Genomic DNA, 56,148 nt, shown 5'->3' on the forward strand with positions numbered 1-56,148 from the left:
GTCGCGACCAAAGCCCAGGGTGGTGATGAAATCGACGTCACGCACGAAGGCCCGCGGCGAGTGCTTCAGGGTGATGAACACTTCACCTGCGTTGGTGGCGATCTCCGGCGCCCCGCCGCCGCCAGGCAAGCGCACCTTGGGTGCGGTGTAGTCGCCGATCAGGGTGGTGTTGAGGTTGGCGTAGCGATCGATCTGGGCGGTTCCCAGAAAGCCTACACTGACCTTTCCGCCCTGCAGCCAGTAGCGAAACATCTCCGGCACCGACACCGTGGTCAGCGCCGACTCGCACAGCTCGCCATCGCCGATCGACAGCGGCAGCACGTCCGGCCTGGTCTGCAGGGTGCCGGATTCGTAGATCAGCACCACCTCGGGGGCATGGGTCAGCCGCGCCAGGTTGGCGGCCTCGGACGGCAGGCCGATACCGACGAAACAGGTCATGCCGTTTTCCAGCGCCCGGGCGGCGGTGACCGTCATCATCTCGCTGGCGCTGTAGTCGATTGCGGTGCTCATCGGGCGTCCTCCGCGGTGTTCATGATGTTGTCGTCGATCCATCGGGTGAAGACGTCACGGTCGCGGGCAATGGCGTCCCACTCCTTGTAGAAGCGGTTGTCACGCGGGTAGTAGCCGTGGGCGTAGGACGGCAGCGAGCCCTTTTCGGCCACGGCGATGGCGTCGATGGCCCAGCCTGGAATCACGCAGGCGTTGGGGTGGGTGTCCAGGTCATCGACGATCTCCTCGACGGTGACGATGGCGCGGCTGGCTGCCAGCACCGCTTCCTTCTGCACCCCGATGATCCCCTCGACCAGCACATTGCCGGCACGGTCGGCCTTCTGGGCGTGAACGATGGAGACGTCCGGGCGCACCGAGGGCACCGCCGCCAGGCGCTCGCCGGTGAAGGGGCACTCGATGAACTTGATCTGGTCATTGACGTTGGGCAGCTCGCTGCCGACGTAGCCGCGCAGCACCGCCAGCGGCAATCCGGCGGCGCCAGCCTCGAAGGCGCAGGCCATGGCGGCGTGGCTGTGCTCGAGAATCTCGACCTTGTGGGGCCAGCCCTTTTCCACCGCATCACGCAGGCGATGGAGCGAGCCGACGCCAGGGTTGCCCCCCCAGGAAAAGATCACCTTCTTCACGCAGCCGGCACCGATCAACTGGTCGTAGACCAGGTCCGGGGTCATCCGGATCAGGGTGAGGTCGCGCCTACGCTGGCGAATGACCTCATGCCCGGCGGCGAAAGGAATCAGGTGGGTAAAGCCTTCCATGGCGACGGTGGCGCCGTCATGGACGTAGCGCCTTACCGCTTCGTCAAGACTCAGGATCTCGGCCATGTGGGTTGCCTCTGTTAACGATGAACCAATGCGGTGGACAGAACAGCCTTGTTCGCTATGTGAACGTAGGTTTGTTATACGAACAAGTTACTGCTGATCGACAGGGCCGTCAAACGCAAAAAGGGCGGGAACGGCATACGCCGCTCCCGCCCCTTCACGTCCTTCTACTAATCAATCAACGTGTTAGCGTTGCTCCAGCCACTCCCTGGCCTTGCTGGCCTGTTGTCGGCTGCTACCAATGTATAACGCCGGATCGGTGGCGGCCTTGAGCTGCTCGACACTGATATCGGGGGGCAGCCGGGGAGCCTCATGCAAGACCTCGTGATAAGGACGCCCCTGGCGGCGCGCGGTCTCGGCAGCCTCGGCCGCCAGCGCCTTGGCCCTGTCGCTGCCGAGGTGGGGTGTCAGCAGGCGCGCCACCGGCTCGGCCATGATCGCGCCGCCGGTCAACGCCAGGTTGGCGGCCATGCGCTCAGGATGTACTTCGAGTCCTTCCAGCAGGGTTGCCGCCTGCTCCAGCGCCCCTTCCACCAGCAGCACCGATTCGCTGAGCGGTGCCCACTCGGCGTGCCACTCGCCGAGGCCCCGTTCCAGCGGCTGAGCCACGGCACCGATGATCACCGTGGTGTGGCCGTGCACCCGACGCGACGCGCCGCGAATCAGGGCGCAGCGTACCGGATTGCGCTTGTGCGGCATCGACGACGATTCGCCCATGCCAGGGGCGCTCGGCTCGCTGACTTCGCCAACCTCGGTCTGGGTCAGCAGGGCGACGTCCAGCGCCAGGCTCTCCAGCGCCCCGGCGACGGCGTCCAGGGCGGTCTGCAAGGCATGGATCGGCTGGCGGTCGGTATGCCAGGGCAGTACCGGGCAGGACAGGCCAAGCTCCTCGGCCAAGGCCTGCATCAGCTCGAGCCCCTGTTCCCCCCAGCCCGAGTGCACCCCCACTGCACCACCGAACTGCACCGGCAGTCCTTCGGCGGCGATATCCCCAAGCCGGCGTCGCGCGCGCTCGAGCCCGATGCCCCACTGGGCCGCCTTGACCCCAAAGGTCATCGGCAGCGCTTGCTGCATCAGGGTACGGCCGACCATGGGCGTCTGCTCGTGGTCACGCATCAGCGCGAGAACCGCGTTGCGACAGCGCTCGAGCAGGCCATCCAGGCTCGCCAGGCGCGGCGTCAGCAGGTGCATCAGCGCCGAATCCACCACATCCTGGCTGGTCGCCCCCTGGTGCCAGCACGCCTTGAGCTCGTCCGGCAACGCCGCTCGCCCGGCCTTGACGAAGGGGATCGCCGCGTTGCCGCCGCTGGCGATACCCCGGGCGATGGCCGCGATGTCAAAGTTATGATGCTCAAGCGCCGCCGCCATGCGCCCGGCGCTGCCCGCTGGCAGTGCGCCGACACCTTCCTGGACGCGCGCCAGGGCGAGTTCGAAGGCCAGCATCGAGGCCACCAGGTCATCGTCGCGACAGGCTTCCAGGGCACTCTGGCTCATGAATGGATGGCTCAGCAGGGCGTCGGACATGGCAAGGTTCCTCTTCTTCTGGGGGAGCGAATGGGGCGTATCGACCGGGGCGAGTTCAAGGGGATAGCAGCGAGGAGGCAACGACAGGGACACGCGATGGCGACAGCATGGCCGCTCCACCAATAGTCGCACAGGTGTTCGCACCTCGAACAAGCATGCTAGATTATCGACAACACGGGAGCAAACCGTCGCCCACAGAAGACGAATGTCTTCTCGCCGCCATGACATCGGGGGCCGTATCCGGACGCTGCCCTGCTATCATCGTCGCTCGGGCTGTACAACGCTCTCACGTCGTGGCGCTCGATCACTGCAACACTAGATCTTAGTGACACTCGAATCTGAAAAAAGGACACCTCGATGGATACGGCACCGGCCGACGCCGCCCTGAGCCCGGATGACCGCGACTTCGTCACTGCCCTCGCCAGCGGCCTCGACGTCATTCTGGCCTTCGATGAGGCCCACCCTCGGATGACCTTGAGTGAGGTGGCGACGCGCACCGGCATGAACCGTGCTCGCGCCAGACGCTTTCTGCTGACGCTGCATGCCCTGGGCTATGTGCGCAAGGACCACCGCCACTTCGAGCTGGCGCCGCGAGTGCTCAAGCTCGGCTACGCCTTCCTGTCCGCCAACAATTATCAGCACCTGATCCAGCAGGTGCTCGAGGACATCACCACAGAAAGCGGCGAATCCTCTTCTCTTGGCGTACTCGACGGCGATGAGGTCACCTATGTGGCGCGCTCGGCGTCGCGCCAGCGGCTGATGGCCATCACCCTGTCGGTGGGCACGCGGCTGCCCGCCGCCTACACCTCGATGGGGCGCATGCTGCTGGCACAGAAGACCAACGACGAACTGAATGCCTTTATCGAGCGCACCACCCTCGAGCGCTTCACCGACAAGACGATCACCGACAAGGCTGAGCTCAAGCGCGCCATCCTCCAGGCTCGCCAGCAGGGCTATGCCATCGTCGATCAGGAGCTGGATTCTGGGCTGCGTTCGTTGGCAGTACCCGCCTTCGACGCCAACGGCGAGCTGATCGGTGCGATCAATATCAGCACCAATGCCGCCAGAATCGACCACGACACCTTGCTTGAGCGCTACCTGCCGCTGCTCCAGGGCAAGGCTCGCCAGATTCGTGCCAACGTGAGCTGATCGTCCTTGTCTGAGCGCACCGGGGACAGGCGCATATGGGGAAGTATGACAATGGCAGGGAGGCCTGAATGCTAGCGATACTCTCCATCACCACACCGATCTTTCTGCTGATCGGCGTCGGCTTTCTGGCCCGGCGCTGGAACCTGGTATCGCCGGTGCAGCTCTCCGGTGTCGCCAACTTCGTGCTGTACGCCGCGCTGCCGGCACTGATCCTCGGCGCCCTGACCCGCAACTCGCTTGGCGAGGTGATCAGCCTACCGCTGCTGGCAGCCTACGCCCTGGGTTCCGTGGCCACCTTCGTCGCCTGCCTTTGGCTGCCGCGCAATCGCCAAAAGAAGTCCCCCACCGAGCGGGCCATCCAGGCCCTTGGCATGTCCGCCTCCAACAGCGGCTTTGTCGCCTACCCGATCGCTGCCCTGGCGCTGGGTCAGGCGGCGGCGGGTATCATCATGGTCCACACCATGATGGTCGAAATCCTGCTGGTGATTCCCGGCGCCCTGGTACTGGCCGAGGTCGGTCAGCAGCGCGACACCCGCGCCGGTGATGCCCTGCGCCAGACCCTGACCAGGCTTGTCCGCAACCCGATCCTGATCTCGCTGAGCCTGGGGCAGGCACTGGCGGCACTGGGAATACGCCTGCCGGCGACGCTGGATCGCACCATCGAGCTGCTGGCCGGCGCCGCCGGGCCCGCTGCGCTGTTCGTCATCGGCGGCACCCTGTACGGCCTCAAGATCCGCGGCATGGTCAAGGACATGGGCCAGATCATGCTCGGCAAGCTGGTACTCCACCCGCTGCTGGTGCTGGGCATGCTGCTGGCCTTCCAGACCGTCCTGGCGCCCTTGCCCCCCCTGATCTTCGCCGGCGCCATGATCTTCGCCGCCTGCCCGATGATCAGCATCTACCCGCTGATCGCCCAGCGCTTCGGCATGGAGGGCGTGGGTGCCGCCGCCCTGATGGCAAGCACGCTATCGAGCTTCGTGACCCTTAGCGTCGTCCTGTGGGCGCTGTCACACACCGGTCTGATGCCGCTGCTTGGCTGAACCTCCCGCGGTGCCGACGAGTGACTGAGGCCTGATGCCCAACCCTGGCTGACTCACTGGCGACCGACTGCTGGCTCACGTACCATGAAAGGCATCATTTAGCTTGCTACTTTTTTTGTCGGCGCCGAATGTCGCCGTCCCGCTTCGACCGCCAACGGCCCGCCATGTCCACACCTTCATCGACACCAGACACTACGCCCCTGACGCCGCCCCAGGCCCTCAATCGTGACCGGCCGATGAAGGGCATCGCCTTCATGCTGGCGGCGGGGCTCCTGTTCTGCATGCTCGACACCGGGGTCAAGACTCTGGCCCAGGACTATTCGCCGGTGCAGGTGGTTTGGGCGCGCTACGTTGGCCATATGCTGGTGCTGACCGGCTACCTGGTCTATCTGGGACGTGGGCCGGGCATGGCCATGCTGAAGACGTCATCCCTGGGCGGCCAGTTCGTTCGTGGCCTGCTGCTGCTGGGGGCCAGCACCTTCGCCTACCTGGCCTTTCGCACCCTGCCGATCCTGCAGGTCTACGTCATCAACTTCAGCTCGCCGCTGCTGGTGACCCTGCTGGCGATTCCGCTACTCAAGGAGCGGGTCGGCTGGCGCCAGTGGCTGGCGATCCTGGTGGGCTTCGGTGGGGTGGTGATCTGCGTGGGCCCGGTGGACTGGCGCGCCAACCCGGCCATTCTGCTGCCCTTCGGCCTGACCGCCTGTTTCGCGCTCTACCAGCTGTCTACCCGACGCTTCGGGCGCGAGGATCATCCTCTCACTTCGCTGTTCTACGCGGGCCTTGCCGGCGCCCTGGTCAGCTCGGCGGTGGTCCCGGCCTTCTGGACCCCGGTGGCATTGGGGGATCTGCCGCTGTTTGTCTTTGTCGGCCTGATGGGCGCCGCCAGTCAGCTCACGCTGATCCTGGCCATGCGCTACGCGCCGGCCTCGCTGGTCTCGCCCTTTCTGTACCTGCAGATCGTCTGGGCGGCGCTGTTCGGCTTCATCTTTTTCGGCGACGTGCCACGCCCGGAGACCTGGATCGGCGCGGCGCTGATCAGCGCCGCCGGCATCACCCTGGCGCTGACTCGGGGGCGCGATCGCTGATCCGGCGTCAGCCCTTTCTGATCACTGCATCCAGGGCGGCGTGATAGCCCTGACTGCCGAGCCCGGCGATGACGCCATCGGCACGCAGCGAGACGTAGGAGTGGTGGCGGAAGCTCTCGCGCTTGTGCACGTTGGACAGGTGCACCTCGATCACCGTGCCGTCGAAGGCGTTCAGGGCATCGAGGATCGCCACCGAGGTGTGGGTATAGGCTGCAGGGTTGATGATGATGGCGACGGTGCCATCGAGACGCGCGGCATGGATGGCGTCGATCAGCTCACCTTCGTGATTGCTCTGGCGACTGGCGAGCTCCCACCCCTCGAGCACGGCGTGCTCGCGCAGCGCGTTGTCGATATCGGCCAGGGTCTCGTGGCCGTAGATCTCGGGCTCGCGTGTGCCCAGCAGATTGAGGTTGGGGCCATGCAGGACCAGTACCTTGCCACTCATCAAGGATTCTCCTTCAACAGTTCATGCCGGTGGTGGGCAAAAGAGAGACGGCCTGCTCGTCGGCGGCACGCTTTCGCTCATCCTCACAGAAGTGCCTGAAGGCGTCCACGCCCAGGACCACGAACCGGCTGGCGCGAACCGGCAGCGAGTTGCGACGCTTGAACCCTCAGACATGTCGCTTCATAAGGTGTTTGCCCTGTTGCCCAGACGTGCCTCGCCCTCTTGCGATGTACCACTCGAGCGGGGCTGGGCCCCGCCGTCAATCACCCCTGTTCAGGCTCGAGCCAGGCTTTCCAGGCGTCGATGATGGCTCGGCGGTGGTCCTTGAACGCCTCGACGTCGCCGCGGGCGCTTTCCCGCGTCAGGGCGGCGCGGTGGTTGGCGCTGCGCGCGGCCAGGTAGGCGTCGCGCAGCGCCTGGGCCTCGCCGGCCTCGAGGTGGTCGGTCTCCTCCAGGGTCTCGAGGATGCGCATGTTGTCGCTGAAGCGCATCAGCTCCGGTGTCTGGTGAGACAGCGCCAGCACCGCGTACTGACACAGGAACTCGATGTCGACCATGCCGCCGGGATCGTGCTTGAGGTCGAAGGTATCGGCGGAGCCCTTCGAGCCCAGGTGGTCGCGCATCTTGTGGCGCATCTTGACCACCTCCTCGCGCAGCGCCTCGCGATCGCGCTCGCGGCCGAGGATCTCCCGGCGCACCTCTTCGAAGCCTTCGGCCAGGGTCGCGTCACCGGCCACCACCCGGGAGCGCACCAGCGCCTGGTGCTCCCAGGTCCAGGCCTGCTCGCGCTGGTACTCGGCGAAGGCCTTGAGCGGGCTGACCAGCAGACCGGAGTTGCCCGAGGGGCGCAGCCGCATGTCGACCTCGTAGAGCGAACCCGCCGGCGTCACCGCCGACAACAGGTGGATAATGCGCTGGCCCAGCCGGGTGAAGAACACGGTGTTGTCGATGACCCGCTTGCCGTCGGTCTCGCCCTGGGAGGCGCAGTCGTGCAGGAACACCAGGTCGAGATCCGAGCCGTAGCCAAGCTCGATGCCGCCAAGCTTGCCGTAACCGACGATCAGAAACTCCGGCGCTTTACCGGCGCGCTCGCCGTCCTTACCCAGTGGATAGCCGTGCTTGCGGGTCAGGGTCTTCCAGGCCATGGCCAGCACGGCATCGAGGATCACCTCGGCGATGTAGGTGAGGTAGTCGCTGACCTTCATCAGATGGCGGGTGCCGGCGATGTCCGAGGCCGCCACGTGCAGCACCTGGGCGTGCTTGAACACCCGCAGCGCCTCGAGCTGTGCTTCCTCGTCGTCCTCGGGAATCCGCGCCAGGGTCTGGCGCAGCTCGTCGGCCAGGCGTTCCTTGTCCGCCGGGGTGTAGAGGGTGTCCGGAGTCAGCAGCTCGTCGAGCAGGATCGGGTAGCGGGCGATCTGTTCGGCGATCCAGGGACTTGCACCACACAGCTTCATCAGGTGGCCCAGGGCGTCGGGGTTCTCGCGCAACAGCGCCAGGTAGGCAGTACGCCTGAGCACCGCCTCGATCAGCGGCAACACCCGTTCAAGCGCCGCATCCGGCGCCTCGCTCTCGGCCACCGCGTCCAGCAGCAGCGGCATCAGTGCATCGAGGCGCTCGTAGCCTACTCGCTGCATGGCCTGCACCTGGCGTGACCCGGCCAGTCCCTTGATTCGCTTGAGTGCGGTGGCGGCATCGTCGAAGCCGGCGTCCTGCAGTGTCGCCTGGGCCTCGTCATCGTCCGGCTCACCGCGCCATAGCTGGCGCCAGGTATCGAGACTGGCGCCCTCGTCGACGCCATCTTCCTCGACCTCGTCCTCGGGGTCGCTGATGACCGCGTCGAAGTGCTTGCGCACCCGCCCACGCACTTCGTCCAGACGCGCCATCAGCGCCGGCCAGCCCTGGGCGCCCATGGCCAGTGCCACCCGCTCGCGGTCGAGGTCGTCGTCGGGCAGCGCCTGGGTCTGGCGGTCCTCGAGGGCCTGGATGGCGTGCTCCAGGTCGCGCAGAAAGGCGTAGTCCGGCAGCAGTTCGTCGATCACCTCCTGGGGCAGCAGGCCCAACTCCGGCAGCCGCTGCATGGCGGTCTTCAGCGAGGTCACCTGCAATTCCGTATCGCGCCCACCGCGAATCAACTGAAACGCCTGGACGATGAACTCCACCTCGCGGATGCCGCCGGGCCCCAGCTTGATATTGCCCTGCATACCCTTGCGCCGGACCTCGCGATTGATCATCGCCTTGAGCTCGCGCAGCGACTCGATGGCGCCGAAGTCCAGGTACTTGCGGTAGACGAAGGGGCGGATGCTCGACAACAGCTCATAGCCGGCGTCGATGTCGCCGGCCACCGGGCGCGCCTTGAGCATGGCGTAGCGCTCCCACTCGCGGCCTTGATCCTGGTAGTAGCCGGCCAGCGAAGAGAAGCTGCCGACCAGGGGGCCACCGTCACCCAGCGGGCGCAGGCGCATGTCGACGCGAAAGACGAAGCCGTCGGCGGTCACCGGGTCCAGCGCCGAGATCAGCTTCTGCCCGAGTTTGGTGAAGTACTCGACGTGGTCCAGCGACTTGCGCCCACCCTGGGTCTCGCCCTTCTCGGGGTAGGCGAAGATCAGATCGATGTCGGATGACAGGTTCAGCTCGCCGGCGCCCAGCTTGCCCATGCCGAGCACCACCAGGCGCTGTTCGCTGCCGTCCTCGCGCGGGGCAGGACGCCCCCAGCGGGCCTCGACAAAGCGTTCGAGCCAGCCAAGCGCCCCTTCTAGGCAGACCTCGGCCAGGCGCGACACCGCGGCTCCGGTGGCCCAGGCGTCGACGCCCTCGGGACGGTTGATGTCGCGCCACACGATGGCCAGCATGCGCGCGGCACGAAAGCGCCGAATCGCCGCCTGCATGGCGGCTTCGTCCTCGGCGGCCTCGAGGCCCTCGTCGAGCAGCTGCCTGAGCGCCTCGGGCGTCAAGGCACGATCCAGCTCACCGCTGGAGTCCAGGCAACCCAGCCACTGGGGATGGCGACACAGGGTCTCGCAGGCGAACTCGGAGATCGCCAGCACCCGGGCGAGCTCGACCCGACGATGGGGCTCCAGCGCCTGATAGAGTTCGCCGGGGGGCTCATTGCCGCTCATTTCGGCGACGTTGTCTGCCTGTTCGAGCCGCGAGGCAAGGCGCTCCCAGGCGGCATCCAGGGCACCGACAAGGGCGGTGGGGATGTCGTCTCGGGGCAAGAAATCCTGGCTCAGCTGCATGGCGGCTCTCCTTGTTCACTCGTCGCCCCCGTGCGCAGATCACGGTGGGCCTGGGCCTGTGCTCCTCCCCTGAGCATACTCAAGCCCGGGCCTGTGAGCACGGTCCCTTAGGCCATCAGGCAAGCCCGGGCATGTGAGCACGGCCGCCTATGCCATCAGGAATTTCTCCACGGCCAGCAGTCCCCAGGTCAGCCCCGCCATCGCCAGCGACAGCATCACCGCCGCCGAGCCGATGTCCTTGGCCCGACCGGACAGCACATGGCGCTCGGGGCCGATGCGATCGACCACGCTCTCGATGGCACTGTTGAGCAGTTCCACGATCAGCACCATGAAGCAGCTACCGACCAGCAGGATCCACTCCACCGGGGTGTCACCGATCCACCAGGCCAGCGGTACCAGCACCAGGCACAGCGCGAGTTCCTGACGGAAGGCAGATTCGTGACGAAAGGCGGCCCGCAGGCCCTTGAGCGAGTAACGCGTCGAGTGAATCAGGTGGCGCCAGCCGGTGTGTCCGGGCTTCATGAGGGTTCCTCGTGGCGAAAGGGGCGCTCCCGGCCCCTCAGTGGTTGGCAATCATGCGGTCGAGATCCAGGGATACCAGGTCAAGGACCCTGGCCCAGCTGATGTAAGGGGTGTTGGCGGTGCCGTTGACCAGCACGGTGAAAACGCCGAAGCGGTGGCTGGCGGTACGGAAGTAGCCGGTTACCGCGCGTACCGCCACCGGCTGATTGAGGGTGCCGGTCTTGAGCGTCACGTGGCTCTGGAAGGTCGGTGAGCCGCGCCGGATAAAGCGCATGGGGCCGTTGGTCGGGGCCTGCAGGCCGGCGTTGAACACCGGGAACAGGTCCGCCCGCCCGAACATGTACTCGAGCAGGGCGTTGCCGCCCCGGGCCGAGATCTTGTTACCGGTGGTCAGGCCGCTGCCGCTTTCCAGGGTCACCTCGCCGTGGCCAGGCACCCGGGCGACGAAGGCCTCCAGCGCCGCACCGGCCTGATCGAGTTCGACCCGCGGCCCCTCCACCAGATCCAGCGCCAGCACATCGGCCATGTAGTTGTTGGAGTAGTTGAGCATGCGCAGCAGGATCTCCTGCAGCGGCTTGCCGTCCACCGCTGCCAGGCGACGGGCGCCGCCGGGGGGCGCCTCGCTGCTGGTGGCCACGCCGCCTTCGACGAGGATGCCGGAGCGCGCCAGCATGGCGTTGAGGGTCGCCGCCGTCTGGGCCGCCGGATCGGCGCTGGCACGGTAGACCTCGCGCGGCAGGGCGTTGGACGAAATCTGGCCGCTGACCGTCAGGGTCTCGCCTTCGGCGCCATTGACCCGGGTCGCCTGCAGGCTGGTGCCGGCGTTGGCGCCCTGGGTGGTGACCCTGTTGTTGACCGCGAACAGCGGCGCCTGGCTGTTGCAGCCGGTGATACGCGCCGGGCCGCCGACGGCACCAGGCGCCACCTGCACGCACCAGCTACCGTAGTTGACCCCGGCCGACGTCAGTAGCGCGCTGTAGGCGTTGTCGGAGCGCTCGCGGGCGGTGCAGCGATCGATGGTCCGGCAGGTCACCGGACCGAAGCGCCATTGACTGACCACCAGCCGACCGGTCACCCGGCGCACCCCGGCCTGGTGCAGACGCTGGGCCAGGCGCCACAGGTCCTCGCTGGTCAGGCTGGGATCGCCTCCCCCCACCATCACCAGATCGCCGGCCAGGGTACCGTCGCTTCCCGGGCGCGCAGTGCTGACAAGCTCGGTGGTGAAACGATGCTGCGGGCCCCAGGCATCCAGCGCCGCTGCCGCGGTGTAGACCTTGGTCACCGAGGCCGGGGTGAGCTGGCGCTCCGGGGTCAGGCTGCCGAGGGTCTCGCCGGGCGCATCACCGGTGCCGAGCAGACGTGCCTCGGCACTGATCAGAAAGCCCTGCTTGGATAATTCGGCCAGATTGCCGAAGCCGGCGGCCTGCGCCGAGGCGGCGGACAACAGCGTGAGGCACAACGCCACCAGGGCGGAAACGAGGAGAACGGGCCAGGCGAATGGCGAGCGAGGCGACATGAAGACTTCCCTGCGATGAACGGGCGTTGCGCCCATGCGGCGCAACGAGGGCCGAGTCTACCGCCTGGCGTCCAAGGATTCGACTATAGCTTGATGACATGACCACGCACGCTCTCTAAGCAACCGTGGCGGCGGCGGATCGGTGACGATTCTCGCAATCCTCGGAGAACCACCCGCCTTCTTCGACCGACGTCACCCGACGCACGACCGCGCGTATCGACGAGCAGAAACAGCGCCAGCCAAGCACAGCCAGCAGTGGCTAAGCCAGGAAAATACCAGCATGCTGAGAAGCGACTTGCATTCGTGGAGAAAGGCCATGCGCGGGATCCTGTACGTACTGATCCTTGGCACCATGCTTGGCAACGTCGTACTCGACAGCAGCGCACGTGCCCAGGATGCGCCGAGCGTCGAGGGCACCCAGACGATCGCGGTCTCCGAGCGCACCGAGGATGCCGATATCGAACGTCGATTGACCGGCATTCTGGCCTCGGCCGGCTGGTATCGTAGTCTCGCCGTCGAGGTCAAGGAAGGCATCGTCTACCTGGACGGTGCGACGGCCTCGGGGAACCACCGCGACTGGGCCGGTTCCCTGGCCGCCAAGACCGAGGGCGTTGTCGCCGTCGTCAATCGCATCGAGGTGCAGCCCGAATTCACGCTGTCACTGACGCCGGTCATCGACGAACTTGGGCGCTTTGGCCGCGAGGCGCTGACCTATGTACCGCTGGCCTTGCTGGCGTTGCTGGTGCTGCCGTTGGCCTGGCTGCTTGCACGCCTGGTCTCGGCGCTGGCCAGGCGTCTGTTGCGCAAGCGTGTCGCCTCGCCCTTTCTACGCCAGGTGCTGGCCCGTGCCATCGCCCTTCCTGTGTTGCTGCTCGGCATCTATCTCATCCTGCAGGTCGCAGGGTTGACCGGCCTGGCGTTTTCCGTGGTCGGCGGCGCCGGCATGATCGGCATTGTCGTATCCTTTGCCTTTCGCGACATCGCCGAGAACTTCCTGGCCACGCTGATCATGTCGATACGCCAGCCCTTTCGTCGCGGCGACTGGATCACCGTCGCAGAGCACAGCGGAATCGTGCAAAGCATGAACGCCCGCTCGACGGTGCTGCTGTCTGCCGAGGGCAATCATATTCAGATTCCCAATGCCACGATCTTCAAGACGATCGTCATCAACTACTCCACCTCACCAGGCCTCAGGACCAGCGTCGATATCGGCATCGGCTACGATGACTCTGTCACCCATGCCCAGACACTGATTCATCAGGTTCTGACCGCGCACGAAGCGATCATCGCGCACCCCGAACCCATGGTACTGGTCGATGCCCTTGGCGCATCCACGGTCAATCTCAAGGCCTACTTCTGGTTTGACGGCCAGACCATCGCCGGCGTCAAGCTGCGCTCGGCAGTTCTGCGCCAGATCAAGAACACCTTGACCGAAGCCGGTATCTCGATGCCGGACGAGGCCCGGGAAATCATCTTTCCCCAGGGGGTACCCGTCGTTTCCCCATCAGATGTCTCCGCCGTCGAGCCGCCTCAGGGAGTCGCGACACCGTCCACGACAGCACCGAGCAACGTCGTCCCGGCCAGTGATAATGCCGACGTCACCAGTGCCGAAGGCGGCCTCGAGACCGAACGCCGGGCCATCGAGCAGTCCATCGGCACTACGACGCCGCCGGAAGGCCGCACCGACCTGCTGGGCGGCAACGACTCAACCCGGTCACACGACGAACCACCCCATCAGTGAGAAGACACCGAGGAAAACAGCTGAATGACAGCGACCCCCCCCACGATCATGGTCAACCCGATCACCGCGGGAAGGTCTGGCTTCTCGCCGTAGACCACGATACCCACCAGGGTCACCAGCACGATGCCAAGCCCCGCCCAGAAGGCGTAGGCGATGCCCACCGGCACGCTGCGCAGCACCAGTGACAACAGATAGAAGGCCGCCAGGTAGCCGACCACCACCACCACGCTTGGCCACAGCCGGGTGAACTCGTTGGAGGCCTTGAGCGCCGAGGTGGCGATGACCTCGGCCACGATGGCGAGCGCCAGGTACAAGTAGCTCATCCGTTTGCTCCGTGGAGTCGACGTTCGACGATGCGGTCGAACAGGGAATTGAAGACCATGGCATAGACCAGAAAGAACAGCATGAAGCCGGCGTCGAGCCAGAATGCCTCGACCAGGCCGATCTCCATCCACCAGGCCACCGCCGGCAGGGTCATGATCAGAAGCCCGGTCTCGAAGCCCATGGCCTGGGCGAAACGCTGGGACAGGGTGCGCCGACGGGTCGGCAGCCAGCGATCGAACAGCCAGTTCCAGACCAGGTTCCAGAGCATGGCGGCGGTGGCCAGCCCCGCCGCCAGCGCGCCCATCTCACCCAGACCGTGGCCTGTCAGCACGCTGGCCAACGGGGTGACGATCACCAGCCCGCCGAGTTCAAACGACACCATATGGACCAGGCGTTCCTTGAGCGACCGCATTTGACTACCCCCGCCGACGGCATGATGACTATCGATGGATCGCTATTCTAGTGACTTGGACGATGGTTGCCAGGTAGCTACTATCAGGTTTTACGATAGGTGAGACCCGCCCCATGCACTGGACCCTGGATCAGCTGCGCCTGTTCATTGCCTGCGCCGAGCGCGGCTCCTTCTCCGCCGCGGCGCGCCACCTTGGCCGCGCCCAGTCGGCAGTGAGCACCGCCATCGCCCATCTCGAGCTCGATCTGGCCTGTGAGTTGTTCGACCGCAGTTCGCGCTCGCCAACCCTGACCCCGGCGGGTCAGGCGCTGCTGCCGGAAGCCAGGGCGGTACTGGCCCAGTGCGAGCGCCTGAACGCGCGAGCCGCGACCCTGTCCCAGGGCGAAGAGGCCCAGCTGGTGGTGGCGATCCACGAGGCGCTGGTCGAGATGCCGCCGGTGGATGCCACCCTGGAGGCACTGGCGCAACACTACCCGGCGCTGTCGCTGACCCTGCTCTACGGCGCCCAGGGCGACGTCGCCGACTGGGTCGAACAGGGCACCGCCCATCTCGGCATCCTGTTGAGCCAGGCCCACACCGCCGGCCCGCTGGAGGGTCAGCGTATCGCCCACCTGCGCCAGCGCTGGGTGGCGGGTAGCGACCACCCCCTGGCCAGCGTCCACTCGGTGACCCGTAGCGAACTGGCCCATCATCGCCAGCTGATGATCGCCTCGCGCCAGCCAGACCGTCAGGCCGAACAACCGTTGAGCCCCCAGCACTGGCGACTCAACAGCTTCTACTCCATGGCCGAGTTGACCGCCCGCGGGCTTGGCTGGTCGCTGGTGCCGGAGCACATCGCGCACTATCCGCCCTTCCGTCGCCAGCTGGTCGAGCTGACCGGACCGGGACTCGGCGAGCCCCCCACCATCGAGGTGGAGACCGTGGCCCGCCGCGACGCCGCCCGTGGCCCCATCGCCAGCTGGCTCGCCCGGACCCTGGGCGAAAGCTTCCGCGCGCTAGAGCACAATTCGTCCCGGTGAGCCATTTGCCGTGAACACCCTGGTAGAGTGCCGGCCTGGGAGTCGGCGAGTGGCCGCTTACATGCCGGGCATCAGCCCCGGGCGATGGTCAAGGTTGACGACCAGATGCCACAGCGGCTGGTGGTGCTCATGGTACTTGCGCTCGAAGTGGGTGAGCGGGTCATCGCCGGGGTCGAAGGGCCCCAGCGGTGTGGTGACGCCGGTGGCCCGGGACACGGCGATGGCGAACTCCTCGATGTACAGACGCCAGTTGGAGCGCACCTCGAGGCGTCCGCCCAGACCGACGATGGCGGGAAATACCGGATGCCCGTGCCAGCGCAGCTTGAGCTGCACCGACTTGGGATAGGGGTTGGGGTACAGCAGGTAGTGGCGCTCCGGTCGCCAGCCTTCCGCCAGCGCCAGCCGCCAGAAGTCGACCAGGTCGGCGCGCACCAGCAGGGCGTTGTCCGGCAGCCGGCCGTGGTCCCGCGACAGTCGATCGGCGCTGCGATCGACGCCGATCACGCAGTGCTCGGGAAACCGCTCGGCCAGCTTGCGGGTCGACAGCCCGACCCCACAGCAGGCGTCGAGAATAAGCCCTCGCTCACCCTGAGCCCTGCGCCAGGTCTCGGCCTCGGCGAAGGCTTCACGGGTGTGCTCGGCCAGCGGCTTGCGCCAGACATGGGACAGACCGCGACTGACCCGACGCGGCAGGTCCTCGTGGGGGCCGGTCTGGTTCGAGGTGACGATGCGGGGGGCGTCAGACATGGGCGATCTCGGGCAGTGGAAACGGCGAGGCGAAGACCTGGTCTTGCCCTGGCGTGCAGTGTATCAAGTGCCTCACGCGTAAGCAGGGGCTTACACCGCAGGACTCGCCCTGCCTTCACCATCCACCTTGTCGATCGAGACCAGGCGCGAGCCCCGGCGCCAAGCCTTTCTCCACCTTGGCTTCACCGAAACGCGCATGACTGAGGCAAGACCAAGTGCTAACATCGCTGGCCTGAATCCCTCTCCCATGGCAATATCGAACGGCGTTTTGCTTGGGGCGCACGCGGCATCGCGCGAGGCACGACTCCTCGCCGCCAGAATGGTGAGGTTCAGGCTCCTCTCGACCGACGCTTGCAGGCGATCGTCACGCTATCGCTGCAAGGCAACACGAGAGTCGAGCCGACTTTACCTCGTTCACGGACAGCCAGGCTGTCCGGGTCTGTCGCAGCACCCTTCAATGTCGTTTCTCCGCTCCGAGAGCGAGCCTTTCACCCGCTTCAATACGAGGACTCCGGCTTGTCACACTTACCGGTGATCGTGGGCATGGGCGGCGTCAACCCGGCCGGCCGTACCTCGGGCCACCAGGCCTTCCGTCGCACCGTGCTCGACGCCCTTCCCGAGGCCGAGCAGACCTCCACCCTGCTCGGCCTGGCGGCGATGATGCGCCTGGCGCACTGCGACGCCGACCAGCGCTGGCACAACGCCCAGGGGCAGGTGCTCGATGCCGCCCAGCTGGCGCAGGAGACCCGCGACCAGGTGCTCAGTCACACCCTGATTCGTCGCATCGAGGATCCCCGTTTCAATGACGAGGGGCTGCCCGCCAATCGCCGCGCCAACCTGGCGCTGGAATCGCCGTTGACCTTTCGCCTGCGCCGCAGGCAGCTACCGGACAACCTGCCGCCCACCTGGCAGGTGCGTGAGGTCGATCGCCATCATCTGGAAGTCACGGTACCCGCCGGCCAGATGGACGTGATGCTGCCAGAGACCCGCCAGGCCCAGGTCCGTGCCGCAGGCCAGTTGCCCAGCGGCTTCGACCCGAGTCAGCTCTACCGTAGCGTGCATCACCCGCGCGGGCTGTCCATGGCGGTATTCGCCGCCAGCGACTGCCTCGGTGACAGTGGACTCGACTGGGACTCGCTGCGCGACCGCCTGGACCCGGACGCCATCGCCGTCTATGCCGGCAACTCCATCGGTCAGCTCGACGACGAGGGCTGGGGAGGCCTGCTCAAGAGCTTCGTCTCGGGCAAGCGCGCCACCTCCAAGCAGATGCCGCTGGGCTACGGCCAGATGCCCGCTGACTTCCTCAATGCCTATGTGCTGGGTAGCGTCGGTGCCACCGGCGCCGCTCTGGGCGCCTGCGCCAGCTTCCTCTACAACCTGCGCCTGGGCATCGACGACATCAGAAGCGGCCGCCGCCGCATCGTCATGGTCGGCACCTCGGACGCCCCGATCACCCCCGAGATCATCGAGGGCTTTCGCACCATGGGGGCGCTGGCCGACGACGACAGCCTCAAGGCGCTGGACGCCCTGGAGCTTCTGACCGACGCCGACTACCAGCGCGCCAGCCGCCCCTTCGCCCGCAACTGCGGCTTTACCATGGGGGAGTCCAGCCAGTTCGTGATGCTGATGGACGACAGCCTGGCGCTGGAAGTGGGTGCCGATATCCTGGCCGCCGCACCGGAGGTGTTCGTCAACGCCGACGGCTGGAAGCGTTCGATCTCGGCCCCCGGCATCGGCAACTACGTGACCCTGGGCAAGGCCTGCTCGCTGATTCGCGACATGCTCGGCGAGACCAGCCTGCGAGAACGCAGCTATATCCACGCCCACGGTACCTCGACGCCGAAGAACCGCACCACCGAGTCCCATGTGTTCGACGCCGTGGCCAAGGCCCACGGCATCACCGACTGGCCGGTGGTGGCGATCAAGGCCTACCTTGGCCACTCCCAGGGCAGCGCCGCCGGCGACCAGCTCACCAACGCCCTGGGCAGCTTCGCCTACGGTCTGCTGCCGGGCATCTGTACCCTCGACCGGGTCGCCGACGACGTCCACGCCGAGCGCCTGCGACTGTTCAAGGACACCCAGACGTTCAAGGCCGACGCCAGCCTGATCAACGCCAAGGGCTTTGGCGGCAACAACGCCACCGGGGTGCTGATCTCCCCCGAGGCCACCGAACGGCTGCTGGCCAAGCGCCACGGCGCCGATGCCATGGCCGCCTGGCGCGAGCGTCGCGAGGCGACCCGGGCCCAGGCCGCCGTCTACCACCAACAGGCCGATGCGGGACACTTCGCCGTGCGCTATCGTTTCGGTGAAGGCGTGCTGGAAGGCCCTGAGCTTGAGGTCGGTGCCGACAGCATCCACATCCCCGGCTACCAGCAGCCGGTGTCGCTGAGCGTGGACAATCCCTTCGGCCGGCTCGACGAAGCCGGCGACGAGCTGGACACGCCGTTCGCTGACGAGAGACAGGAGAAGAGGTGATGACCACCGCCATCTATCCTGGCACCTTCGATCCCATCACCAATGGCCACTATGACCTGATCGAGCGCGCCTCGCGGCTGTTCGGCAAGGTGGTGGTGGCCATCGCCTCGAGCCCTGGCAAGGGCCCGACGCTGGACCTGGACACCCGCCTGGCGCTGACCCGCGAGGTGGTTGCCTCCCTTGGCAACGTCGAGGTGGTGGGCTTTTCCGGCCTGATGACGGAGTTCATGAAAGAGCAGAACGCCCGGGTGCTGCTGAGAGGGCTGCGCGCCGTCTCCGACTTCGAGTACGAGCTGCAATTGGCCAACATGAACCGCGCCCAGATGCCGGACCTGGAGACCGTGTTCCTGACCCCAGAGGTGGAGAACTCCTACATTTCCTCCACCCTGGTGCGAGAAATCTCTCGGCTGGGCGGCGACATATCGAAGCATGTGCACCCCAAGGTCGCACAAACCCTGCGTAGCCATTACAATACTTGACCATCACACTGGGAATTGACCTCGGCGCGCTGCGACCAGGCCGTGGTCTTCCCGTTGATCCCGAACTCCAGGGTGGCTATCGGCCATGCCGAGCCCCCGTGCAGCCTGCCCGGCCCCCTCGCGACGGCGAGATTCCGGCGGCACGCTGCCTTGGCCCTGTGGCCACGACTCTGCGCGAGGACCCCCAATGTCACTGATGATCACCGACGAGTGCATCAACTGCGACGTCTGCGAACCGGAATGCCCCAATGGCGCCATTTCTCCCGGCGAGGAGATCTACGTCATCGACCCCAACCTGTGCACCGAATGCGTGGGCCACTATGACGAGCCCCAGTGCCAGCAGGTGTGTCCGGTGGACTGCATTCCGCTGGACCCGGAGCGGGTCGAGAGCCACGATAAGCTGATGGAGAAGTACCACATCATCACCGCTGCCTGAGTCCGGCAACGGGCCAGGCCTGCTCGACGACGCACACCACGGCCCGCACACCACCTCTCGCAAGCCACGACCCGCAAATCTCAACGAGCCGCCCAAGGGCGGCTCGTGTCGTTTCAAGGCCAGGGGCGGCACGCCGGCTAGAGCTTGATCACCGCCCGCCCACTCAAGGCGTCGGGCAGATCGGGGACGCTGATGCCCGCCACGCTCAAGGTCTTTATCGAAAGCGAGCGTTCAAGACACACCGTCAGGGTGTCGTCCTCGATCGCCACCCTGGCACCTTCGATGCAGCCAGGGGTATCGTCGGCGATCCATCCCATGGCCTCGATGCTGCCCAGCACTCGCTGGGTGGCCTCGGCCAGCATATCCTCGTCGGCGAGCCAGGGGGCGCTCGCCACCACCGCGGCAGACCTGGCCGCCTCGCTGGTCACCTGGGTCAACTGGTGCTGCTGTACCATGGCCACCGAATAGCTGACCAGGGCGTACAGCAACAGCAGGAAGATCGGCAGCACGATGGCAAACTCGATGGCCACTGCTCCGCCCTGGCGGCACGCTCGCGTGCCCTTGCCTCTATGCATGGTCTAGGTTCCTCCTCGACAGCCGGCCTGGGTTGCCTCGCAGGCAGTCAACGACTCGACGCCTCCGGCGTCCACCGCCAGCACCCGCACCTCCAGGGTGTTGACACCGATGCCCAACCCCTCGAGCAGCGGCTCGAGCAGTATCGTATTGACGTCCGTGAGGGTCCCGGACAACAGCGCCGAGAGCCCCAGGTCTGATAGCAGGCCGCTGAGCACGCCGGTCAGTTGAGCCCCCCCCTGGTCATCGAACTCCGCCCCCTTCTGCGTGGGCCAGCGGATGAGCTGCGTGGCATCACCAGTCCCGCCGGAGCGCACGGTCTGCGAAACCGAGCCGATGCCGAGTAATCCAGCACCCTCCACCGACTGGGTGACCTCGAGCAGTTCGCGCCTGGCGGCGAGCGTCAGCGCGAGGTTATCGTCCGCTGGGACCAGTGAACCGATCGCCGCCTTGCCACTGGCCCCGGTCACTCGCGTGCTCGCCTTCACACCGATCAGCCCAAGAACATTCAGCTCGATATCCAGCGCCACCCCGAGCTGGGCGTTGCGTGCCACGCTGCGATAGCAACTGGAAGGTGCACAATCGCTCGCGAGGCTTGCCGCTGAGGGCCCTGGAGGGCCCACGGCGATGCTCGGCGGCGAGATAACGTCGAGTTCAAGCGAGATATCGGCAAGGCCTAGCCCCAGGCCGACAACAAGCGGGGAGAGATCGGCCAAGCCGAGGCTGACGCCATCCTGCTGCTTGCTGGTCGTCAGCAGCAACGCCCCTTCGAGCAGATCCCGTACCGGAACGCGCGCCTCGAGCAAGGATGTCATCGACACTTCGCCGCTGGTATCGATCGCCAGCAGCTCGCCCAGGGTGAAGCTCTCGCCCGGCGCGTCGCCAAGCACCGGGTTGCCACCCGCCAGATCCAACACCGATGCCAGTCGACTGCCCAGCGTGTGCAGATCCAGAGGTTCGTTCAAGGTCTGGGCCAAGTTCTGAGCCAGGCCCTCATCGAGGTCGACGTCCAGCGCTTCCACGTCCAGCACCTCGCCCAGGCTGACGTCCAGGCCCACGCCGTCATCTGCACCCAGCACGGTGAGATTGAGACTCCCCCCGATCAGCTTGCCGAGCAGCGCATCGAGCAGCGTCGACTCGCTGGTATCGAGCGCAAGCAGGCGGGTGCCGGCGCTCAGGGTCACCACTGCGGTTCGCCGCGCCACACCGCTGGCCTGGAGCATGACCAGATCTTCCACCTCGTTCCCGAGCAGCTCTCCCAGGTTGGCCAGCAGGCTGCTGGGCACCTGGCGGTTCAGGACCACCCTGACGGCGTTGGCCAGTCCCGCCTCGTCATCAAAAGCACCTTCATCGTCCAGCGCCCCCTGGGTCACCGCCAGAGTGGCCTCACCCTGTTCGCTATCGGCGCCCACGACGACGCCGTTGGCCGCGGCGGCGGTGATGGCGGCCTGGCGCAGCTCTCCCGAGCGGCACGCCTCGCCCTGAAACAGCGCGTCGCAGCCTGCTGCCGTCGAGACCGCCGCCAGGTCGGCAGCCTGCTGAAGTCGTCGCTGCTCGAGATACAGGCGACCGGCGTCCAGTGCCAGCGTCACCACCACCACCAGCCCCACCAGCAAGAAGGCGGTCATCACGCCGATGGCGCCACGCTGGGAGGCTGGGCCACACCTGCGCTCCTTCGCTCGCCCAATCGCCTGAGCACTATCGTCCGCCGGCCAGCCGGTTCTGGCCTTTCCGGTTACGTGATTCGGCCAGGGCTCAACCCGCGGCGATGGCGCCATGGCACGTCTAGTCCTCGCCAAAGCCCGTCTCGATATAGCGCTCAGGAATCGGGTGGCCGAAGCTGTCCACATAACGCTGGTAGATCTGACCTTGCACCTTGCCCGAAAGCGCCTGGGGCGAGGGTGACGCCAGGCGCCCGTCGCGCTGGACGGCCAGTAGCGTGCGGGTACGCTCGCCGAAGGGATCCCGGGTGGCCGGCAGGCGCACGACCTGCGACGAGGCAACGGCCTGGGAGCTGGCCTGCGCGGTTCCTGTCTGCGCGGTTCCTGTCTGCTGCGCGCTGGCGCTGTCGGGCCAGAACACCAGCGCCAGGCTGACCAGCAGGCAGATAAGGGCGACGGTGACCAGCGTTCGCGGCTCGAGCAAGGTCTTTTTCGACAACAGGTTCGACAGCATGGACAGGCGCTCCTTGCACGGATGGATGGATCGACGAGGCTTCATGACTCTTCACTCCCGGACGGCGCCCGCGCACGTGGTAGCGACTGCGATGCCGGAGCCGATGCAGAGAGCACCGTGGCTGAAGCGCTATCGCGCACGCCCACCAGCCTTGCATCCACGCCGAAGTGCCGGGCGGCGTCGGCGGCACGCTGCCGCTGTCCGCTGCGGCTCAGCGCCAGCACCAGATTGGCGGCGGCCTGCTCGTGCCCCGGGTCCAGCTCGAGCGCGGTGCGGAACTCCTCGGCAGCGGCCCGATTGTCCCCCGCCAGCATCAGCAGGTAGCCCAGGTCGTTGCGAATGCGTGGATCGATCGGCCGTGTCTGGCGGGCTTCGCGCATCAGCGCCAGCGCCTGCTCACGCCGTCCCTCGCTGAAGGCATTGCGGGCCATCCCGCGATAGCCGTCTGCGGCCAGGCAGGTGCCCAGCAGGGCCTCGTAGGCCCGGTCGCTGGCGACAGTGTCGCCGACGGCGCGTAACGCCTCGCCCTCAAGCCGCCAGGCCAGCGGTAGACCATAGTCGCCGGCCTCTAGATGGGCCGCGGCCGAGCGCGGCTTGTCGTCGTCCAGCATTCGCTGGATCAGCGACAGCTCGACGCCGATCTCGGCGTCGTAGCGTCGGCCGCAGGGGCCGACGCTCTGCTCCGGGGCGGCCCGCGAGATGTCCGGCGACAGCGCGCCCAGCGCCGCCATCGATGCCGGGCCATCCGGTGTACTCGAGCATCCGGTCATCAGCACCACACCGGTGACCAGCCACAGGGGACGCATCTTCGGTAATGGCGAGCGCTTGTTCAGCGTTGTTGTCATGCGCATGGGCGCCTCCAGCGATCCGTTGTCATGGTCCACCGAGCGACCCCATCAGGCCGCCCAAGTTGACCAGCGCAGGCCCTGCCATGACGATCAGCAGGGCGGGAAACAGGCACAGCATCATGACCAGCGACATGGTGCCGGAGAGCTGGCTGACCTTCTGTTGCAGTCGGGTACGTCGCTGCGCCCCGAGGCGATCGACCAGGGTCGCCAGACTGTCCCTGGCTCGCCCGCCAGTACGGGCGATCTGGGCGAACAGCAGAAAGAACTGCTCGACCCCTTCGCTGGCCTGCACCGCGGCCGCCTCTTCCAGCACCCGTTCCCGGTCCTGGCCGCTGTCGATACGATTGGCCACGACACGAAGCTCCAGCACCATGTCCGGGGTGGTCGCACCAAGCTGCTGGATCAGCCGGTTGAGCAGGCTCTCCAGGGTCATGCCGGTGTCCCACAGCATCCGCGTCACCTGCAGCACCAGCTCGATATCCTCATCGAGTCGTCGAATGCGCCGCCGCCGCTTGCGCTCCATGGCGAGCCAGCCGAGCCCGAGCGCGAAGCCTCCCCAGGCGGCTCCCATGGCGACCACCGCCAACGGTGGCCTACCACCGGCCAGCGCCAGAAGCCCCCCCAGCATCACCGCACCGACAGCGAGCACGCCCCAGGCCAGCAGCACCGCAAGCTGCGCCTTGGCACCGACATGCCCGCACTGGCGCAGGCGCAACGACAGTCGCGCCGCCATACCCTGCTGACGGGACCGACTACGCCACAGGCCGCGCCCCTCGCGCAGCAGCCGGGATTCGTCGTGGCGTCGCTCGCCCTCGGCGCCCAGCGGCCGGCGGGCGCTGATCAACAGCAGTGACGCCGCCAGCGCCAACGCCATCACCGCCCCGCTCCACCATAGGTTCCACATCCGCGCCTCCTGTTCGTTATCGTCATGTCGCGACGCGCCCGGGTTTACACCGACTTGAGCATTCGCCACAGCAGCCAGCCGCCGCCGAGCTGAAGCGCCACCGCCAGCATCAACGCCTGGCGTCCGCCGGCGCTTTCGAGCATCGGTGCCAGAAATTCCGGCTGGGTGAAGTGGATAAACAGCGTCAACGCCAGCGGCGACAGTCCCAGCACCCAGGCGCTGACGCGGGTCTCGCCGGTCATGGCGGCGAGTTCTCGGCCACTTTGCTCGCGTTGATGCAGGGCCGAGGCGAAGGCGTCGAGCATCTCGGAAAGGCTGCCGCCGTGACGCTGATTGATGCGTATCGCGGTGGCCAGCAGCCGCAGTTCGTCGAGCCTGAGTATCTGGCCCTCCCGGGCCAGGCCCTCGTCCAGCTCCTGGCCCAGCTGGCGACGCAGCTTTACTCGGGAAAGGGCATCCGACAACGGCGGTCGAGAGCGTTTGATGGCCTGTTCGAAGGCGGTTTCCAGGCCCTGACCGGCGCCGAGCCCTCGCGTGATATGCCCAAGAAAGGGCCCAAGCTGGCGCCTCGCCCGGCGTCGTAGCCTTGCCGCTCTGAAGCGAATCAGGGCGTTGGCTGCCAGTACCATGACCAGCACCATGGCGGGTCCCCACACCGCCCCCAGCCTCGACAGCAGCAGCATCGCCAGCACCAGCAGGCAGCCTCCCGACAGCGCCACGACGGCCGGCGAGGCCGGCAGCCCCGCCGCGGTGAGCCTCTCCACCAGCCACTCCATCAACGAATCCTGGGACATCAGCCGCCGCCGGGCGGTGCGTGTGCCACCTGCGGCGCGTTCTGTAAGCGCACTGGCGCTCTTCAGCAACAGCCAGGCGGCGCCCCCCAGGCAGAGGGCTACCAGCGAAAACATCCCCCAGACCGTCATGGCGAAGGCTCCTGCAGGGAGCTCAGCAGCCGGCGCCAGCCGATCGGTGAGTCATCGTCGCCCGGTGGCTGCAGCGAGGGCACCGCGCCACCGCCGGCTCGGTACAAGGGCTCCAGCTGGACTTCGCCGCGCTGGAGACCACCGACTCGCAGTACCTCGGCCACCCGACGCTTGCCGTCGCTGCCCCGCTCCACATGGACGATCAGATCGAGGGCGGTGGTGATGATCTGGCGTACCAGGGCGTCGGTGCCCTGAAAGCGTGACATCCGTACCATCATTTCCAGGCGCACCACGGCGTCGCCGGCGGAGTTGGCGTGCACCGTGCTCATGGAGCCCTGGTGGCCGGTATTCATGGCCTGCAGCATGTCGAGCACCTCGTCGCCCCGGCTCTCCCCCAGCAGCACCCGGTCAGGACGCATGCGCAGGGCGTTCTTGACCAGGGCGCTGGCGCCGACTTCGCCCTCGCCTTCGATGTTTGGCGCCCGGGTCTCGAGGCGTACCACGTGTTGGCTCGCGAGCTGCAGCTCGGCGCTGTCCTCGATGGTCACCACTCGCTGGCTGGCCGGTATCGCCCCACTCAAGACGTTGAGCAGGGTGGTCTTGCCGGCACCGGTGCCACCGCTGATCAGCACATTGCAGCGCTCTTCCACCGCCCGGCGCAGAAAGGTCATGAGGTTGGGCGGCACACTGCCCATGGCCACCAGGTCATCGGCCCCCAGCGCCTCGCGGCGAAACTTGCGAATCGACACGCTGGGGCCATTGAGCGACAGCGGCGCGATGATGGCGTTGACCCTGGAGCCGTCGGCCAGTCGCGCGTCGACCATGGGGCTCGACTCGTCCAGCCGTTTACCCAGGGGGGCCAGCATGCGTCGCACCACCCTCAGCACATGGTCGTCGTCGAGGAAGTTGACCGCGCAGGGTTCGAGCCGACCACCGCGCTCGATAAACACCTGGGAATGGCCGTTGATCAGGATGTCCGAGATACCGTCATCGGCGAGCAGCGGCTCCAGCGGCCCAAAGCCGTTGAGCTCGCGGCAGACACCTTCGACCAGCCGCTCGAGACACTCGTCGGAGCGGGCGTAGCCCCTGAGTCTGAGGGTCTCCTCGATCAGCTCCCGTACCCGCTGGCGTAGCTGCAGCGGATCGTCCAGCAGCCCCCGTGAATCATCCTCGAGGCGCTCGATGACCAGCTGGTGCAACTCGCTGACCAGCCCAGGCCCCACCACCGGGGCGGACTGGGGCTCAGTTTCCTGGACTCGCTTTTGACGAAAGTGCATGCATCCTCCTGATCGCCGAACACCAGCCGTCGAACGCCAACCTTCAGGGACTGAAGCCGACCTCGGAGACACGCTGGATCTCCTGGGCATCACGGGGATCGAACATCAGCTCGAGAAAATTGGGGTCATAGTCCTCGAAAGCCTCCCCAGGCATCGGCCCCAGATCGACGCCGGCAGCCAGTGGCCGCACCAGATGGGGGGTCACGATCATCACCAGCTCCTTCTCGTCGCGATCCAGTCGGGTGGAGCGAAAGAAGCTGCCGATCACCGGGATATCGCCAAGCCCCGGAATCTTGTCCACGCTCTGGATGATGTTGCGACTGACCAGGCCACTGATGATGAAGCTCTCGCCGTTGCCGAGCTGCACGGTGGTGTCGGTCCTGCGCACGTTGAGTGCCGGCACCGCCACTCCTGCGGTCTGCACGCCCCGGGAGAAGTCGAGTTCGGACACCTCGGGCGCCACCTTGAGCATGATCCGACGCTCATCGAGCACCGTCGGCGTCAGCTGCAGGCGAATACCGAACTCCTTGAAGTCGACGCTGATCTCGTCATCGCCGCTTTGCACCGGGAAGGGAAACTCGCCACCGGCCAGGAAGCTGGCGGTCTGGCCCGACAGGCTGACCAGGCTGGGTTCGGCCAGGGTGTAGGCGAAGCCGTTGGCGCTCAGCGCACTGATCGCCGACAGCACCCCGCTGGTGTTGACCTGGATGATCGAGAAGCCCCCGTCTCCGGCGTTGGGTGCCACCGCACCGCCAGAAAGGAAGTCGAGGGTCTCGTCGCTGCGCCCCAGCGCGAAGCGGGTGGAGCCGGCCTGGTTGCGACCGATGAAGAAGCCGGCCGAAGCCATGCGACTGCGGTTGACCTCGACGACGCGGATATCCGTCTGCACCTGAACAGGGCCTAGCTGCTGGCTGGCATCGATGGGAGGGGTAGCGAAGCGTGACACCGCCTGATCGTGGCGTTCCAACGACCTCGTAACGCCACGGATCTCGGCGCTGGAAGAATGGGGGGCCAGCGAGTACTCGCCTTCGAGCCCCTCGCCGCCGGCGGGACGTACCTGAATGAACGTCTCGCGGGGCTGGCTCGCCCCCGCCGTCCACACCTTGAGGGTGGTGCTGCCCGGCCCCACCGCGGTGACCAGCAGCGAACGCGGGTCCAGAACCTGGGCCTCGACCACGTCGCCCCGCCCCACCGCCGTGCGGGTGATACGGCCGGGCTGGCCCAGCCACTCCTGATCGCCGACCGCCAGGGTCAGCGGCGGCTGTTGCGCCAGCGCCAGGCCGTTGCTTGTCGTGACGCCGGCCAGCATAAGTGCCAGACCGACTACAAGGCCAAGCACCAGGCTACGCCCAAGGCCGAACATCAGGCACGGTGCCGAAGGGGCCGCGTTCGCCAGACGGCTAACCGGTGTTCCGGCGCACGTACCCCCGCGCCCCGATCTGCGTGGGACGATCTCATTGTCTCGCGTCATGGTCCTTCCTGTTCCCTGCGCGGGCGCGGTATCTCGCCTTTCCCTCGGCGACTACCGGCCTCTCGTTATGGTTGTCTGCCTGCTTCCTCCACCGCCGTCACGGCAGGGTGACCACGCTGCGACTGGCGCCGACGTGCTGCACCACCCGATAGCCGGTCTGTGGCGGCGCGGGAGCACTTTTCGCTGCCGGTCGCTCGACACCGGTCAACTCCTCGAAGCTGACGGTCTGGCCCGGCTCACTGAGGCTCTGGCCCAGGGATACCGGCAGGAAGCTGGCGCCGCCTGCCATCATGCGCAGATCATCGATCCCCTCGCCAAAGCCGGCGGCCTCCTCGCTGCCCACCACCGCCAGGCGCAGCCGCCCGGTGGTCTCGGCCAGCAGCAGCCGGGCGGTCTCGGTCTCGGGCATCGCCAGCACCGCGGTGCGCTCTCCACCCTTTTCGTCGTCACCGTCCACGCCCACCAGTCGCTCGCCGACCCCCAGCACCGACACGTCGGCAAACAGTCGTCGCGCCAGGCGGTGTCGCTCGCCACCTTCCCCCTGAGCCTCGGCAAAATAGAGCACGTCGACGCGATCCCCCGGGGCGACGAAACCACCGCCACCGATCACCGCATCGATGCCGACCCCCACCGCGCGAAAGCCCGGAGGCACCACCTCGGCCAGAGCGCTGCCACCGACAAAGCCGCTTTCACGCAGCACGTCGCCTTCCGCCAGAGGACGTGCCAGGCGCGTGTCGGGCAACTGATCGAGAGCAGAGAAGGTGCTTGCAGGCGGCTCGGGGAAGTAGGCCAGGCGCAACGCGTCTTCGAGATCGGCAGGACGCTCCCCCGCTGCCAGGTCCCTGGCCGCCACCAGAACCGGATGGCCCAGAGGTTCAGGGGTGGGCTCAGGGCCTGACACCGAATCGACGCTCGTCGTCATCGCGGTACGACTTAGCGACCAGCCGATAAAGGCCATGACCAGAGCGCAGAGCACCAGACCACCAGCCAGCACCCTTAATAGGAGAGGTGACATTAAGAAAGGCCTTTATAATCTATATAAAATCAACGGCTAGGTGCCGTCACCGTCACCACTGTCGGTAATTCCTGATATCTGGGTATCAAGCAGGTCTGTGATGCTATCCATGACACCGCTCTGAACGGCGAGCACGATCGCGACACCAATTATAGCAAGAATGATCGCATACTCGATCGCGCTGGCACCGCGCTGTCCACGGTAGCGGGGGGGATTCAGGGTGGAAATATTGCGCACAGGGGCCGCCTCGCCCCGGGAAAAGCGCTGGAATACTTTCATTTTGACACTCCTGCGTAAAATCGTTTTTTTCTTTGTATATCGTCAGCTTTTCGCGAGTGATTCCTGTTTTCTTCTTATACCTTCTGCCTTTTATTAATCCTTTTTTATTAATATCGACCTCTCTTTATTAGTAGTCATCCTGACTATTTTTGTCATCCTCTAGAATGAAACCAAACGTATCTATTGATTAACAGGAGATACAGATTGTTTCATCACACGAGATGACACTTGAATGATATATCGGACATTTCAACTCCAGACATGGCCCTGCCCTGAGCAACCACTTCCCGCAACGCGACCGCCATGCCTGGCGACGGCATTACCTTGAGGCCGTCGCCTTGGGGTCATGGCCTTGACCCCCTTCCCCCATCACCGGACACTTGCCCACCTCGCCGCCGTCCCGTTGCGCCCTTGCCTTCAGCCGAACAGGCCTTTCATCGTGTCGACCTCCACCAGCACCTTCTCGTCCACCCTCGAACGCCTGCCGCGCATCGCCGGCCTGGCCTGGCCGATCATCCTGTCCAATATCACGGTGCCGCTGCTGGGCCTCGTCGACACCGCCGTGGTCGGCCACCTGCCCGACTCACGCTACCTGGCCGGAGTGACGCTGGGCGCGACCCTGTTCGGCTTCCTCTACTGGGGGTTTGGCTTTCTGCGCATGGGGACTACCGGCCTGACCTCCCAGGCGCTGGGACGCGAGCGCGACGATCAGGTGCGCCATCTGCTGGGGCAGTCGTTGCTGTTGGCAGGAGGGATCGGACTTGCGCTGATCCTGCTGGGTGACCCGCTGATCGCGCTGGGGCTGTGGCTACTGGATGGAAGCCCCGAGGCTACCGGGCTCGCCGAGAGCTACGCCGCCATTCGTCTGCTGTCGGCGCCGGCGGTGCTGGCCAATTACGCCATCCTCGGCTGGTTCCTCGGCCAGCAGAACAGTCGGGTGACGCTGTTGCTGCTGCTGACCAACAACGGCGTCAATATCGTGCTCGATGTGCTGTTCGTAGTGGGACTCGACATGACCAGCGACGGCGTGGCCTGGGCAACGGTAATCGCCGACTACACCACCGCCGCCCTGGGGCTGTGGCTGTGCCGTCGACGCCTGGGCCGACTGGGCGGACATTTCGAGCGGGCGCGGCTGTTGACCATTGGCGCCTACCGGGAGCTGTTCTCGGTCAACGCCAACCTGTTCGTGCGCACCCTTGGCCTGCTGTTCGCCCAGGCCTTCTTTACCGCCCAGGGGGCGTCCCAGGGCGACACCGTGCTGGCCGCCAACGCGGTGCTGCTGCAGTTCATCATGCTGACCTCCTACGGCCTGGACGGCTTCGCCAACGCCGCCGAGGCCGTTACCGGTCACGCCATCGGTCGCCGTCGTTTCGATGACTTCGCTCTCTCGGTGCGCGCGGCGGCGCTGTGCTCGCTGGCCACTGCGGCCCTGGCAAGCCTCGCCTTCGCGCTGGGCGGCAATGCCCTGATCGCGCTGCTTACCGGCCTGCCGGAGGTACGCGCCACGGCGGCCCAGTTTCTGCCCTGGATGGTCGCCATGCCGCTGATCGCGGTGTGGAGCTACCTGCTCGATGGGGTCTTCATCGGCGCCACCGCGATTGCCGAAATGCGCAACTCCATCTTCATCGGCCTGGCGGTCTATCTGCCGCTGTGGTGGCTGACCCAGGGGCTCGGCAACCACGGCCTGTGGCTGGCCTTTACGACCTTTACCGCAGTGCGCTCGGCGGTACTTGTGACCTACTATCTTCGCTATCGCAGCACGCGCTGGCGTGACACCGCCTGAGGAGCGACGGCCGAAGATCACCGATGGTGAATGTGCCGAGACGTTATCTGCCTTACAGGTGGTTTTGACTCACGGGCGCCTGCTGCGGCACCGTTGACTCCCAGTGGCCCGGGAAGGCCCTCTTTCACAACCAGAAGAAGCGATACACGCCATGCTGAGAGCATTGTCACGACCCGCCGTGAAACTGGTGGAACGCTATCTGCCAGATCCCTACATCTTCGTCCTGTTGCTGACGATCATCGCCGCCGCAGCAGCCATCGCCATCGAACGCCAGTCGCCCATGGCCGTGCTCACCTACTGGGGTGACGGCTTCTGGAACCTGCTGAGCTTCTCCATGCAGATGCTGCTGGTGCTGGTCACCGGCTTCATGCTGGCAAGCTCACCGCCGGTCAAGCGACTGCTGCAGAGCCTGGCAGGCCTCGCCAACAATGCCGGCGCCGCCATCCTGCTGGTGACCCTGGTGTCGCTGGCGGCCAGCTGGATCAACTGGGGCTTCGGTCTGGTGGTCGGCGCACTGTTCGCCAAGGAGCTGGCCCGGGTCATTCGGGTGGACTATCGCCTGCTGGTGGCCAGCGCCTACTCCGGCTTCGTGGTCTGGCACGGTGGTCTTGCCGGCTCGGTGCCGCTGACCATCGCCACCGATGGCCACTTCTCGGTGGAGCAGATCGGCGTGATCGGCACCAGCGAGACGATCTTCTCCTACTTCAACCTGTTGATCGTGCTGGCCCTGTTCATCGCGGTGCCGCTGGTCAACCGGCTGATGCTGCCCGGCGAAAAGGAAAGCGTCTACGTCGATCCGGCGCTGCTGGGAGATGACGAGGACCGTCGGGTACGCATCACCCGCCCGGCCGAGCGCCTCGAGAACAGCATGACCCTGGCGCTGCTGGTAGGCGTACCGGGTCTGATCTATCTAATCAGCTACTTCGTCGGCGGCGGCGGTCTGAACCTGAACGTGGTCAACTTCATGTTCCTGTTCCTGGCCATCATCCTCCACCGCACCCCCCAGAGCCTGCTCAACAGCCTGCACGAGGGCATCAAGGGTGGCGCCGGCATCGTCATCCAGTTCCCCTTCTACGCCGGCATCATGGCCATCATGATCCAGTCGGGACTGGCCGAGACCATGTCCGAGGCGATGATCTCCTTTGCCACCGAGACCAGCCTGCCGTTCTGGACCTTCCTCAGCGCAGGCATCGTCAACATGTTCGTGCCCTCCGGCGGCGGCCAGTGGGCGGTTCAGGCCCCGGTGGTCATTCCTGCCGCCCAGGCGCTTGGCGTGGATATTCCCCGTGCGGCCATGGCCGTGGCCTGGGGTGACGCCTGGACCAACCTGCTGCAGCCCTTCTGGGCGCTGCCGGTACTCGGCATCGCCGGGCTAAAGGCCAAGGACATCATGGGCTTCTGCCTGATCCAGCTGTTCGTCACCGGCATCATCATCTCGGTTTGCCTGACCTGGCTGTAGAGGCCTCCCGGAGCGTCAGCCGGGCGCCTGGCGGCCTGTACAGCCGAGGCGACAACTGACTTTCAACGAGCGCCTTGTCCCCTTGCCGGGGGGCAAGGCGTTATGCTGTGGTGGAGCGCCAGACAGACGCCAACAGCCCCCCCGCGCACCGTATTCCGAGGAAACTTCGATGGCAGAACAGAGCCTACCGGGTCAGCACGAATTGAGCATGACCGTACTGATGACCCCCGACATGGCCAATTTCAGTGGCAAGGTACACGGTGGCGCCATCCTCAAGAAACTCGACGAGGTCGCCTACGCCTGCGCCAGTCGCTACTCGGGCCATTATGTGGTGACCCTGTCGGTGGACCAGGTGCGCTTCAAGCAACCGATCCACGTGGGCGAGCTGGTGACCTTTCTGGCCAGCGTCAACCATGTGGGCCGCTCTTCCATGGAGATCGGCATCAAGGTGGTGGCGGAGGACATCCGCCAGAAGGTCATTCGCCACACCAACAGCTGCTACCTGACCATGGTGGCGGTGGACCCCGACGGCCGCCCGGCCTCGGTGCCTCCGCTGACCCTGGACACGCCAATCCGCAAGCTGCGCTACGAAAAAGCCGCGCTGCGCAAGAAGTTGCGCAAGCAGGCCGAAGAGGAAGAAATGCGAACGAACCAGGAACTGGGCGAGCGCTGAAGGCGTGCCATCCCCGACAGCTCGATAGGTCTTCACACAACCAGTCCATACAACCAGTCCACACAACAAGGCCGCCCCGAAGGGCGGCCTTGTCGATTGCAGGGCGGGCAGCCTGACCCTCAGCCGCAGGCCAGCTCACGGATGACATCGGCATCATCCAGGCGCACGTTGAGGCGATCCAGCCGCAGGTCCATGGTGGCAACCCCGCCGGGACGCAGCACCCGCACCGTCTTGGCCCCGCTCTCGGCCTTGAGCCGTTCATCGAAGCTGGCGTCGTAGCTCTGGCCGACCAGGCCCTGCACCGCCTCGGCGTCGCAGGCCTCGGCCATGGGAGCGCGCTCCGGCGGCAGCGGTGCCGGTTCGCCGGATCCGCCGGACGACGACGAGCAGCCGGCCAGAGCCGCGACCAGCAGCAGGGGAAGAAGTGGTTTCATCGATGGCCTCCAGTGCCAGAAATCCTTGTGCAAGCGCCCGCCAGCCTCGTATCGCTGCAGCGCGCCTCAAAACCTATCACGGCGCTGCGCCTGACGGACAGGCCGTGGTCAACTCGTTGCCAACTGACAGACCTGGCGGTCGGGACGACGAACACGGAACCTGTTGGAGACAGCAATGGCGGGAAAGTTCCGACGGAGAAACGGATAGCGCGAGTCAGCAGAGGCACGGCGATAGAGGCACGGCGACAAAGAGCACCCATCGGGAGTACAGCGACGACGAGGCGACTCACCGCCGTGGTTCTTCTCGCTGCCCCTACGTTTCCTGGCTCGGTCTAGCGGGAATGTTTCCGGCTAGACCGAGCCTTTCTGGCTAGCTGGAGCTTTTCTGGATCGCCTCTCCACCCTTCTCGATATCCTCGCCCACCCCACGAACGGTGTTGCAGCCGTTCAACAGCGCCAGGGTGAATACTGATACCAGAATCAACGACAGCATCCTTTTCATGGTTCCTATCTCCTTGCAGCCAGGCAGGTAAGCGAAATACATCATCCTCTGACAATCTAGCACGATCACCGCCCATCGCTAGCCTCCCAGCCAACGCTCGGACGAGGTAATCCGCCACACGGCACAACGCCAGACGCCGTCCGGCTACTGCGAAGCCCCTTCACGTCAGTGCCAAGCCACTCACGACAGCGCCACCTTGAACATGACCAACGCGTAGCCGCTTATGACAGCGCCAGCTTGAGGATGATCACGGCGAAGACCCTCACGATAGCGCCACCTTGAGCATGACCGCCGCGTGGCCGCTTATGACAGCGCCAACTTGAGGATGATCACGGCAATCACCGCCACCGTCAGCCACTTGACCACCATGGCGCCACGGGAACTCATGTTGACCTTCACCGCCAGCCAGGCCCCGGTCATGCTGCCGGCAGCCAGCACCAGGCCGTAGCTCCAGCGCACCTGGTCGTGCCACAGGAAGATGGCCAGCGCCGGCAGGGTGTAGACCAGGATGATCAGTACCTTGAAGGCGTTGACCTGGCCAAGATCGATCTTGAGCATGCGATAGAGCACGATCATGAACAGGATGCCGACACCCACCTGCAGAAAGCCGCCATAGAGCCCGATGACAAACATCGCCAGATAGACCCCAGGGGTCAGTCGCTCGACGGTCAGCGGGCGGGTGTCGAGCTTCGGCTGGGGCAACAGCATGATGATCGCCGCGGCCACCATCACCACCATCAAAATGGTTTCGAACAGGGCGTCGCTGACCCTGAGCGCCAGCCACACCCCCAGCATCGAGCCCAGTACCGCGGGCACCGACAGGCGCAGGCTGAGACGGATATGACGGGCACCGGCGCGGAAGAAGTTGGCCACCGCCGACACGCTCTGCAGGGTGATCGACACCCGGTTGGTACCGTTGGCCACCTGCGGCGGCAGGCCCAGAAACATCAACAGCGGCAGGGTCAGCATCGAGCCCCCGGCCGCCAGCACATTGATAAAACCTGCCACGATACCCGCAAGCAGCAGGGCCACTCCCTCGACTGGCGTCATCTGTCGTCCTCTGTTCGAATCATCTACGTTGTCACCCTGCCCACCCGCTCTGATGTACCCTAGGCGCTGGACACCATCCTGGAGGCCTTGCATGAGCGACTTCGTCGTCGATCCGCGCCTCGTCGCGGACAGCTACCCCATCACCGAACTGCCACTGTGTCAGCTGCGGCTGATGGACGACGCCCGCTATCCCTGGCTGGTGCTGATCCCGCGCCGCGCCGAGGTGAGCGAGGTGTACGATCTGTCCGAACAGGACCAGCAGCAGCTATGGCGAGAGGCCACCCGCATCGGCAAGGCGTTGAAGGCCTATGCCAGCGGCGACAAGCTCAATATCGCCAGCCTCGGCAATATGGTCGCGCAACTGCACATCCACGTCATCGTTCGCCACCAGGGCGACCCCGCCTGGCCTGGCCCGGTGTGGGGTCAGGGCCAGGCGACGCCCTACGACAAGGACAGCCTTGCCGCCACCAAGGACCGTATCCTGGCGCTGGCAGGCGGGCTGTCCTTCAAGGGTTGAACGAGACGGTGTCATGCTCGGGGCAGTGCCCCGGGCATGGCCCCGGGCCGCCAGATAGCGGACTACAGCCCAGGTCCCATCGCGAAAGCCAGGTCGAAGCGGCCTGGCTCAGGCTCCCAGTCCCCCTGGTCGCCCTCCGGGGGACATCAGTGGCAGGCTGGGGTCGCTGGCGCCGACCTGAGACATCAGCAGGATCCCGAGCCCGGCGATCAACAGCCCCCCGGTCAGCGCCACCAGCGCGCCCAGCCGCGCCATCACTCGACCACGAGCGGCGGAGGTCCGTGCGGCACGAGCGGCGACCCAGTCCCGCGCCAACACGCTGGCAAGCCCCAGCGTCGATACCGTCAAGGCGGTACCCAGCGACATCGCCAGTACCGCGGCCACCCCCATCCAGGGCTGGCCGAGCAGGCTGGTCACCCCCATCAGCAGCACCGCCCCGGAGCAGGGTCTTGCGCCGATCGCCAGCACCGCAAGCCAGGCCTCCCGACGCGGCCCGTGGGGCGAGACATGATGATGGCCGGAGCAGCAATCGTGGTGTTCGTGGTGACCGTGGTGGTGTTCGTGGTGACCGTGGTGTTGGTCGTGGCGGTGCGCTTCATGAGGGCCATGGTGGCCATCATGAGAAGGCGTCAGGTCCGCCGAGGAGGATCGCGCGATCTTGAGCAGTCGTCCAAGCGCCCGTGCACTCAGCCACAGGCCCAGCAGCGCGACCAGCGCAAAGCTCAGTCGCTCGACCCAGACCACGCTGCCCAGGGCCTCCCGGGTCAGCCAGCCAAGTCCCTGCACCAGCGCCAGGATCAGCACGATGGCCACCGCACCCTGCAGCAGGGCGGCCGCCACCGACAGCGCCAGGGCCCGCCGCCAGGCCCCGCCCTGGGAGACCAGGTAGGCACTGATCACGGCCTTGCCGTGGCCTGGCCCGGCGGCATGGAAGACACCGTAGAACAGGCTCAGGCCGATCAAGGTCAGCCAGGCGTCGGAGGAAGGCGTCCGGTCGAGCAGCGTTACCGCCTGGGTCAAGCGGCGGTGCAGGTCGACCTGCATGGCGATGACCCAGTGTCCGAGGGCGTCCAGCGCTCCGCTGGCCTCGAGCGCCAGGATGAGCACCGCCACCACGCCCAGCGCCAGAGCCAGCTGCAGCCAGGGTCGTTGCCTGCTCAGCATGACACCCGCCCCGTCTCGGCAAAGAAGCGACCGAGCCCCTGGGGGGCGCTATCGTCGACATCGAGCTGGGCCGCCGCCATGACCTTCTCGGGATCGGGGTCGGCGACGATGATCGACGCCTGACAGGCATCCGGCACGCTCAACGCCTGGGCCAGAGGCCCCTCGTCGTCGGCTTCGTGCACCACCTCGACGTAGTAGGAGGGATCGAAGACGCGATATTCCAGGGTACTGCCGGCAAGGTCCTGAGGCTCGGCCAGCGGCAGCCGAAAGTGCAGCACCACGCGCTCGTCACGGGCCATCACCGTGGCTTCGCTGACCGCTGCGAAGGCCAGCGCCTTGCCGTCGACCTCGGCCTCGGTAAAGAAGTCCCGAGGCGCAAGATTGACCAGCATGTCGCCCCCCAGGCGATCCAGCGCGGCGTCCTGGCCATCCTCGGCGGCGCGAGCCTCCTCGAGCAGCACCAGGCTGTAGAAGGGATCCAGGCGCCACACCTGGCGCAGGGCGGTGACCCTGCCCTGGTCGTCGGTCTCGAGCGTCACCGACAGATCCACCCAGCTATGGGGATGCGCCATCGCCAGTGTGGCGGGCGCCAGCCACAGGCCGGCTCCCAGCGCGAGAGACAGAAGAAATGCCGCCACGGCGCGGCGATGCAAGTCCAAAGCGGCCTGAAATCCGGCCACAGCACGCGAGAGATAGATCAACGGGCGAGTCTTCCTTGTAGTTCGACAAACAGGGGTTCCACCACCGCAGGCGGCAGGCGCCGCCCGCCACGGTAGCCTTGCAGCGAGACGCTGGCACCGGAGGCGCCGGCAGGCTCGACCCGCGCCTCGAGGCGATAGCCCGGCGGACGTGCCAGGGAGGCGTCGATGCGCCCCAGTTCGCCGTCGGCCTGGGTGATGACATAGCCCTGCTCAAGCAGCATCGCCAGGGTTTCGTTCAGGGCCGGCCCGGGCGCTACCGCGACCAGCATCTGGCGCGGCGGCTCGGCTACCGACGATGAGCTGGCGCACCCCGACAGCCAGACGGCCATCAGCACCACCGCCAGCAGTCTCTTTCCGGGGGCCTTTCGCTCCACTGATGTCCACCTTCGCGTCATTGCACGCCCCCGCTGCTGGATGCCACCGACGCCAGTTGCTGACGCACCGATGCACAGAAGTCGGCGTCACTGGCGGTGCGCGACTCACGTAGCTGGCCGGTCCAGTCAAACAGGCGAATATCCCGCGTCAGACGGACGTCCTGGCCATCCAGCGCCACCGAGACCCGCTCGACCCGGGTCGCATCGTCGTTGGTACCCCAGCCCCAGGAGCCAAAGCCGACCCCTACGCCGGCGCCGACGTGGCCACCGCTGCCACCCAGCACGAAGCCGCCCAGGCGTGGGCGCACGGCGTCGGCGTTATGGTAGGTGGTGCGCTCGGTCTTCTCGGCGCTGACCACCCCGAGTGCGGTATCGGTATCACGCACCAGGAAGTCGCGGCCTTCCAGCACCGTGACCACATCGGCCAGGGATACCGAGCCGGCTACCACCGGCCATTGACACCCGGACGAGGGAGCGGGTTCCGCCACCGGCATCTGCTGAGGCGTGCTCTGACAGGCGCTTAGCCAGGGCAACAGGCCCAGCACCGCCACTGATGAGCATTTCGCCCAAATGTTGCGGCCTCTATCGGGCAAATTTTTGTACATTTGCATCAGGACCTCCCAGCCAGGGGCGTGAAATACTGTCAAGAGTCTACGCTGTCCCGAGCCACGGGCAAACGCTCGCCCAGCCGAACCTCGGGCCCAGCGGCGATCCGCCTGTCGCCCCTCAGGCGTGCGCCCACCTTTTCACCAGAGGACCGACCATGAACCTGTTGATCTGCCCCGACAGTTACAAGGATGCCCTGGCCGCCAGCGACGCCGCCCGCGCCATTGCCGAGGGGGCCCGCCGCGCCGACCCGGACATCACCATCGACGAGTGCCCCATGGCCGATGGTGGCGAGGGCAGCCTCGACGCCCTGCTCGGCGCAACCGGGGCCGAAAAACGCAGCGTCAGGGTACAGGACGCCCTGGGGCGCCCCGCCGAGGCCGCCTGGGGTTGGCACCCAGAGTCCCGCACCGGCTATATCGAGCTGGCCGAGGCCAGCGGCCTGCAGGCGCTGAGCCCGTCAGAGCGCACCGCGCTGGACAGCACCACCCACGGCGTCGGCGAGCTGATCCTGGCCGCCCTGGACGCTGGCGCCGAACGCCTGTTGATCACCCTGGGCGGCAGCGCCACCAACGACGGGGGCGCCGGCATGCTGGTGGCCCTGGGCGCCCGTCTGCTCGACGCCGACGACCAGCCGATTCCCCCCACCGGGGCGGGACTCGAGGGACTGGCACGGGTGGATTTGTCGGGGCTCGATTCGCGTCTGGCCGATGTCAGGGTGGAGGCGGCGGTGGACGTGGACAATCCGCTGCTGGGCGAGCGCGGCGCCAGCGCGGTATTCGGTCCCCAGAAGGGTGCCAGCGAAGCCGATGTAGCGCGCCTGGACGCCGCCCTGGCGCACTGGGCCGACAAGGCCGCCGAGTGCCTCGGCGAGGACCTGCGCGACGCCCCCGGCACGGGCGCGGCCGGAGGCATGGGCTTTGCCGTCGCTGCCTTCCTTGGCGGCGAGCTTCGCCCAGGTATCGAGATGATCATGGAACAGGCCGGCATGGACGAACGCCTGGCACGAGCGGATCTGGTGATTACCGGCGAGGGTCAGCTCGATGGCCAGAGCCTGTCGGGCAAGACCCCGATCGGCATTTCGCGGGCGGCCCGCGCCAAGGGGGTGCCGGTGATCGTGCTGGCCGGTCGTATGGCACCAGGCTGGCAGGCGGCGCTGGACGAGGGCGTCAGCGCCGCCTTCGCCCTGGCCGACGGCCCGATGGCACTGGACGAGGCGCTGGAACGCTGCGCCGAGCTGCTCGCCGATCGAAGCGAGAACCTGATTCGCACGCTCCAGGCCATCGGCCGTTGAAGGGAGGCCCGGCCTACCGAGGTGACAGGGCTGCCCTTGAAAGCGGCCTTCGTCGTCCCTATGTCATCCCTACGTCATAGGCAGGCGTCATCAATGGACGCTATCGTGGCGATGGAAGAGATTCACTCTCCAACGCCCTCCCTTAGGGATAGACTGGAACACAGCGATCAAGGAGGTATTGCATGAGCGACACTAACGCCATCGGCCTGCATTCAGGCAGCGCCAGCGATCTGGCCGAAAAGCTCAACGAGCTCCTGGCCAACTACCAGATCTTCTACATGAACGTTCGTGGCTATCACTGGAACGTGAAGGGCTCGAACTTCTTCGAACTCCACGAAAAATTCGAGGAATTCTACACCGACCTGCTGGCCAAGGTGGACGAGGTCGCCGAGCGCATCCTGACCCTCGGACACAAGCCGGTTCACGCCTACAGCGACTATATCTCGCTGTCGCGCATCACCGAGGCCAAGGACGTGCATGACGGCGAAGCCTGCGTGCGCGGCATGCTGGAAGGCTACCAGCGGCTGATCGAACTGCAGCGCGAGATCCTGTCCGTTGCCTCCGACGCCGACGATGAAGGCACCGCCTCCCAGGTCGGAGACTACATCCGAGAGCAGGAAAAGACCGTGTGGATGCTGGGCGCCTACCTGGGCTGACCTCCTGGCGACCCACGCAGTGCAAAGGAAGACGCCCCGCTCGGCTTGAGCGGGGCGTCGTCGTTTACGGCGGTCACTTCAGGCGTCGTCGACGGCCTGACCATCGTTGCCCAGCGTCGCCGGCGACTGAGCCGCCCTTTTGAGCTCCTCCGGCAGCGGCTTTTTCATCCGCGCGCCGAGGCGTTCGAGCTCGAGCGCCTGAGCGACCAGGCTGCCCTGGCCCTGGGACAACCGGTTCATCGCCTGGTGATGACTGGCGCTGGCGCGCTCCAGGTGTTTGCCGACGTCGTCGAGGCTGTCGACGAACCCCGAGAACTTGGCCAGCAGGCGCTCTGCCCGTGACACGATGACCCGGGCGTTCTCGTTCTGGCGCTCCATGCTCCAGAGCCCCGCCACGGTACGCAGACTGGCCAGCAGGGTGGTCGGGGTGACCACCACCACCTGGCGGTCGAAGGCTTCCTGGAACAGCGAGGGATCACGCTCGAAGGCCGCGGCGAAGGCCGGTTCCACCGGTACGAACAGGAACACGAAGTCCGGCGAATGCAGCCCCGGCAGGGCCGGGTAGTCCTTGGCGGCGAGTCCGCGGATATGGCTGCGCAGCGAGGTCAGGTGGGCGCTCATGGCGCTTTCGCGCTCGGTCTCGTCGTCGGCGTTGACCACCCGGGTCCAGGCGGTCAGGGAGACCTTGGCGTCGACGATCAGGTGGCGATCCTCGGGCAGGTAGATGATGGCGTCGGGACGCTGGCGTCCCTGCTCGCCGTTCATCGACACCTCGCGGCGGTACTCGATGTCGCGCCGCAGGCCGCTGCGTTCCAGCACGGTCTCAAGCATCAACTCGCCCCAGCCGCCCTGGGCCTTCTGGTCGCCCTTGAGCGCCCGGGCAAGCCCCGCCGCCTCCTCGCCGAGGCGGGCGTTGAGACCCGCCAGCTGCTCGATCTGGGCCTTGAGCGATACCGCCTCGCGGCTGTGCTGTCCGGTCAGGTCCTCGACCCGCAGGCGGAACTGGTCCACCTGCTCGCGAAACGGCTTGAGCAGCGACTCGAGTCCCTCGCGGCTCTGGGTCTGGTAGGCCTGCTGGCGCTCGTCGAAGACCTGGCCCGCGAGCCGATGAAATTCCTGCTTGAGCTGCTCCCGGGAGGATTCCACCAGCGCCATCTGCTCGCGATGACGCGCCGCCATCTGCTCGCGCTCGGTCTCCAGGCGGGCGTTATGCTCACGCACATCGGCGAGCTGCTGACGGGCGGCGCCGAGCTCGCCCCGCTGGGTCTCGAGCTGCTCTCGGCTGGCGTCGAGCTGGGCATCGCTGATGGCCAGCTCCTGCTCGAGCTGGCGTGCGGCCTCGCGCCGCTGCTCGAGCTGAGCCTTGGTCGTCTCGAGCTCTGCTGCCAGGGCCTGTTCACGCCGCTGCCCCTGTCGATACCCTCGCCAGGCCAGCGCCAGCAACGTCATCGCCAGCAGCGAGACGCCGGCAAGAGCCGGCGCCAGGGGCTGGGCGAACAGTGACTCGAGAGCCGGACTCATCTCAGCCTCATATCAGCGGGTGCCCTCGGCCAGGTCGCCGATCAGCGCCTTGAGCAGGCCGTAGAATTCCTCCACCGAAGCGATCTCGACGCGCTCGTCCGGCGAGTGGGCGCCGCGAATCAGGGGGCCGAAGGAAATCATCTGAAGCTCGGGGTACTTGCCGCCGAGAATCCCGCACTCGAGCCCGGCGTGGATGACCTTGATCTCCGGGTCCACCGCCAGGCGCTGACGATGCAGCTCACAGAAGCGCTTGAGCAGGTCGCTGTCGGGCTGAGGCGTCCAGCCGGGGTAGCCGTTCTCGACCCGGGTACGGGCACCGATCAGCTCGAACAGCGCGGTGAAGCGCTCGGCCAGATCCATGGTGGCGCTGTCGCGCAGTGAACGCACCAGGGCGCACAGGTGAAAGCGGCCGTTCTCGAGGCTGACCACGCCCAGGTTGTTGGAGGTCTCGACTACGCCTGGCACCTCGACGCTCATGCGCTCGACACCGCAGGGCGCGGCGTGCAACGCCGCCACCAGCAGGCGGCTGGCGTGGCGGGTCAGCGCTTCCTCACGCGGCGTGGCGCAGGGCTCCAGGGTCAGCCGCAGGCCCTCGTCGACGCCGGACAGCTCTCGGCGCATATCGGCCTCGAGGCGCTCGATGCGCGAGCGCAGCGCGTCGATCTCGTCCCGAGGCACCATCACCACCGCCTCGGCCTCGCGGGGGATGGCGTTTCTCAGGGTGCCGCCACGGTAGTCGACCAGGCGCACCTCGCAGCTGTCGAGGGCGCGCAGCACCCGCACCAGCAGGCGATTGGCGTTGCCCAGCCCCTTGTCGATATCGATTCCGGAGTGGCCACCACGCAGTCCCTTGAGGCTCAGCGTCAGGGCTTCTTCGTCCTCGCCCACCGACTCCACCGGCAACTGGGCCTCGACCACCACGTCGGCGCCACCGGCACAACCGATGTAGACCTGGCCACGGTCCTCGGAGTCCAGGTTGAGCAACAGACTGCCCTCCAGCCAGCCTTCGGCCAGATTCAGCGCACCGCCCATGGAGGTCTCTTCCTCCAGGGTGAAGATCGCCTCCAGCGGACCATGGACGAGTTCATCATCGCCGAGGATCGCCAGCGCCGCCGCCACCCCCAGGCCATTGTCGGCGCCCAGGGTGGTCTGGTCGGCCTTGAGCCAGCCGTCCTCGACCCGCGTGACGATGGGATCCCGGGTGAAGTCGTGGGGCTTGTCGGCGTTGGCCTGGGCCACCATGTCCAGATGGCCCTGGAGGATCACCCCCGGTGCCCCTTCGCGCCCGGGGCTCGCCGGCTTGGACAGACGCAGGTTGCCGTAGGCGTCACGGTCGTGGGCGATGCCGCGCTCGTCTGCCCAGGCTTCAAGGATCTCGACCAGAGCCGCCTCGTGGCCCGAGGGGCGCGGCGTGTTGCACAGGGTACGGAAGTGACGCCATACGGCGGTCGGAGCGAGGCTATCGAGATGTTCGTTCATGATGTCTATGTCTGCCTTTGCGAATGTTGGCACTCTACCCTCGCCCCGGGGCCTTGGAAAGGGCCTCCAGCAGTGCCAGGGCTCGGCCCACGGCGTCCCGCAACCATTGCTTGACCTGTGCCTTGCCGCGCAGCGATAGCCCCTGCGCCAGGGAACTTTCCGAACGTCCCTGAAACGCCCACGCTGCGAGCCAGGCCAGACTGTCGTGGTCATCGTCAGCCTTGGACATGGACGACGACATGGACGACGACATGGGCGGCGACAGTGACAGCGACGCCAGCCGGCGAACCAGGGCCTGGATGGCCGGACGCGCCAGCGCCGGCTCGCGCTGGCCCCTGGCCAGGTCCTGGAGCTCACGACGGTCATCGGCGTCGAAAGAAAAGCGATCTTCGGCGTCGAGCGAAAAGCAGTCTTCGGCGCCGAAAGAAAAGCGATCTTCGGCGTCGAGAGAAAAGCGGTCCTCGGCGTCGAATGCACAGCGGTCGCCGACGCTTGCCAGCAACGTCAGCACCAAAGGTGGCGACAGGCGTGTCAGTTCGAAGGCCAGCAGCCCCGGCAACTGCCGCTCAAAGCGCCGCGACAGCCGCTCGATCAGGTCCCGGTTGTGCTCCCCCAGGGCCAGCGCCACCATCGCCGCATGCTCGCCGGTGGCGGCCTCCCGGGTCAGTCCCAGGCGCACCGGACGAAAGCCCTGCGCCTGCCAGAAAGCCAGCAGCTCCGGATCGGCGCCGAAGCTCGCCCCCAGCAGTGCCTTGCCGGCCTGTTCGGCCTGGCGTGCCGCCTCCTGGATCAGCCTCGCCCCGCACCCCAGGCGGCGCCAGTCGGGGTGTACGGCAATCCGAGTGATTCGGGCGCTGGGTGCCTTCAGCGCCGCGGCTTCACCGGCGTGGGCCGCCAGCGACTGGGCCATCAGGTGACCACGCGGGCGTCGCTGTCCCAGCAGCACCCGCTCGGCCAGATCGGCATCGAAGCCGCCCTCATCGACGTACACGCACACCGCCAGCGGCGCACGTGGTGTACCAAGGATCGAGATGCGGGTCGCCGGTGCGTCAAGCAGCGCCCGCAGGTCCGCCGGGGTGGTGCGGTAGTGAGCCTGGACCAGCAGGCCGAAGATGGCTCTCAGGGAGGCTTCGTCCCGGGCCAGGACATCGCGATCGAGCGTGGTACAGGGCAGCTCGGCCAACTTTTGACCAGGACAAGGCGCACTCACCCTCGCCCCCTTCGGCACTGTGGGAAGTTCTGCATCCAGGCACAGCAGCGCGTCGATGGCCCGCTCAAGGGGGTCTCCATCGGCCCAGCGTATCGGCGTCCTGAGCGCGATGTCCTGCCACTGGGGCGTCTGCGCCTCCAGATGACGACGAAAGCGCAACGCAAAGCCTCGCCCCGAGCCCTCGTAGCCGTGCACCGTGGTGGCGAAGGCAAGCCGCGGAAATGCCGCCAGCCACTCGCCCAGCAGCGCCGCCGGAATCGCCGCCGCCTCGTCCACCAGCAGCAGCGAGCCGGGGCCGCCGGCTTCCCCCCGGGCGACGGCGTCCGTCAGAGCGTCAGGGGCGATAAAACGCACCCGCCCCCCGGGCGCCTCGAAGCCCCTTTCGTCGCCCTGTCCCTCGGGCAGCAGCGCCGCCAGGCGCTCGAATACCGGCGCCAACGAGGACGCCCGTGGCGCGGTCACCAGGATATCCAGCGGCGCCTGGCGCTGCTGCTCGGCCTTGACCAGCAAGCGGGCGCAGGCGATGCCCAGCGCCGCCGACTTGCCGCGACCACGGTCGGCGGTGATCACCAACGGGCGGCGACGCCTGAGCCGCGTCAGCCGACGTACCACCTCGGCCTGGTCGGGGCTCAGGCAATCCGGGTCGGGGCTGTCTAGACAAGGGCTGTCTGGACAAGGGTTGTCTGAACATGAGCCATCGGCAAAAGGGCTTTCCTGGCCATCATCGGGCGTTGCCGTCAGGCCCTCCCCCTGCCGCCAGCGCAGCATGCCGGGAAAGCCCGCCAGCAGCCGATGGCAGCGTTCGAGGTAGCGACTCGTGAGCTGTTCCGGCCGCCAAGGGTGGGCCGCCAGGCGGCGGTAGTCGTCGTCGGGTCGGCGGCCACCGTCGTCGGGGGTCAACAGCACCAGCAGGCCTCCCGCCACCAGGGTGCCGGCCACCGCCCCCAGGGCGTCAGGATCGAGGCCAGTGCCTGGCGAGGCGGCGTCGAACACCACCAGGTCGTGCTCGCCGCCGAGCCGGGTGCGCGCCTTGGCGGCGGGAAGGCGCTCAAGCGACGGCGGGGGGTTGGCTGCTCTGTCAGGGGCCCCGGTGCCGGCCCTGGCATGGGCCCCGTTGCCGGCCCTGGCATGGGCCCCGTTGCCGGCCCTGTCATGGGCCCCGGTGCCGGCCCCGTCAGCAGACTTGTCGATCGACGTTTCCCCGACCCACAGCGGCGCCGACCATCCGCCTTGGGCCAGGCACTCGTGGGCAACGCCCCGCGCCCGGTCTGGAGCCTCGCTCACCCACAGCAAGCCGCGAAAGCGCCGCCCTCGCAGCTGCTGTCGAAAGGCAGCGAGCCGCGCGAGGTCCTGTCGGGTCAAAAAGTGGGACATTAAGGCTCCCTGATAAATCAACTTTGGTCTAAAGGCTGCGCCGATTAAACGATCGAGCCGACTACGGCAGCGCAGCATAGATGTCGCTCTAACTTATTCATTTTGCTGAATTGTCGAAACTTTTTCTCACGCCATCGACTGTGCAGCCGCCAAAAAAGTGTGCCGTTTCATCGACATGGGTCGCATCGATCATCTCTTGAAGACCGTGCTAGCTTGATGAAGCCGAGGCGCCATCGTGGGCCAACCCCACGCTGGAACGCCACTACCCCCAGGCACCGAACCCAAGACAATGGCCCAGGGTGCCGGACGCAATTTCGGTGAGGCAGCGATCGCCTCCTTTGCACAGAACACAACAACCCACGGGGAGCACCTGCATGAAGCAAATGACCAAGTTTACCCTGACCAGCATGGCTGCCGGCATCGCCCTGGCCGCCCTGTCGAGTGGCGCCATGGCCCAGGAAAAGTGGACCATGACCACCACCTGGCCGGAAAACCTCGACCTGATCCAGATCGACAAGCACTGGGCCGAGCTGGTCAACCAGCTGGCCGGGGACGAGATCCAGATCGAGTTCTACGCTGGCGGCACCCTGATGCCCGGCACCGAGGTCTTCGACGCCACCGAGACCGGCAGCATCCAGGCCGCCGGCGACTGGCCGGGCTACTGGGCCGGCCGCAGCCCGGCGTTCTCGCCGCTGGCAGCCACCCCCAGCCTGTTCAACGGCATGGACTACCTGAACTGGATCACCCAGTGGGGCGGCTTCGAGCTCTACCAGGAGATCTACGGCCAGTACAACCTGGTCTACCTGCCCTACGGTATCACCAACAACGAGTCCGGCTTCCGCGGCGGCACCCCGATCGCGTCTCTCGCCGACATCGAAGGCAAGCGTCTGCGTCTGTCCGGGCGTGACCAGGGGCGGGTGCTCGAGCAGCTTGGTGGTTCCCAGGTCACCCTGGCCGGCGGCGAGATCTACCAGGCCATCGAGCGTGGTGTGGTCGACGGCGCCGAGTTCTCGACCCCCGGTGTCGACTACAAGGCCGGCTTCTCCGAGGTTGCCGACTACTGGATGACGCCGGGCTGGCACCAGTCTGCCAGCGTGTTCGGTGTAATGATCAACAAGGACGCCTGGGACGCTCTGTCCGAGGAGACCCAGGAGAAGCTGAAGATCGCCTCCGAGGCCACCATGGCCTGGTCGCTGGCCTGGTCCGAGAAGCAGTCCACCGAGGGTACCGCCAAGTTCCTCGAGGACGGCACCACCATCAACCAGCTGTCCGAGGAAGACCTGGCCCAGATCCAGGAGGTCACCAACCAGGTGATCGTGCAGGGTTCCTGCGAGGACCCGATGCTCGGCAAGGTCTACCAGTCGATGATCAGCTACATGCAGGACTACGCCCAGTGGCGTGACGTCTCGGTGCCCTACAACATGAGCCGCGTCACCGACAACCTGCCGTCGCTTGACGAGATCGAAGCCTGCCTCGAGTAACAACCAGGCACGTTTCTGTCACTACCGGCCGGCGGCTCTCTGCACGAGGCCGCCGGTCATCGTTGGACTTCGACGAGAACCCCACCATGAACGCCATTGCCAAGGCCATCGACTGCTTGAACGAGTGGTTCGGCCGTTTGATCGCTCCGCTGATCGCGATCATCACCCTCGTGGTGGTCTACGACATCGCGATGCGCTTCTTTATCGGACGCCCCAGCGACTGGGCCTTCGACGTCACCACCATGCTGTTCGGTACCCATTTCATGCTGATGGCCGCCTACGGGCTGCGCCATCACGCCCATGTGGAGGTGGACATCGTCAAGCAGCTGCTGTCCCGGCGCGGTCGCGCACTGATCGACCTGCTCGGCTACCTGCTGTTCTTCACCCCCTTCATCATCATGTTCATCACCTATAGCTGGCGCTTCTTCGAGCGCTCCTGGAGCCGCGCCGAGTCCACCTACGGCATCGTCTCGATCCCGGTCTACCCAGTAAAGGCCGTGCTGGTCATCGCCAGCGTGCTGATCCTTCTGCAGGCCATCGCCATCGTCATTCGCGCCATCAATGAGCTGACAGGCCAGGGCGTGGAGGAAGCCAAATGAGCGCTGAACTTCTGACCATCTTCATGTTTGCAGGCCTGATGCTGGGGCTGTTCATGGGCCATCCGCTGGCCTTCGTGCTGGGCGGTGTCGCGGTACTCGGCGCCTGGTTCGGCCCCGGTCCCCAGGTGCTCGGCATCATCATCAACAACATCTATGGGCGCGCCATGGACAATTATGTCCTGGTGGCGATCCCGCTGTTTATTCTAATGGCGCGCTTTCTCAACGACTCGGGCGTCACCGAGAAGATGTTCGAGAGCATGCGCCTGTTGCTCGGACGCGTGCGCGGCGGCCTGGCGCTGACCGTAGTCATCGTCTCGGTGCTGCTGGCGGCCACCACCGGCATCGTCGGCGCCTCCATCGCGGTGATGGGCCTGATCGCGCTGGCACCGATGCTCAAGTACGGCTACAACAAGGGCCTGTCCGCCGGCGTCATCATGGCCAGCGGCTGTCTCGGCATCCTGATTCCGCCAAGCATCATGCTGATCCTGATGGCCAGCTACTCGCCGGTGTCGGTGGGCGCGCTGTTCGCCGGCGCCCTGGTGCCGGGTCTGCTGCTGGGCTCGATGTACGCGCTCTACGTGCTGGTGATCTGCCTGATCAAGCCCGACTTCGGCCCTCCTGTAGGCGCCGAGGAGCGTGCCGAGACGAGCACTGGAGAGCTGGTGATCCGCTTGTGCAAGTACGTACTGCCGCCGATGAGCCTGATCCTCGGGGTGCTGGGCGCCCTGTTCACCGGTATCGCCACGGCCACCGAGGCCTCGGCCATCGGCGTGACCCTGGCCTTCCTGCTGTTCCTGATCTTCGGTGATCGCAAGCTGTCGACCTGCTACAACACCTTCATCGAGGCCGGCAAGACCACCACCATGGTGATGTTCGTGCTGGTGGGGGCGACCGCCTTCACCGGGGTGTTCTCCATCGGCGGCGGCATGGACGTGATCAGCGAACTGGTGCTGGCGATGCCCGGTGGCACCACCGGCGCACTGATCCTGATGTTCCTGCTGGTATTCGTGCTGGGCATGTTCCTCGACTGGACCGGCATCGTGCTGCTGAGCTTCCCGATCATGCTGCCGATCATCGAGACCATGGGCGTCGACATGCTGTGGTTCGTGGTGATGGTGGCGGTGGTATTGCAGACCTCCTTCCTGACCCCGCCCTTCGGCTATGCACTGTTCTACCTGAAGGGCGTGGCGCCACCGGAGGTCGAGACCCTCGACCTGTACAAGGCGGTGATCCCGTTCTGCGCGCTGATCTTGATTGCCTGCGTGCTGATGTCCTACTTCCCCGCCCTGGTCACAGGCCTGCCCTCGATGCTGCTGGGCTACTGACCCTCAGGGTAGCCTCCAGCACAACCACACAGCCCCCGCTTCGCGGGGGCTACTCGTTCAGGACGACGATTTTGACAGTGCGTTTCCGGCATATTCTTCGACTTTTCACCCCCTCGCGCTCCTGATTAGGTAAAGCCTCGACGCCGTTCCTGCATCGTATTAAGAGTTCTTAGACACTCTGTGCAAGGACAGCATCATGGCCAACGTGACCCGCTTCACCCTCTCCGCCTCCGATGCCTATCCGCTCGGCGCCAGCCACTTCGAGGCCACACAGCCGCTGCGTGGGGTGGTGATCATTCACTCCGCCTCGGCGGTGTCACAACGCCTTTGTCAGGCCTTCGCACTGTTCCTGGCCGAGCAAGGCTTCCACGTGCTGAGCTACGACTACCGCGGCATCGGGCGGTCGCGACCGGAGCATCTCGAGAAACTGGGGGTGCGCATGCAGGACTGGGCCGAGCTAGACGCCGACAGCGTGACCCAGTGGGCTCGCCAGCACTGGCCGGACTTGCCGCTGCTTGCCATCGGTCACAGCTTCGGTGGCCATGCCATCGGCCTGGGCGACGCCAGTCGACACTTGAGCGGCGCGGTGCTGATCGCCTGCAATGCCAGCTGTCTGCGCTTCATCTCATCTCCCTGGCTGCGGCTGCGCGCCTGGATGCTGCTCAAGCTGATATTTCCCTTGCTGTCCCGCCTCAATGGCTATGTGCCCTGCCGACGGCTCGGTATCAGCGAGGACGTGCCGGAGGGGGTGGCCCGCCAGTGCAGCCGCTGGACCAGCCTGCCGCGCTACTTCTTCGACGACCCGGAACTCAACGCCGAAGTGCGATTCGCCCGCGTGGCGTTACCTCTGCTGGTGGTGGGGCTCGACGACGACCCCTACGCCAGCAGCGACAGCATCGACCTGCTGGCAGGCTACTTCACCGGGGCTTCGATCAAGCGCCTGCAGCTGTCTCCCAGGGTAATGGGCAGTGGTGTGCTGGGGCACCTGGAAGGATTTCGCCGCCGCCACCGTGACACCCTGTGGCCGCTGGTTTCTTCCTGGCTGGTGGAGCGGGCCCCGTCGACGCAGCCAGATGGCGTGTCAGCCGCCCCCTGGTCCCCCATCGCCGACGAGGCTGGCCCCCATGGGGCCAGCGTTCAGGGAGCAGGCGGCTAGGCAGCGGCGGTTGGAATGTCGCGCCAGAATCAGCCGGCGCGCACTCGCACCATGGTGCGGGTGGCTAGGCAGCGGCGGCAGGATCAGCCAGCGCGAATTCGCATCAAGGTGCAATACGCCACCGGCAGGATCACCAGGGTCAACAGGGTGGCGACGCCCAGACCGAACACGATGACCACCGCCATGGAGGCGAAGAAGGCATCGGTGAACAGCGGCAGCATCCCCAGCATGGTGGTCACGGCGGCCATGGTCACCGGCCGCACACGACTGACCGCGGCCTGGATCACGGCGTCGTGGGCATTGTCCTGCTGGCCACGCTGCACGTTGATCTCTTCCATCAGCACGATGGCGTTCTTCAGCACCATGCCGATCAGGCTCAAGGTGCCGAGCAGCGCCATGAAGGTGAAGGGCGCCCCGAGCAACGCCAGGCCACCGATGATACCGATCAGCATCAGCGGCACGATCGACCAGATCGCCAGCGCCTGGCGCAGCCGGCCAAACAGCAGCACGGTGATGATGAACATGCCGAGCAGGCCCATGGGCAGCGATGACAGCAGCGCCTTCTGAGCGTCGCTGGCGGTTTCGTACTCACCGCCCCATTCGATGGCATAGCCCGGCGGCAGCTCGATGGCCTCGACCTGGGGACGCAGCCGCGCCAGCACGCTGGCAGCGGTCTCACCGGACAGCGGCATCGGCTCGGCGTACACCGCCAGCATGCGACGCCGGTCACGACGCTTGATCAGCGGATCACGCAGCTCGGTGTGCAGCTCGCCGAGCACGTTGCCGGCGCTGAGATAACGTCCCTGCTCTTCACTCCAGACGTTGACCGCGCTGAGGTTGTCGATGTCGTGGCGCTGGTCCTCCCGGGAGCGCATCACGATCGGAATCAGCTCGCTGCCTTCGCGGTAGACGCCGACCTGCTCGCCGTCATTGTTGAGCCTGAGCGCCTGGTGCAAGGCGTCCCGGGTGACTCCGACGCGACGTGCCTGTTGCTCGAGGAACTCGGGCACGATGACGCTCTCGCGATTGCTCCAGGACAGCCGGATGCTGTCGGTCATCGGCTCGTCCTGGAAGATGCCACGCACCTCGGCGCCCAGGCGGTGCAGGGTCTCGGGATCGTCACCGTAGATGCGCGCCTCGATGCTGGCCTTGGCCGAGGGGCCGACCTGCAACGCCTGGACCTTGTACTGGACCCGGGGGAAGTCCTCGCGCAGGGTCTCGATCACCTCTTTCATGCGGGCTTCCCGGGACGCGCGGTCCTCGGTCTCGACGATCAGCTGACCAAAACTCGCATAGCGGTCCTCGGGGGCATAGGTCAGGGTGAAGCGCTGTGCGCCGCCACCGATCACGCTGGTCACCCGGGTCACGTCCTGCATCTCCAGCACCTGCGTCTCGAGGCGCGCGATGGTGCGCTCGGTCTCCAGCACGTCGGTGCCCTCCGGCAACCACACATCGGCAAAGAACAGCGGTGTGGTGGCGTCGGGAAAGAAGGCGTTCTTGACCTGCCCCGACAGCGACAAGGCACCGGCCAGCAGCGCCACCGCCAGCACCAATGTCAGGTAGCGGAATCGAACCCCCAGCACCAGCAGGCGGCGAAACACCCGGAACAGCAGGCCACGATAGGGATCGCTATCCCCCTCCTCGCCCGCTTCGATGCGTTCCTTGAAGAACAGATCGAAGAAGAAGGGGGTCAGGGTCAGGGCGGTGATCCAGCTCAGGAACAGCGAATAGCACAATACCCAGAACAGTGACCCGACGAACTCGCCGGTAGCGTCCGGCGACAGCCCGATGGGAGCAAAGGCGGTGATCGCGATGACCGTGGCACCCAGCAGCGGCAGGCGATTCTGACCGACCACCTCCAGCGCCGCCTGGCGCTTGGTCTTGCCCCGGGCAAGGCCGATCATCATGCCCTCGGTGACCACGATGGCGTTGTCCACCAGCATGCCGAGGGCAATGATCAAGGCGCCCAGCGAGATCTTCTGCAGCTGGATGCCGTGGATCGACATCATGATGAAGGTGCCGAGGATGGTCAGCAGCAGGATCAGGCCCATCAGCAGCCCGCTACGCACCCCCATGAACAGCAACAGCACCAGTATGACGATGCCGACCGCCTCGGCCAGGTTGATCAGAAAGCCGTTGACCGCGTCCTCCACCACCTCGGGCTGGTGGTAGACGGTGGCCAGTTCCATGCCCAGCGGCATGCGCTGTTCGAGCTCGGAAAGCCGCTTCTCGACCCGTTCGCCGACCTCCACCACGTTGACGCCGGAACCAAACGAGATGCCGATGGACAGCGCGGACTGCCCCCCTGCGTGGTAGAGCAACTGGGGCGTATCGGTGGTCTGGCGAGTGACCTCGGCGATATCGCCAAGGCGGATCAGGCCGTCACCGGGACGGCCCACCACCAGCCGCTCGAGCGACTCGACGCTGTCGAACTCGCCGGTGGGCTGCACCGACAGCGACAGGCCATCGAGCTTGATATGGCCCGCGTCGCCCACCACGTTCTGGGCGTTGAGCAGGTCACTCAACTGCTGTGGCGAGATCCCCAGCGCGCGCATCCGGTCACGGTCCAGCGACACCACCACCTGGTCCTGCACGGTGCCGGCGATGGCGACCTTCTTGACCCCGTCGACCAGGCGCAGCTCCCGCTGCAGCAGGTCGGCGTGGTCTTCCAGGTCCTGCTGGCTGTAGTCCTCGCCGGTCAGGGTCAACAGCAGGCCGAAGACGTCACCGAAGTCATCGTTGACGATGGAGGTCCCGGCGCCAGGGGGCAGCTCGGCCTGGACGTCGCTGATCTTGCGCCGCAGCAGGTCCCAGTACTGGGCAAGTTCGTGCTCGCGCACCGTGTTCTCGAGCTCCACGGTGATCTGCGACAGGCCGTCGGCGTTGACCGAGCTGACCCGCTTCAGGTCGGGCATCTGCTGGATCGCCTTCTCCAGGCGCAGGGTGACCTCCTCTTCTACCTGTTCTGGCGTGGCGCCGGGGTACTGGGTCGAAATGATGGCGTTGCGGATGGTGAACTCGGGAAACTCCAGCTGCCCGAGCCCGAAGAAAGACACCACCCCGCCAACGGCCAGCAGCAGGGTGATCATCCAGCTGATGACCTTCTGGCGCAGAAAGTAGTCGACCATCGATCAGAGCCCCTCTTCCTTGATCCAGGGTCGTACCCTGCGTCCTTCCTGCATGCGTTCGGCACCGGCGGCGACCAGCCGGTCGCCGGCCTCGAGCTCGCCCTCGATCAGCATCCCCTGAGTGGTGATACGCCCCGGCACGACCGGCACCGCCTCGACACGTCCAGGGCCGTCGGCGCGGGACTCGTCGTCGGGCACGAAGCGCCACACCACCGCCTGGTCAGGCTGCGATTCCCGCGTGGCCACCGCCGCCACCGGCACCCGCCAGGGATCCTGGCTATCACCGGTCAGGGCGCTCATGTCCAGCAGCACCGTGGCGCTCATGCCCGACAGCACCGTGATGTCGTCGGGTTCAGGCAGGGTCAGGGTGACCTCATAGCTCAGCGACCCCTGGCTGACGCTGCTGTCGTGCTCCTTGTAGCGGGCCGGGTAGCGCTGCTGCTGGTTCTCGGCGAAGGTCACCCAGACCACCGCATCCTCGCCGTCCTGCACCGCCTGGGCGCGCTCGTCATTGATCCGGCGGACCTGCTGCTCCGGCAGCTGGAAGGTCACGTCGATGGATCCCGGCTGCTGCAGCTCGGCGATGGTCTGCTGGGCACCGACCACCTGATAGTTGTCCACCGGGACCGACGCAATCACGCCGCTGAAGGGCGCGCTGAGCTCGGTGTAGCTGAGCTGGTCCTGGGCCTGCTTGAGCTGGGCCTGGGCCGACAGAAACTCGGCACGCGCCTCGTCGAAGCGGGACCGACTGATGGCACCACGCTCCAGCGAGATACGCATACGCTCGTAGGTCGCCTCGGCCAGGTTGTAGCTCGAACGGGCGTTGGCCAGCTGGCTCTTGGCATCACGATCATCGAGGCGGGCGATAAGGTCCCCCGCTTCCACCTCATCCCCCGGCTGCACGGCCAGCTCGCGCAGTTCCCCACCGACCCGGAACGACAGCTCCGAACGCTCCGAGGCCTGCACCTGGCCGGGATAACGCATCAACATGCCCTGGCGCCCGGCGTCCAGCGACACCAGCTTCACCGGGTGTACCTGCTGCTGGGACAAGGGCGGCTGGTCGGATTCACAGCCGGCGACAAGCGCCACGACGGCAAGCAGACTGAACCTGGCCAGCAGGCGCTCAAGGCGCGACGTCGGAGGAAACGTAGAGAAGGTCATGGGGGCTCCTGAGGCGTCAGGGACGCGAGTTGTCGTGGCGAACGGCAATGGCGTCCCAGGCCATCGCAAAGGCCTGGTCGATATTGGTGTGGGTGGGCTCGAACGGGTGGCTCCCCTGGCTCTGCACCAGGTGGTAGATCGGGCGGAACATGAAGCTTTCCAGCAGCGCAAGCCCAACCGGCTTGAGCACGCCATCCCGATGCCCCTGGGCGATGGCATCGAGCAAGGGCGCCAGGCGCAGATCGTTGCGCTCGCGGACCCGATCATTCATCCATACCGAATGGCTGAAGGCGTCGTGGAAGCGAAACAGGCGCGGCTGGTCGAGGGCCAGATGAAACAGCGCATGCCACATCTCGCGCAGCGCCTGGCGCAGCTCGAGTGCCGCATCGAAGGCCTCCAGGGCGGTATCGATCAGCTGGTCACAGACGTGCACAAAGGTCGCCTCCAGCAGGGCGTCCTTGTCGGCAAAGTGGATATAGAGGGTGGCGGGCGACACCCTGGCGCGACGCGCGATACGGGCCACCGAGGCCACGCCGAAGCCGTGCTCGGTGACCTCGACCAGGGTCGCCTCGAGCAGTGCCACCCGCTTGGTGTCGTCGCGTGGGCGCATGACATTTACCCTCTTTTGAGATGCCTCTTAAAATAAATGAATAGTTATTCACTTTCAAAGCCCGCCGAGCCAAGGTCTCACTTCCGTTTGGTGCGCGTCTCCATGCCTCCCCTTGATGGCCAACTGCAGCCGCCGGCACGGACTGGTATGATCTGGCCTCCCGTCCGTCAGCGGTGCCCGCAGCAGGAGTCCGTCCGTGTCCAGCAGTACTCATTCCGTGGCCAAGGTTCGTTCCCGGCGGCTTTCGCGCTGGGGCTGGTTGACGCTGGCGGTCGCCGCGGTGGTGGCACTGCCGGTGCTGGTGATCCTGGCCCATATTCTGGTGCCCGCCGGCGATATCTGGCGTCACCTGGCCGACACTGTGCTGACGCGTTATCTGCTCAACACCCTGTTCCTGGTACTCAGCGTCGGCCTTGGCACCCTGGCCATCGGTACCGGCTGCGCCTGGCTGGTAGTGATGTGCCGTTTTCCCGGCAAGCGCCTGTTCGAATGGGCCATGCTGCTGCCGTTGGCGGTACCCACCTACGTCATCGCCTACGCCTACACCGACTTTCTGCAGTACGCAGGGCCGGTGCAGGAGGCCCTGCGCGAAGCCTTCGGCTGGTCCCGCGGGGACTACTGGTTTCCCGACATCCGCTCGTTACCGGGTGCCGCCACCCTGATCACCCTGGTGCTCTACCCCTACGTGTACATGCTGGCCAGGGCGGCCTTCCTCGAGCAGTCGGTGTGCATGCTCGACGTGGGACGCACCCTGGGCCGCGGCCCCTGGCAGATGTTTACCCAGGTGGCGGTACCGCTGGCGCGACCGGCGCTGGTGGGGGGCGTGTCGCTGGCCTTGATGGAAACCCTCAACGAGTTCGGCGCGGTGCAGTACTTCGGCGTGGATACCTTCACCACCGGCATCTATCGCACCTGGTTCGGACTTGGCGAACAGGTCGCCGCCGC

General features: G+C 66.2%; 52 protein-coding genes (2 of these 52 running past the window's edge). 19 read left to right on the forward strand and 33 right to left on the reverse strand.

Translation table 11 applies throughout. From position 1 onward, the window contains the following. The 3 genes from KUV74_RS04740 to KUV74_RS04750 form a co-directional block, all read right to left on the reverse strand. Positions 1–498, reverse strand: the 5' portion of a protein-coding gene (locus tag KUV74_RS04740; protein WP_331281207.1) for a CoA-transferase subunit beta. 270 nt of this gene lie to the left of the window's left edge; the window shows 498 of its 768 coding nt (coding positions 1–498); it begins with the start codon at positions 496–498; its stop codon lies off the left edge, out of view. Positions 499–506: 8 nt separating this feature from the next. Then, entirely contained in the window at positions 507–1,328 is an 822-nt protein-coding gene (locus KUV74_RS04745) for a CoA transferase subunit A (RefSeq protein ID WP_222515727.1), read from the reverse strand. A gap of 183 nt (positions 1,329–1,511) precedes the next feature. Next, positions 1,512–2,849, reverse strand: a complete 1,338-nt coding sequence (locus KUV74_RS04750) for an adenylosuccinate lyase family protein (RefSeq protein ID WP_222515728.1) — start codon at positions 2,847–2,849, stop codon at positions 1,512–1,514. A gap of 357 nt (positions 2,850–3,206) precedes the next feature. Between KUV74_RS04750 and KUV74_RS04755 the strand changes: the two genes are divergently transcribed. From KUV74_RS04755 to KUV74_RS04765, 3 genes are all read left to right on the forward strand, one after another. After that, the gene (locus KUV74_RS04755; RefSeq protein ID WP_222515729.1) at positions 3,207–3,998 is read left to right on the forward strand and encodes an IclR family transcriptional regulator C-terminal domain-containing protein; all 792 of its coding nucleotides are present in this window, start codon (positions 3,207–3,209) and stop codon (positions 3,996–3,998) included. Positions 3,999–4,066: 68 nt separating this feature from the next. Then, positions 4,067–5,038, forward strand: a complete 972-nt coding sequence (locus KUV74_RS04760; RefSeq protein WP_222515730.1) for an AEC family transporter — start codon at positions 4,067–4,069, stop codon at positions 5,036–5,038. Positions 5,039–5,202: 164 nt separating this feature from the next. Further along, entirely contained in the window at positions 5,203–6,126 is a 924-nt protein-coding gene (locus KUV74_RS04765) for a DMT family transporter (RefSeq protein WP_108448540.1), read from the forward strand. Between the two features lie 7 nt (positions 6,127–6,133). Here KUV74_RS04765 and aroQ read toward each other — a convergent pair whose 3' ends face one another. From aroQ to dacB, 4 genes are all read right to left on the reverse strand, one after another. Continuing rightward, on the reverse strand, positions 6,134–6,574 hold the full coding sequence (gene aroQ, locus KUV74_RS04770; RefSeq protein ID WP_108131164.1) for a type II 3-dehydroquinate dehydratase: 441 nt from the start codon (positions 6,572–6,574) through the stop codon (positions 6,134–6,136). Positions 6,575–6,834: 260 nt separating this feature from the next. After that, the gene (glnE, locus tag KUV74_RS04775) at positions 6,835–9,810 is read right to left on the reverse strand and encodes a bifunctional [glutamate--ammonia ligase]-adenylyl-L-tyrosine phosphorylase/[glutamate--ammonia-ligase] adenylyltransferase (RefSeq protein ID WP_222515731.1); all 2,976 of its coding nucleotides are present in this window, start codon (positions 9,808–9,810) and stop codon (positions 6,835–6,837) included. Positions 9,811–9,957: 147 nt separating this feature from the next. Next, the gene (locus KUV74_RS04780) at positions 9,958–10,332 is read right to left on the reverse strand and encodes a diacylglycerol kinase (RefSeq protein ID WP_045991417.1); all 375 of its coding nucleotides are present in this window, start codon (positions 10,330–10,332) and stop codon (positions 9,958–9,960) included. A 37-nt stretch (positions 10,333–10,369) separates the two neighbouring features. Next, positions 10,370–11,848: a D-alanyl-D-alanine carboxypeptidase/D-alanyl-D-alanine-endopeptidase gene (gene dacB, locus KUV74_RS04785; protein ID WP_108131161.1), complete on the reverse strand. Its 1,479-nt coding sequence runs from the start codon at positions 11,846–11,848 to the stop codon at positions 10,370–10,372. A gap of 316 nt (positions 11,849–12,164) precedes the next feature. On the opposite strand from dacB, the gene KUV74_RS04790 reads away from it, so the two are divergent. After that, positions 12,165–13,589: a mechanosensitive ion channel family protein gene (locus KUV74_RS04790; protein WP_222515732.1), complete on the forward strand. Its 1,425-nt coding sequence runs from the start codon at positions 12,165–12,167 to the stop codon at positions 13,587–13,589. On the opposite strand, the gene KUV74_RS04795 is transcribed toward KUV74_RS04790, so the two are convergent. Continuing rightward, positions 13,583–14,017, reverse strand: coding sequence for a DMT family transporter (locus KUV74_RS04795; RefSeq protein WP_286985600.1), 435 nt, complete (start codon positions 14,015–14,017; stop codon positions 13,583–13,585). The two genes, KUV74_RS04790 and KUV74_RS04795, sit on opposite strands and share 7 nt — an antisense overlap. After that, the gene (locus KUV74_RS04800) at positions 13,909–14,325 is read right to left on the reverse strand and encodes a PACE efflux transporter (RefSeq protein WP_124804978.1); all 417 of its coding nucleotides are present in this window, start codon (positions 14,323–14,325) and stop codon (positions 13,909–13,911) included. Before KUV74_RS04800 ends, KUV74_RS04795 begins: the two co-directional genes overlap by 109 nt. Before the next feature lie 113 nt (positions 14,326–14,438). Between KUV74_RS04800 and KUV74_RS04805 the strand changes: the two genes are divergently transcribed. Next, on the forward strand, positions 14,439–15,344 hold the full coding sequence (locus tag KUV74_RS04805; protein ID WP_222515733.1) for a LysR family transcriptional regulator: 906 nt from the start codon (positions 14,439–14,441) through the stop codon (positions 15,342–15,344). 57 nt (positions 15,345–15,401) lie between these two features. On the opposite strand, the gene KUV74_RS04810 is transcribed toward KUV74_RS04805, so the two are convergent. Beyond that, positions 15,402–16,091, reverse strand: coding sequence for a tRNA (guanine(46)-N(7))-methyltransferase TrmB (locus KUV74_RS04810; RefSeq protein ID WP_045991412.1), 690 nt, complete (start codon positions 16,089–16,091; stop codon positions 15,402–15,404). 543 nt (positions 16,092–16,634) lie between these two features. Here KUV74_RS04810 and KUV74_RS04815 point away from each other — a divergent pair. The 3 genes from KUV74_RS04815 to KUV74_RS04825 all read left to right on the forward strand — a co-directional run bounded on the left by KUV74_RS04815 (position 16,635) and on the right by KUV74_RS04825 (position 19,481). Next, positions 16,635–18,566 (forward strand): beta-ketoacyl synthase, encoded by a 1,932-nt coding sequence (locus tag KUV74_RS04815; RefSeq protein WP_222515824.1) that lies wholly within the window; start codon positions 16,635–16,637, stop codon positions 18,564–18,566. Further along, positions 18,566–19,045 (forward strand): pantetheine-phosphate adenylyltransferase, encoded by a 480-nt coding sequence (gene coaD / locus KUV74_RS04820; protein ID WP_045991410.1) that lies wholly within the window; start codon positions 18,566–18,568, stop codon positions 19,043–19,045. Before KUV74_RS04815 ends, coaD begins: the two co-directional genes overlap by 1 nt. A gap of 187 nt (positions 19,046–19,232) precedes the next feature. Beyond that, positions 19,233–19,481, forward strand: a complete 249-nt coding sequence (locus KUV74_RS04825; RefSeq protein ID WP_222515734.1) for a YfhL family 4Fe-4S dicluster ferredoxin — start codon at positions 19,233–19,235, stop codon at positions 19,479–19,481. Between the two features lie 137 nt (positions 19,482–19,618). Here the strand turns inward: KUV74_RS04825 and KUV74_RS04830 are convergent, their stop codons facing one another. The 10 genes from KUV74_RS04830 to KUV74_RS04875 form a co-directional block, all read right to left on the reverse strand. Continuing rightward, positions 19,619–20,056 (reverse strand): TadE/TadG family type IV pilus assembly protein, encoded by a 438-nt coding sequence (locus KUV74_RS04830; RefSeq protein WP_222515735.1) that lies wholly within the window; start codon positions 20,054–20,056, stop codon positions 19,619–19,621. Between the two features lie 3 nt (positions 20,057–20,059). After that, entirely contained in the window at positions 20,060–21,685 is a 1,626-nt protein-coding gene (locus KUV74_RS04835; protein ID WP_222515736.1) for a pilus assembly protein TadG-related protein, read from the reverse strand. A gap of 154 nt (positions 21,686–21,839) precedes the next feature. Further along, complete coding sequence (locus KUV74_RS04840; protein ID WP_222515737.1) at positions 21,840–22,274, reverse strand: DUF3613 domain-containing protein; 435 nt, start codon at positions 22,272–22,274, stop codon at positions 21,840–21,842. Beyond that, positions 22,271–23,080: a tetratricopeptide repeat protein gene (locus KUV74_RS04845; RefSeq protein ID WP_222515738.1), complete on the reverse strand. Its 810-nt coding sequence runs from the start codon at positions 23,078–23,080 to the stop codon at positions 22,271–22,273. Before KUV74_RS04845 ends, KUV74_RS04840 begins: the two co-directional genes overlap by 4 nt. Positions 23,081–23,102: 22 nt before the next feature. After that, entirely contained in the window at positions 23,103–23,981 is an 879-nt protein-coding gene (locus KUV74_RS04850) for a type II secretion system F family protein (RefSeq protein WP_045991405.1), read from the reverse strand. A 44-nt stretch (positions 23,982–24,025) separates the two neighbouring features. Continuing rightward, the gene (locus tag KUV74_RS04855) at positions 24,026–24,904 is read right to left on the reverse strand and encodes a type II secretion system F family protein (RefSeq protein WP_222515739.1); all 879 of its coding nucleotides are present in this window, start codon (positions 24,902–24,904) and stop codon (positions 24,026–24,028) included. Beyond that, the gene (locus KUV74_RS04860; protein ID WP_222515740.1) at positions 24,901–26,181 is read right to left on the reverse strand and encodes a CpaF family protein; all 1,281 of its coding nucleotides are present in this window, start codon (positions 26,179–26,181) and stop codon (positions 24,901–24,903) included. Before KUV74_RS04860 ends, KUV74_RS04855 begins: the two co-directional genes overlap by 4 nt. A 43-nt stretch (positions 26,182–26,224) precedes the next feature. Beyond that, the gene (locus KUV74_RS04865) at positions 26,225–27,520 is read right to left on the reverse strand and encodes a type II and III secretion system protein family protein (RefSeq protein ID WP_222515741.1); all 1,296 of its coding nucleotides are present in this window, start codon (positions 27,518–27,520) and stop codon (positions 26,225–26,227) included. 229 nt (positions 27,521–27,749) lie between these two features. Beyond that, a complete protein-coding gene (cpaB, locus tag KUV74_RS04870; protein ID WP_222515742.1) occupies positions 27,750–28,667 on the reverse strand; it encodes a Flp pilus assembly protein CpaB in 918 nt (305 codons plus the stop codon). A 36-nt stretch (positions 28,668–28,703) separates the two neighbouring features. Beyond that, a complete protein-coding gene (locus tag KUV74_RS04875) occupies positions 28,704–28,946 on the reverse strand; it encodes a Flp family type IVb pilin (protein ID WP_222515743.1) in 243 nt (80 codons plus the stop codon). Between the two features lie 439 nt (positions 28,947–29,385). Between KUV74_RS04875 and KUV74_RS04880 the strand changes: the two genes are divergently transcribed. The 3 genes from KUV74_RS04880 to KUV74_RS04890 all read left to right on the forward strand — a co-directional run bounded on the left by KUV74_RS04880 (position 29,386) and on the right by KUV74_RS04890 (position 32,861). Continuing rightward, positions 29,386–30,729, forward strand: coding sequence for an MATE family efflux transporter (locus KUV74_RS04880; protein WP_315900717.1), 1,344 nt, complete (start codon positions 29,386–29,388; stop codon positions 30,727–30,729). Between the two features lie 151 nt (positions 30,730–30,880). Next, the gene (locus KUV74_RS04885; protein WP_045991402.1) at positions 30,881–32,188 is read left to right on the forward strand and encodes a short-chain fatty acid transporter; all 1,308 of its coding nucleotides are present in this window, start codon (positions 30,881–30,883) and stop codon (positions 32,186–32,188) included. A 169-nt stretch (positions 32,189–32,357) separates the two neighbouring features. Beyond that, on the forward strand, positions 32,358–32,861 hold the full coding sequence (locus KUV74_RS04890; RefSeq protein ID WP_045991401.1) for an acyl-CoA thioesterase: 504 nt from the start codon (positions 32,358–32,360) through the stop codon (positions 32,859–32,861). Positions 32,862–32,980: 119 nt separating this feature from the next. On the opposite strand, the gene KUV74_RS04895 is transcribed toward KUV74_RS04890, so the two are convergent. The 3 genes from KUV74_RS04895 to KUV74_RS04905 form a co-directional block, all read right to left on the reverse strand. After that, positions 32,981–33,295 carry an I78 family peptidase inhibitor gene (locus KUV74_RS04895; RefSeq protein WP_045991400.1) on the reverse strand — a complete coding sequence of 105 codons (315 nt, stop codon included), beginning with the start codon at positions 33,293–33,295 and terminating at the stop codon, positions 32,981–32,983. Between the two features lie 370 nt (positions 33,296–33,665). After that, a complete protein-coding gene (locus KUV74_RS04900) occupies positions 33,666–33,797 on the reverse strand; it encodes an entericidin A/B family lipoprotein (RefSeq protein WP_045991399.1) in 132 nt (43 codons plus the stop codon). A gap of 303 nt (positions 33,798–34,100) precedes the next feature. Next, on the reverse strand, positions 34,101–34,847 hold the full coding sequence (locus KUV74_RS04905) for a sulfite exporter TauE/SafE family protein (RefSeq protein WP_124804986.1): 747 nt from the start codon (positions 34,845–34,847) through the stop codon (positions 34,101–34,103). 91 nt (positions 34,848–34,938) lie between these two features. On the opposite strand from KUV74_RS04905, the gene KUV74_RS04910 reads away from it, so the two are divergent. Beyond that, a complete protein-coding gene (locus KUV74_RS04910; protein WP_045991397.1) occupies positions 34,939–35,364 on the forward strand; it encodes an HIT family protein in 426 nt (141 codons plus the stop codon). Positions 35,365–35,472: 108 nt separating this feature from the next. Here KUV74_RS04910 and KUV74_RS04915 read toward each other — a convergent pair whose 3' ends face one another. The 4 genes from KUV74_RS04915 to KUV74_RS04930 are packed head-to-tail and all read right to left on the reverse strand — an operon-like array spanning position 35,473 to position 38,154. Then, positions 35,473–36,528 (reverse strand): nickel/cobalt transporter, encoded by a 1,056-nt coding sequence (locus KUV74_RS04915; RefSeq protein ID WP_261395082.1) that lies wholly within the window; start codon positions 36,526–36,528, stop codon positions 35,473–35,475. Beyond that, positions 36,522–37,166, reverse strand: coding sequence for a DUF1007 family protein (locus tag KUV74_RS04920; protein WP_231498421.1), 645 nt, complete (start codon positions 37,164–37,166; stop codon positions 36,522–36,524). Before KUV74_RS04920 ends, KUV74_RS04915 begins: the two co-directional genes overlap by 7 nt. A gap of 59 nt (positions 37,167–37,225) precedes the next feature. Continuing rightward, complete coding sequence (locus tag KUV74_RS04925; protein WP_315900718.1) at positions 37,226–37,603, reverse strand: hypothetical protein; 378 nt, start codon at positions 37,601–37,603, stop codon at positions 37,226–37,228. Between the two features lie 17 nt (positions 37,604–37,620). Next, positions 37,621–38,154, reverse strand: a complete 534-nt coding sequence (locus KUV74_RS04930) for a hypothetical protein (protein WP_108195008.1) — start codon at positions 38,152–38,154, stop codon at positions 37,621–37,623. Between the two features lie 212 nt (positions 38,155–38,366). On the opposite strand from KUV74_RS04930, the gene KUV74_RS04935 reads away from it, so the two are divergent. Both KUV74_RS04935 and KUV74_RS04940 read left to right on the forward strand, forming a co-directional pair. Further along, positions 38,367–39,503, forward strand: coding sequence for a glycerate kinase (locus tag KUV74_RS04935; RefSeq protein ID WP_222515745.1), 1,137 nt, complete (start codon positions 38,367–38,369; stop codon positions 39,501–39,503). A 182-nt stretch (positions 39,504–39,685) separates the two neighbouring features. Beyond that, the gene (locus KUV74_RS04940) at positions 39,686–40,159 is read left to right on the forward strand and encodes a Dps family protein (protein WP_222515746.1); all 474 of its coding nucleotides are present in this window, start codon (positions 39,686–39,688) and stop codon (positions 40,157–40,159) included. Between the two features lie 78 nt (positions 40,160–40,237). On the opposite strand, the gene rmuC is transcribed toward KUV74_RS04940, so the two are convergent. The 3 genes from rmuC to KUV74_RS04955 are packed head-to-tail and all read right to left on the reverse strand — an operon-like array spanning position 40,238 to position 45,743. Then, positions 40,238–41,680: a DNA recombination protein RmuC gene (gene rmuC, locus KUV74_RS04945; RefSeq protein WP_222515747.1), complete on the reverse strand. Its 1,443-nt coding sequence runs from the start codon at positions 41,678–41,680 to the stop codon at positions 40,238–40,240. A 12-nt stretch (positions 41,681–41,692) separates the two neighbouring features. Then, the gene (locus tag KUV74_RS04950) at positions 41,693–43,159 is read right to left on the reverse strand and encodes an aminoacyl-histidine dipeptidase (protein WP_108131142.1); all 1,467 of its coding nucleotides are present in this window, start codon (positions 43,157–43,159) and stop codon (positions 41,693–41,695) included. Between the two features lie 34 nt (positions 43,160–43,193). Next, entirely contained in the window at positions 43,194–45,743 is a 2,550-nt protein-coding gene (locus KUV74_RS04955) for a GNAT family N-acetyltransferase (RefSeq protein ID WP_222515748.1), read from the reverse strand. A 374-nt stretch (positions 45,744–46,117) separates the two neighbouring features. On the opposite strand from KUV74_RS04955, the gene dctP reads away from it, so the two are divergent. From dctP to KUV74_RS04975, 4 genes are all read left to right on the forward strand, one after another. Then, positions 46,118–47,224, forward strand: coding sequence for a TRAP transporter substrate-binding protein DctP (gene dctP, locus KUV74_RS04960; RefSeq protein WP_045991388.1), 1,107 nt, complete (start codon positions 46,118–46,120; stop codon positions 47,222–47,224). A gap of 86 nt (positions 47,225–47,310) precedes the next feature. Then, positions 47,311–47,823 carry a TRAP transporter small permease subunit gene (locus tag KUV74_RS04965; RefSeq protein ID WP_045991387.1) on the forward strand — a complete coding sequence of 171 codons (513 nt, stop codon included), beginning with the start codon at positions 47,311–47,313 and terminating at the stop codon, positions 47,821–47,823. Beyond that, positions 47,820–49,148, forward strand: a complete 1,329-nt coding sequence (locus KUV74_RS04970) for a TRAP transporter large permease subunit (RefSeq protein ID WP_045991386.1) — start codon at positions 47,820–47,822, stop codon at positions 49,146–49,148. Before KUV74_RS04965 ends, KUV74_RS04970 begins: the two co-directional genes overlap by 4 nt. Before the next feature lie 196 nt (positions 49,149–49,344). Next, positions 49,345–50,304, forward strand: coding sequence for an alpha/beta fold hydrolase (locus KUV74_RS04975; RefSeq protein WP_222515749.1), 960 nt, complete (start codon positions 49,345–49,347; stop codon positions 50,302–50,304). Between the two features lie 83 nt (positions 50,305–50,387). Here the strand turns inward: KUV74_RS04975 and KUV74_RS04980 are convergent, their stop codons facing one another. From KUV74_RS04980 to KUV74_RS04990, 3 genes are read right to left on the reverse strand one after another with little or no spacing between them, the layout of a single operon-like run. Further along, entirely contained in the window at positions 50,388–53,432 is a 3,045-nt protein-coding gene (locus KUV74_RS04980) for an efflux RND transporter permease subunit (protein WP_222515750.1), read from the reverse strand. A 3-nt stretch (positions 53,433–53,435) separates the two neighbouring features. Continuing rightward, entirely contained in the window at positions 53,436–54,593 is a 1,158-nt protein-coding gene (locus tag KUV74_RS04985; RefSeq protein WP_108131137.1) for an efflux RND transporter periplasmic adaptor subunit, read from the reverse strand. A gap of 16 nt (positions 54,594–54,609) precedes the next feature. Continuing rightward, positions 54,610–55,203 carry a TetR/AcrR family transcriptional regulator gene (locus KUV74_RS04990; RefSeq protein WP_108448433.1) on the reverse strand — a complete coding sequence of 198 codons (594 nt, stop codon included), beginning with the start codon at positions 55,201–55,203 and terminating at the stop codon, positions 54,610–54,612. Positions 55,204–55,420: 217 nt separating this feature from the next. On the opposite strand from KUV74_RS04990, the gene KUV74_RS04995 reads away from it, so the two are divergent. Beyond that, positions 55,421–56,148, forward strand: partial view of an ABC transporter permease gene (locus KUV74_RS04995; protein WP_231498506.1) — the 5' end (the start) only. Its footprint extends 928 nt past the window's final position; only the first 728 of its 1,656 coding nucleotides appear in the window; the start codon lies at positions 55,421–55,423; its stop codon lies beyond the right edge, outside the window.

This window comes from Halomonas sp. DP1Y21-3 (genome assembly GCF_019801245.1).
In the GTDB taxonomy this organism is placed as follows: Bacteria; Pseudomonadota; Gammaproteobacteria; order Pseudomonadales; family Halomonadaceae; genus Halomonas; species Halomonas litopenaei.

What these genes read in the sequence shown, in the direction of transcription:
- KUV74_RS04915 (WP_261395082.1), bottom strand. Translation starts at nt 36,528, where the DNA reads ATGCTGAGCAGGCAACGACCCTGGCTGCAGCTGGCTCTGGCGCTGGGC.
- dacB (WP_108131161.1), bottom strand. Translation starts at nt 11,848, where the DNA reads ATGTCGCCTCGCTCGCCATTCGCCTGGCCCGTTCTCCTCGTTTCCGCC.
- KUV74_RS04750 (WP_222515728.1), bottom strand. Translation starts at nt 2,849, where the DNA reads ATGTCCGACGCCCTGCTGAGCCATCCATTCATGAGCCAGAGTGCCCTG.
- KUV74_RS04840 (WP_222515737.1), bottom strand. Translation starts at nt 22,274, where the DNA reads ATGAAGCCTCGTCGATCCATCCATCCGTGCAAGGAGCGCCTGTCCATG.
- KUV74_RS04850 (WP_045991405.1), bottom strand. Translation starts at nt 23,981, where the DNA reads ATGTGGAACCTATGGTGGAGCGGGGCGGTGATGGCGTTGGCGCTGGCG.
- KUV74_RS04875 (WP_222515743.1), bottom strand. Translation starts at nt 28,946, where the DNA reads ATGAAAGTATTCCAGCGCTTTTCCCGGGGCGAGGCGGCCCCTGTGCGC.
- KUV74_RS04965 (WP_045991387.1), top strand. Translation starts at nt 47,311, where the DNA reads ATGAACGCCATTGCCAAGGCCATCGACTGCTTGAACGAGTGGTTCGGC.
- glnE (WP_222515731.1), bottom strand. Translation starts at nt 9,810, where the DNA reads ATGCAGCTGAGCCAGGATTTCTTGCCCCGAGACGACATCCCCACCGCC.
- KUV74_RS04860 (WP_222515740.1), bottom strand. Translation starts at nt 26,181, where the DNA reads ATGCACTTTCGTCAAAAGCGAGTCCAGGAAACTGAGCCCCAGTCCGCC.
- KUV74_RS04830 (WP_222515735.1), bottom strand. Translation starts at nt 20,056, where the DNA reads ATGCATAGAGGCAAGGGCACGCGAGCGTGCCGCCAGGGCGGAGCAGTG.
- KUV74_RS04780 (WP_045991417.1), bottom strand. Translation starts at nt 10,332, where the DNA reads ATGAAGCCCGGACACACCGGCTGGCGCCACCTGATTCACTCGACGCGT.
- KUV74_RS04790 (WP_222515732.1), top strand. Translation starts at nt 12,165, where the DNA reads ATGCGCGGGATCCTGTACGTACTGATCCTTGGCACCATGCTTGGCAAC.
- KUV74_RS04895 (WP_045991400.1), bottom strand. Translation starts at nt 33,295, where the DNA reads ATGAAACCACTTCTTCCCCTGCTGCTGGTCGCGGCTCTGGCCGGCTGC.
- KUV74_RS04885 (WP_045991402.1), top strand. Translation starts at nt 30,881, where the DNA reads ATGCTGAGAGCATTGTCACGACCCGCCGTGAAACTGGTGGAACGCTAT.
- KUV74_RS04955 (WP_222515748.1), bottom strand. Translation starts at nt 45,743, where the DNA reads ATGTCCCACTTTTTGACCCGACAGGACCTCGCGCGGCTCGCTGCCTTT.
- KUV74_RS04935 (WP_222515745.1), top strand. Translation starts at nt 38,367, where the DNA reads ATGAACCTGTTGATCTGCCCCGACAGTTACAAGGATGCCCTGGCCGCC.
- coaD (WP_045991410.1), top strand. Translation starts at nt 18,566, where the DNA reads ATGACCACCGCCATCTATCCTGGCACCTTCGATCCCATCACCAATGGC.
- KUV74_RS04845 (WP_222515738.1), bottom strand. Translation starts at nt 23,080, where the DNA reads ATGCGCATGACAACAACGCTGAACAAGCGCTCGCCATTACCGAAGATG.
- KUV74_RS04970 (WP_045991386.1), top strand. Translation starts at nt 47,820, where the DNA reads ATGAGCGCTGAACTTCTGACCATCTTCATGTTTGCAGGCCTGATGCTG.
- KUV74_RS04980 (WP_222515750.1), bottom strand. Translation starts at nt 53,432, where the DNA reads ATGGTCGACTACTTTCTGCGCCAGAAGGTCATCAGCTGGATGATCACC.
- KUV74_RS04760 (WP_222515730.1), top strand. Translation starts at nt 4,067, where the DNA reads ATGCTAGCGATACTCTCCATCACCACACCGATCTTTCTGCTGATCGGC.
- KUV74_RS04855 (WP_222515739.1), bottom strand. Translation starts at nt 24,904, where the DNA reads ATGACGGTCTGGGGGATGTTTTCGCTGGTAGCCCTCTGCCTGGGGGGC.
- KUV74_RS04950 (WP_108131142.1), bottom strand. Translation starts at nt 43,159, where the DNA reads ATGAACGAACATCTCGATAGCCTCGCTCCGACCGCCGTATGGCGTCAC.
- KUV74_RS04905 (WP_124804986.1), bottom strand. Translation starts at nt 34,847, where the DNA reads ATGACGCCAGTCGAGGGAGTGGCCCTGCTGCTTGCGGGTATCGTGGCA.
- KUV74_RS04990 (WP_108448433.1), bottom strand. Translation starts at nt 55,203, where the DNA reads ATGCGCCCACGCGACGACACCAAGCGGGTGGCACTGCTCGAGGCGACC.
- KUV74_RS04825 (WP_222515734.1), top strand. Translation starts at nt 19,233, where the DNA reads ATGTCACTGATGATCACCGACGAGTGCATCAACTGCGACGTCTGCGAA.
- dctP (WP_045991388.1), top strand. Translation starts at nt 46,118, where the DNA reads ATGAAGCAAATGACCAAGTTTACCCTGACCAGCATGGCTGCCGGCATC.
- KUV74_RS04975 (WP_222515749.1), top strand. Translation starts at nt 49,345, where the DNA reads ATGGCCAACGTGACCCGCTTCACCCTCTCCGCCTCCGATGCCTATCCG.
- KUV74_RS04745 (WP_222515727.1), bottom strand. Translation starts at nt 1,328, where the DNA reads ATGGCCGAGATCCTGAGTCTTGACGAAGCGGTAAGGCGCTACGTCCAT.
- KUV74_RS04805 (WP_222515733.1), top strand. Translation starts at nt 14,439, where the DNA reads ATGCACTGGACCCTGGATCAGCTGCGCCTGTTCATTGCCTGCGCCGAG.
- KUV74_RS04800 (WP_124804978.1), bottom strand. Translation starts at nt 14,325, where the DNA reads ATGCGGTCGCTCAAGGAACGCCTGGTCCATATGGTGTCGTTTGAACTC.
- KUV74_RS04765 (WP_108448540.1), top strand. Translation starts at nt 5,203, where the DNA reads ATGTCCACACCTTCATCGACACCAGACACTACGCCCCTGACGCCGCCC.
- KUV74_RS04810 (WP_045991412.1), bottom strand. Translation starts at nt 16,091, where the DNA reads ATGTCTGACGCCCCCCGCATCGTCACCTCGAACCAGACCGGCCCCCAC.
- KUV74_RS04940 (WP_222515746.1), top strand. Translation starts at nt 39,686, where the DNA reads ATGAGCGACACTAACGCCATCGGCCTGCATTCAGGCAGCGCCAGCGAT.
- rmuC (WP_222515747.1), bottom strand. Translation starts at nt 41,680, where the DNA reads ATGAGTCCGGCTCTCGAGTCACTGTTCGCCCAGCCCCTGGCGCCGGCT.
- KUV74_RS04910 (WP_045991397.1), top strand. Translation starts at nt 34,939, where the DNA reads ATGAGCGACTTCGTCGTCGATCCGCGCCTCGTCGCGGACAGCTACCCC.
- KUV74_RS04900 (WP_045991399.1), bottom strand. Translation starts at nt 33,797, where the DNA reads ATGAAAAGGATGCTGTCGTTGATTCTGGTATCAGTATTCACCCTGGCG.
- cpaB (WP_222515742.1), bottom strand. Translation starts at nt 28,667, where the DNA reads ATGTCACCTCTCCTATTAAGGGTGCTGGCTGGTGGTCTGGTGCTCTGC.
- KUV74_RS04985 (WP_108131137.1), bottom strand. Translation starts at nt 54,593, where the DNA reads ATGACCTTCTCTACGTTTCCTCCGACGTCGCGCCTTGAGCGCCTGCTG.
- KUV74_RS04815 (WP_222515824.1), top strand. Translation starts at nt 16,635, where the DNA reads ATGGGCGGCGTCAACCCGGCCGGCCGTACCTCGGGCCACCAGGCCTTC.
- KUV74_RS04755 (WP_222515729.1), top strand. Translation starts at nt 3,207, where the DNA reads ATGGATACGGCACCGGCCGACGCCGCCCTGAGCCCGGATGACCGCGAC.
- KUV74_RS04890 (WP_045991401.1), top strand. Translation starts at nt 32,358, where the DNA reads ATGGCAGAACAGAGCCTACCGGGTCAGCACGAATTGAGCATGACCGTA.